The 57,338-nt window shown below is 67.6% G+C and carries 53 protein-coding genes (1 of these 53 running past the window's edge); 14 read left to right on the forward strand and 39 right to left on the reverse strand.

The genetic code is table 11. The features are described 5' to 3' along the window. The 10 genes from C996_RS13800 to C996_RS0108590 all read right to left on the reverse strand — a co-directional run. Positions 1-1,880: retention module-containing protein (locus C996_RS13800; RefSeq protein WP_038035743.1), on the reverse strand; the 1,880-nt coding region annotated here is incomplete at its 3' end. A 316-nt stretch (positions 1,881-2,196) separates the two neighbouring features. Further along, positions 2,197-2,811, reverse strand: a complete 615-nt coding sequence (locus tag C996_RS0108550; protein WP_018867037.1) for a response regulator transcription factor — start codon at positions 2,809-2,811, stop codon at positions 2,197-2,199. A 5-nt stretch (positions 2,812-2,816) separates the two neighbouring features. Further along, a complete protein-coding gene (locus C996_RS0108555) occupies positions 2,817-4,235 on the reverse strand; it encodes an HlyD family type I secretion periplasmic adaptor subunit (RefSeq protein WP_026279257.1) in 1,419 nt (472 codons plus the stop codon). After that, positions 4,232-6,325 (reverse strand): type I secretion system permease/ATPase, encoded by a 2,094-nt coding sequence (locus C996_RS0108560; RefSeq protein WP_231367144.1) that lies wholly within the window; start codon positions 6,323-6,325, stop codon positions 4,232-4,234. The genes C996_RS0108555 and C996_RS0108560 overlap by 4 nt, the downstream gene beginning before the upstream one ends. A gap of 290 nt (positions 6,326-6,615) precedes the next feature. Continuing rightward, positions 6,616-7,131 (reverse strand): tRNA adenosine(34) deaminase TadA, encoded by a 516-nt coding sequence (gene tadA, locus C996_RS0108565; protein WP_018867041.1) that lies wholly within the window; start codon positions 7,129-7,131, stop codon positions 6,616-6,618. Continuing rightward, positions 7,121-7,630 (reverse strand): glutathione peroxidase, encoded by a 510-nt coding sequence (locus C996_RS0108570; RefSeq protein ID WP_018867042.1) that lies wholly within the window; start codon positions 7,628-7,630, stop codon positions 7,121-7,123. The genes tadA and C996_RS0108570 overlap by 11 nt, the downstream gene beginning before the upstream one ends. Next, complete coding sequence (locus C996_RS0108575; RefSeq protein ID WP_018867043.1) at positions 7,627-8,298, reverse strand: membrane integrity-associated transporter subunit PqiC; 672 nt, start codon at positions 8,296-8,298, stop codon at positions 7,627-7,629. Before C996_RS0108575 ends, C996_RS0108570 begins: the two co-directional genes overlap by 4 nt. Positions 8,299-8,302: 4 nt before the next feature. Next, positions 8,303-9,316 (reverse strand): MlaD family protein, encoded by a 1,014-nt coding sequence (locus C996_RS0108580; protein ID WP_018867044.1) that lies wholly within the window; start codon positions 9,314-9,316, stop codon positions 8,303-8,305. Then, positions 9,313-10,116, reverse strand: a complete 804-nt coding sequence (locus C996_RS0108585) for an ABC transporter ATP-binding protein (RefSeq protein ID WP_051076901.1) — start codon at positions 10,114-10,116, stop codon at positions 9,313-9,315. The genes C996_RS0108580 and C996_RS0108585 overlap by 4 nt, the downstream gene beginning before the upstream one ends. A 3-nt stretch (positions 10,117-10,119) precedes the next feature. Beyond that, positions 10,120-11,271 carry an MlaE family lipid ABC transporter permease subunit gene (locus C996_RS0108590; protein ID WP_018867046.1) on the reverse strand — a complete coding sequence of 384 codons (1,152 nt, stop codon included), beginning with the start codon at positions 11,269-11,271 and terminating at the stop codon, positions 10,120-10,122. 113 nt (positions 11,272-11,384) lie between these two features. On the opposite strand from C996_RS0108590, the gene C996_RS0108595 reads away from it, so the two are divergent. From C996_RS0108595 to C996_RS0108605, 3 genes are read left to right on the forward strand one after another with little or no spacing between them, the layout of a single operon-like run. Further along, the gene (locus tag C996_RS0108595) at positions 11,385-12,323 is read left to right on the forward strand and encodes a MoxR family ATPase (RefSeq protein ID WP_018867047.1); all 939 of its coding nucleotides are present in this window, start codon (positions 11,385-11,387) and stop codon (positions 12,321-12,323) included. Positions 12,324-12,349: 26 nt separating this feature from the next. Further along, positions 12,350-13,327: a DUF58 domain-containing protein gene (locus C996_RS0108600; protein WP_018867048.1), complete on the forward strand. Its 978-nt coding sequence runs from the start codon at positions 12,350-12,352 to the stop codon at positions 13,325-13,327. After that, positions 13,324-15,378, forward strand: a complete 2,055-nt coding sequence (locus C996_RS0108605; protein WP_018867049.1) for a DUF3488 and transglutaminase-like domain-containing protein — start codon at positions 13,324-13,326, stop codon at positions 15,376-15,378. The genes C996_RS0108600 and C996_RS0108605 overlap by 4 nt, the downstream gene beginning before the upstream one ends. Before the next feature lie 117 nt (positions 15,379-15,495). On the opposite strand, the gene iscR is transcribed toward C996_RS0108605, so the two are convergent. The 17 genes from iscR to leuC all read right to left on the reverse strand — a co-directional run bounded on the left by iscR (position 15,496) and on the right by leuC (position 33,760). Continuing rightward, positions 15,496-15,975, reverse strand: a complete 480-nt coding sequence (iscR, locus tag C996_RS0108610) for a Fe-S cluster assembly transcriptional regulator IscR (protein WP_018145846.1) — start codon at positions 15,973-15,975, stop codon at positions 15,496-15,498. A gap of 340 nt (positions 15,976-16,315) precedes the next feature. Beyond that, positions 16,316-16,891, reverse strand: a complete 576-nt coding sequence (locus tag C996_RS0108615) for a L,D-transpeptidase (protein ID WP_018867050.1) — start codon at positions 16,889-16,891, stop codon at positions 16,316-16,318. A gap of 13 nt (positions 16,892-16,904) precedes the next feature. After that, the gene (purF, locus tag C996_RS0108620) at positions 16,905-18,413 is read right to left on the reverse strand and encodes an amidophosphoribosyltransferase (protein ID WP_018867051.1); all 1,509 of its coding nucleotides are present in this window, start codon (positions 18,411-18,413) and stop codon (positions 16,905-16,907) included. A 294-nt stretch (positions 18,414-18,707) separates the two neighbouring features. After that, positions 18,708-19,259: a CvpA family protein gene (locus tag C996_RS0108625; protein ID WP_018867052.1), complete on the reverse strand. Its 552-nt coding sequence runs from the start codon at positions 19,257-19,259 to the stop codon at positions 18,708-18,710. 79 nt (positions 19,260-19,338) lie between these two features. Then, the gene (locus C996_RS0108630; RefSeq protein WP_018867053.1) at positions 19,339-19,920 is read right to left on the reverse strand and encodes an SPOR domain-containing protein; all 582 of its coding nucleotides are present in this window, start codon (positions 19,918-19,920) and stop codon (positions 19,339-19,341) included. Between the two features lie 117 nt (positions 19,921-20,037). Beyond that, positions 20,038-21,375 (reverse strand): bifunctional tetrahydrofolate synthase/dihydrofolate synthase, encoded by a 1,338-nt coding sequence (gene folC, locus C996_RS0108635; protein ID WP_018867054.1) that lies wholly within the window; start codon positions 21,373-21,375, stop codon positions 20,038-20,040. A gap of 8 nt (positions 21,376-21,383) precedes the next feature. Further along, on the reverse strand, positions 21,384-22,343 hold the full coding sequence (accD, locus tag C996_RS0108640) for an acetyl-CoA carboxylase, carboxyltransferase subunit beta (protein WP_018867055.1): 960 nt from the start codon (positions 22,341-22,343) through the stop codon (positions 21,384-21,386). A gap of 36 nt (positions 22,344-22,379) precedes the next feature. Next, positions 22,380-23,213 (reverse strand): tryptophan synthase subunit alpha, encoded by an 834-nt coding sequence (gene trpA, locus C996_RS0108645; protein WP_018867056.1) that lies wholly within the window; start codon positions 23,211-23,213, stop codon positions 22,380-22,382. After that, positions 23,210-24,418, reverse strand: coding sequence for a tryptophan synthase subunit beta (trpB, locus tag C996_RS0108650; RefSeq protein WP_018867057.1), 1,209 nt, complete (start codon positions 24,416-24,418; stop codon positions 23,210-23,212). Before trpB ends, trpA begins: the two co-directional genes overlap by 4 nt. Continuing rightward, positions 24,405-25,046, reverse strand: a complete 642-nt coding sequence (locus C996_RS0108655) for a phosphoribosylanthranilate isomerase (RefSeq protein WP_018867058.1) — start codon at positions 25,044-25,046, stop codon at positions 24,405-24,407. Before C996_RS0108655 ends, trpB begins: the two co-directional genes overlap by 14 nt. 68 nt (positions 25,047-25,114) lie before the next feature. After that, positions 25,115-25,924 (reverse strand): tRNA pseudouridine(38-40) synthase TruA, encoded by an 810-nt coding sequence (gene truA, locus C996_RS0108660; RefSeq protein ID WP_018867059.1) that lies wholly within the window; start codon positions 25,922-25,924, stop codon positions 25,115-25,117. Between the two features lie 55 nt (positions 25,925-25,979). Beyond that, the gene (locus C996_RS0108665) at positions 25,980-26,642 is read right to left on the reverse strand and encodes a hypothetical protein (RefSeq protein WP_018867060.1); all 663 of its coding nucleotides are present in this window, start codon (positions 26,640-26,642) and stop codon (positions 25,980-25,982) included. A gap of 175 nt (positions 26,643-26,817) precedes the next feature. Further along, the gene (locus C996_RS0108670; protein WP_018867061.1) at positions 26,818-29,313 is read right to left on the reverse strand and encodes a FimV/HubP family polar landmark protein; all 2,496 of its coding nucleotides are present in this window, start codon (positions 29,311-29,313) and stop codon (positions 26,818-26,820) included. A 108-nt stretch (positions 29,314-29,421) separates the two neighbouring features. Then, the gene (locus tag C996_RS0108675; protein ID WP_018867062.1) at positions 29,422-30,447 is read right to left on the reverse strand and encodes an aspartate-semialdehyde dehydrogenase; all 1,026 of its coding nucleotides are present in this window, start codon (positions 30,445-30,447) and stop codon (positions 29,422-29,424) included. A 46-nt stretch (positions 30,448-30,493) separates the two neighbouring features. Then, positions 30,494-31,567: a 3-isopropylmalate dehydrogenase gene (gene leuB / locus C996_RS0108680; protein WP_196799351.1), complete on the reverse strand. Its 1,074-nt coding sequence runs from the start codon at positions 31,565-31,567 to the stop codon at positions 30,494-30,496. 126 nt (positions 31,568-31,693) lie between these two features. Beyond that, positions 31,694-32,344: a 3-isopropylmalate dehydratase small subunit gene (gene leuD, locus C996_RS0108685; protein WP_018867064.1), complete on the reverse strand. Its 651-nt coding sequence runs from the start codon at positions 32,342-32,344 to the stop codon at positions 31,694-31,696. Positions 32,345-32,347: 3 nt separating this feature from the next. Beyond that, positions 32,348-33,760, reverse strand: coding sequence for a 3-isopropylmalate dehydratase large subunit (gene leuC, locus C996_RS0108690; protein ID WP_018867065.1), 1,413 nt, complete (start codon positions 33,758-33,760; stop codon positions 32,348-32,350). Positions 33,761-34,042: 282 nt separating this feature from the next. Between leuC and C996_RS0108695 the strand changes: the two genes are divergently transcribed. After that, the gene (locus tag C996_RS0108695) at positions 34,043-34,960 is read left to right on the forward strand and encodes a LysR family transcriptional regulator (protein WP_018867066.1); all 918 of its coding nucleotides are present in this window, start codon (positions 34,043-34,045) and stop codon (positions 34,958-34,960) included. Here the strand turns inward: C996_RS0108695 and C996_RS14865 are convergent. From C996_RS14865 to C996_RS0108715, 5 genes are all read right to left on the reverse strand, one after another. Then, the gene (locus C996_RS14865; protein ID WP_196799352.1) at positions 34,941-35,231 is read right to left on the reverse strand and encodes a type II toxin-antitoxin system RelE/ParE family toxin; all 291 of its coding nucleotides are present in this window, start codon (positions 35,229-35,231) and stop codon (positions 34,941-34,943) included. The two genes, C996_RS0108695 and C996_RS14865, sit on opposite strands and share 20 nt — an antisense overlap. 69 nt (positions 35,232-35,300) lie before the next feature. Continuing rightward, positions 35,301-35,582 carry a type II toxin-antitoxin system ParD family antitoxin gene (locus C996_RS0108700; RefSeq protein WP_018867067.1) on the reverse strand — a complete coding sequence of 94 codons (282 nt, stop codon included), beginning with the start codon at positions 35,580-35,582 and terminating at the stop codon, positions 35,301-35,303. A gap of 153 nt (positions 35,583-35,735) precedes the next feature. Next, the gene (arsJ, locus tag C996_RS0108705; protein ID WP_018867068.1) at positions 35,736-36,965 is read right to left on the reverse strand and encodes an organoarsenical effux MFS transporter ArsJ; all 1,230 of its coding nucleotides are present in this window, start codon (positions 36,963-36,965) and stop codon (positions 35,736-35,738) included. 5 nt (positions 36,966-36,970) lie between these two features. Beyond that, positions 36,971-37,984 (reverse strand): ArsJ-associated glyceraldehyde-3-phosphate dehydrogenase, encoded by a 1,014-nt coding sequence (locus C996_RS0108710; RefSeq protein ID WP_018867069.1) that lies wholly within the window; start codon positions 37,982-37,984, stop codon positions 36,971-36,973. 257 nt (positions 37,985-38,241) lie between these two features. Then, the gene (locus C996_RS0108715; RefSeq protein ID WP_018867070.1) at positions 38,242-38,757 is read right to left on the reverse strand and encodes a TspO/MBR family protein; all 516 of its coding nucleotides are present in this window, start codon (positions 38,755-38,757) and stop codon (positions 38,242-38,244) included. 136 nt (positions 38,758-38,893) lie between these two features. Between C996_RS0108715 and C996_RS0108720 the strand changes: the two genes are divergently transcribed. The 3 genes from C996_RS0108720 to C996_RS0108730 are packed head-to-tail and all read left to right on the forward strand — an operon-like array spanning position 38,894 to position 44,755. Beyond that, complete coding sequence (locus tag C996_RS0108720) at positions 38,894-40,114, forward strand: efflux RND transporter periplasmic adaptor subunit (RefSeq protein WP_018867071.1); 1,221 nt, start codon at positions 38,894-38,896, stop codon at positions 40,112-40,114. Beyond that, entirely contained in the window at positions 40,111-43,185 is a 3,075-nt protein-coding gene (locus tag C996_RS0108725; protein ID WP_018867072.1) for an efflux RND transporter permease subunit, read from the forward strand. Before C996_RS0108720 ends, C996_RS0108725 begins: the two co-directional genes overlap by 4 nt. Next, positions 43,178-44,755, forward strand: coding sequence for a TolC family protein (locus tag C996_RS0108730; protein ID WP_018867073.1), 1,578 nt, complete (start codon positions 43,178-43,180; stop codon positions 44,753-44,755). The genes C996_RS0108725 and C996_RS0108730 overlap by 8 nt, the downstream gene beginning before the upstream one ends. A gap of 42 nt (positions 44,756-44,797) precedes the next feature. On the opposite strand, the gene C996_RS0108735 is transcribed toward C996_RS0108730, so the two are convergent. Genes C996_RS0108735 through C996_RS0108745 form a run of 4 tightly spaced genes read right to left on the reverse strand, consistent with a single transcriptional unit; the run spans position 44,798 to position 46,269 of the window. Beyond that, positions 44,798-45,376: a histidine phosphatase family protein gene (locus C996_RS0108735; protein ID WP_026279261.1), complete on the reverse strand. Its 579-nt coding sequence runs from the start codon at positions 45,374-45,376 to the stop codon at positions 44,798-44,800. Continuing rightward, positions 45,373-45,525, reverse strand: coding sequence for a DUF2256 domain-containing protein (locus C996_RS14285; RefSeq protein WP_081618676.1), 153 nt, complete (start codon positions 45,523-45,525; stop codon positions 45,373-45,375). The genes C996_RS0108735 and C996_RS14285 overlap by 4 nt, the downstream gene beginning before the upstream one ends. Before the next feature lie 8 nt (positions 45,526-45,533). Beyond that, the gene (locus C996_RS0108740; protein ID WP_038032689.1) at positions 45,534-45,947 is read right to left on the reverse strand and encodes a thiol-disulfide oxidoreductase DCC family protein; all 414 of its coding nucleotides are present in this window, start codon (positions 45,945-45,947) and stop codon (positions 45,534-45,536) included. After that, positions 45,940-46,269, reverse strand: a complete 330-nt coding sequence (locus tag C996_RS0108745; protein WP_018867076.1) for a hypothetical protein — start codon at positions 46,267-46,269, stop codon at positions 45,940-45,942. The genes C996_RS0108740 and C996_RS0108745 overlap by 8 nt, the downstream gene beginning before the upstream one ends. Between C996_RS0108745 and C996_RS0108750 the strand changes: the two genes are divergently transcribed. The 6 genes from C996_RS0108750 (at position 46,268) to C996_RS0108775 (ending at position 52,073) form a co-directional block, all read left to right on the forward strand. Continuing rightward, on the forward strand, positions 46,268-46,510 hold the full coding sequence (locus tag C996_RS0108750; RefSeq protein ID WP_018867077.1) for a hypothetical protein: 243 nt from the start codon (positions 46,268-46,270) through the stop codon (positions 46,508-46,510). The two genes, C996_RS0108745 and C996_RS0108750, sit on opposite strands and share 2 nt — an antisense overlap. Further along, the gene (gene mtgA / locus C996_RS0108755; RefSeq protein WP_018867078.1) at positions 46,510-47,232 is read left to right on the forward strand and encodes a monofunctional biosynthetic peptidoglycan transglycosylase; all 723 of its coding nucleotides are present in this window, start codon (positions 46,510-46,512) and stop codon (positions 47,230-47,232) included. The genes C996_RS0108750 and mtgA overlap by 1 nt, the downstream gene beginning before the upstream one ends. Before the next feature lie 271 nt (positions 47,233-47,503). Next, positions 47,504-49,816: a mechanosensitive ion channel domain-containing protein gene (locus C996_RS0108760; protein WP_018867079.1), complete on the forward strand. Its 2,313-nt coding sequence runs from the start codon at positions 47,504-47,506 to the stop codon at positions 49,814-49,816. 107 nt (positions 49,817-49,923) lie between these two features. Continuing rightward, a complete protein-coding gene (locus tag C996_RS0108765) occupies positions 49,924-50,610 on the forward strand; it encodes a zinc metallopeptidase (protein WP_018867080.1) in 687 nt (228 codons plus the stop codon). 26 nt (positions 50,611-50,636) lie between these two features. Continuing rightward, positions 50,637-51,281, forward strand: coding sequence for a class I SAM-dependent methyltransferase (locus C996_RS0108770; RefSeq protein ID WP_018867081.1), 645 nt, complete (start codon positions 50,637-50,639; stop codon positions 51,279-51,281). A 201-nt stretch (positions 51,282-51,482) separates the two neighbouring features. Further along, positions 51,483-52,073: a hypothetical protein gene (locus C996_RS0108775; RefSeq protein ID WP_018867082.1), complete on the forward strand. Its 591-nt coding sequence runs from the start codon at positions 51,483-51,485 to the stop codon at positions 52,071-52,073. A gap of 105 nt (positions 52,074-52,178) precedes the next feature. Here C996_RS0108775 and malQ read toward each other — a convergent pair whose 3' ends face one another. The 3 genes from malQ to glgC are packed head-to-tail and all read right to left on the reverse strand — an operon-like array spanning position 52,179 to position 56,711. Then, complete coding sequence (gene malQ, locus C996_RS0108780; protein ID WP_018867083.1) at positions 52,179-53,654, reverse strand: 4-alpha-glucanotransferase; 1,476 nt, start codon at positions 53,652-53,654, stop codon at positions 52,179-52,181. 53 nt (positions 53,655-53,707) lie between these two features. Continuing rightward, positions 53,708-55,456 (reverse strand): glycoside hydrolase family 57 protein, encoded by a 1,749-nt coding sequence (locus C996_RS0108785; RefSeq protein ID WP_018867084.1) that lies wholly within the window; start codon positions 55,454-55,456, stop codon positions 53,708-53,710. Further along, on the reverse strand, positions 55,446-56,711 hold the full coding sequence (gene glgC, locus C996_RS0108790) for a glucose-1-phosphate adenylyltransferase (RefSeq protein WP_018867085.1): 1,266 nt from the start codon (positions 56,709-56,711) through the stop codon (positions 55,446-55,448). Before glgC ends, C996_RS0108785 begins: the two co-directional genes overlap by 11 nt. 511 nt (positions 56,712-57,222) lie before the next feature. Between glgC and glgB the strand changes: the two genes are divergently transcribed. Then, positions 57,223-57,338: the beginning of a 1,4-alpha-glucan branching protein GlgB gene (gene glgB / locus C996_RS0108795; protein ID WP_081623692.1), read on the forward strand. It continues 2,098 nt past the right edge of the window; 116 of the gene's 2,214 nt are visible here — the first part of the coding sequence; the start codon lies at positions 57,223-57,225; the stop codon falls past the right edge of the window.

The following is a 57,338-nucleotide window of genomic DNA, read 5'->3' on the forward strand; positions in this document are numbered from 1 at the left end:
AGCGTGAACGCCAGCTGGCCTTCCGCGGCCTGGTCACTGCTCTCCAGTTCCAGCGCCGCCGTCACCGTCACATCCAGACTCGGCTCCGGCATCGGCACCTCGATCGCCGCCTGCGCGTCATCGCTCAGGACGAACGGGTTCACACCGTCCTCGGCGATGGTCACCGTGCCCTCGACCGACGCCATCAACCCGTCCAGACCCACCTGGCCATTACGGATCGCCGCCGCACCGTCGGCTGTCAGCACCACGTTGCTACCTTCAAGCGCCAGATAACCGCCGCTGTCCTCGTTCAGCGACAGAGCGATCTCGCCCGCCAGATCGCCGTCGATGCCATCCAGGTCCAGGTCGGTCGTGACCTCGAACACCACATCGTTCTCGGCCGCCGACTGCGGCCAGTCCTCCGGCGTATCCACCGCCGACATACCCACCGTCAGCTCCGGCTGTGGAGTCGGTACCACCACACCACCTTCGGCGCTGGCTTCGAGCATGAAGGTATTGACGAGGCCTTCACCGATCGTCAGCGAGCCCTCGATGGTCACGTCAAGATCGTTTCCTGAAACCTGTCCGTTCTGGATCGCTCTGGCACCTTCCTCGCTCAGTACGACCGACCACTGGCCCCAGTCATTCTGTGAAAGCTCAAGGTATTCGCTGTCGCCACCAACGATCTCGTACGAGAAATCGCCCAGCGAGGGGTCGATGCCATCAAAGTCAGCCTGAGGGTTGATCCAGAATACCGGCATGCCTGCTTCAACTGCCGACGCGGGGAACCCAAAATCTCCGGCCACGTTATCCGCGCCGACACTGAGTTGCTGCAGATCAGGCTCTTGACCCTCAGGCAGCTGGTCCGCCGGAGGCATATAAAAGACTTCTCCCGGCCAAAGTTCGACATCAAACGTCGGCTGCGGGACCTCCACCGCAACGGCTGAAACTTCCGTCGCCGAAACCGGACCGATTCCCTCGATTTCCACGGTGCCCTGAACTTCGACAGAAAACTCGTTATTGGGTACCTGTCCATTCTGCAAGGCCCATGCGCCCTGCTCGGTCAACACGACGGCTGGATTGCCCTCGGAATCCGTACCAATCGCCAGATAGTCCGAATCGCCCCCAACAATTGCATATCCGATCGGGCCCGCGGCCGTATCCGGCAATCCGTCCAGATCCAACGTGGAATCAAGGCTGAACACCGCCAAACCCGTACCGGGTTGTTCAGAGGGCGACACGTCGGCCTCTTCGACCCGAGCGGACATGACGTCTGGACTTTGGGGACGAATATCCGCTACGACCCGCGAGACCATCTCACTGAGCGGTGTAACGCTGATGACGAGGCTGGGTTCCGGTACCACTTCGTCGGTGGTTGTCCCCGTGTCGTCTGTCGTTGTCCCGATCCCAGTATCCGCGAGCGTCCCTCCATCTTCACCGCCAGCTTCACCGGGGCCGCGCAGGGAATTCGAGTCATAGGCGTAGGTGACCTGGCCTACTTCCTCGGAGCCGCGGGTGACACGGACGAAGCTACCGCCCTCACCGGCGACACCGCCGTCCAGACCGGCGGCCGGGGCCTCGATCAGATCCGTGATGTCTTCTCCCCGATCCAGAGCCGCAATGATCTCCTCAACGGTGGCGTCGGCTACCTCGGCGTCCTGGGATTCGGGTTCGGCGGATTCGGCAAGGTCCGCGGTAATGGTGGCCGATTCGTTGCCGGCCAGCGTCATGGTGGACCCGTCCTCGAAGGCCATTTCGATGAAGGCACCGTCTTCAGCGATCACTTCTTCGCCATGGAAGATTGGGTCGCCCGGCTGCAGGACGCGGGTGTTGCCATCCTCGTCCCGCGCAATGACGGTGCCGACAATGGATTCAACGGTCGCTACGACGACTTCGGACATGACGATCCCCTTGGATACGGTACTAGTTGAAAGTTTTAGCTGGATAGGATCCTAGGGGAGCGGCCGCTGGCGCGACAGCTGTACTGAAGTACAGGTGGGCAGGAGGAACGGCCGTAGGACTCGACCGGGAAAACCAGATGCACTCGTAACGATCTGGGTCTCGATTTCGGGCGAGATGATTGGCCGCATCCACGAATCGAGCGAGTCGAGAGCCGAAGGCGAGCCATCCGTCAGGCGGCGCGGCCCGCAAGATGGTCATGTGGGTCGCGAACCCCATCACCCCCGGACGACGACCAGAAGGATCGCCTGGACCGGATCAGGCCGTGGGCCAGGACTCGCGCAGACGCGTAAGGTGCAGGACGAGCTGAACGCGATCGTCTACGTCGAGCTTCTTGAAGACCGACCCAAGATGCATCTTGACCGTGCGCTCGGTCATGCCGAGCTGGCGTGCGATTTCCTTGTTGTGCGCGCCTGTGGTCACGGCCAGGGCGACCTGGCGTTCGCGCGGGGTCAGCTCCTCGAAGCCCTCGGGCGGCGTTTCCGGATCACGCGGCTGCACGCTGCGCACCGTACGGATCATGCGGGTCATCAAATCGGGGCCCACCCACAGACCGCCCCCGGTGACTGTGGTTGCAATCGTTCGTAGCTGGGCGACGTTCGCCAGGGTGTGGCAGTAACCGTGTGCGCCGGCGTCGAAGGCACGGATCCCTTCTTCGTCGTTCGGGTGGCGGGAGTGCACGATCACGCGGTGCACCCGCGTGCGCTGCCTGACCTGCTGGTCCCAGTCGGCCAGATCCGTCCCCACCCAGCACGCCTCGGCGCCCTCGGGCAGCGCCGCGGGAAACGGCGGCCGGAGCACCTGGGCGTCCGGAAACGCCGCCTCCCAGCGCGGCGACGGCCGCGAATCTTGATCGATCAGGAAGATCTGCATGTCTCTCAGCGCTCCGTAAAGGCCAGATCGCCCGCGCGGAGGATCGGCTTCAGCAGGTACTGCAGGATGGTTCGTCGCCCGGTGATGATGTCCACCTGGGCCACCATCCCGGTCATGATCTGGTGCTCCTCGTCAAAGCCGGTCTCTTCGGTCCGCACGCGGACCTTGTAGAAGGTGTTGCCATCGTCGTCCGTGATCGTGTCCGGGCTGATGTGTTCGACGGTCGCCTCCAGCCCGCCATAGATCGCGAAGTCATACGCCGTGAACTTCACCCGCGCCTGCAGGCCCGGCCGTAGATAGGCGATATCCTGTGGCGATACTCGGGCCTCGATCAGGAGTTCGTCCTCCAACGGGACCACCTCCGCTACCTCGCGTCCCGGGGAGATGACACCGCCCCGAGTGGTCACGAACATCCTCTGCACAATCCCGGTCATCGGGGAGCGCACCTCGGACAGGCGCACACGGTCCTCGAGCCCTTCGGTCCCCTCGGCCAGCTCCTGCAGGCGGCCCAGCGTGTCGGCCAGCTCGGCGCGCCACTGGTTGCGGAAATTGAGCCGCACCTCGCGGATCTTCTCTTCCGCCTCCTCGATGGCGGCATTCAGGCGGGCGATCTGCGCCGTGGCCTGGTCGCGATCCCCACGCGCATTGGACACCTCCCGCTGCAGGCGGAGCACTTCCACCTCCGAAACCGCCCCGCTTTGAACCAGCGGCTCGGTAACGTCCAGTTCCCGGCTGGCCAGTTCCAGTGCCCGCACAGCCTGGGTGCGGCGCGCCCGTACCTCGTTCAACTCCTCCTGGCGCTGGCGCATCTGTTCCTCGGCAATCCGGATGCGCGAGTTCAGCTCCGCCAGGCTTTCTTCATACAGTCGCTGTTCCTGCTCGACGATAGCGGGTGGGCCCTGCTGTAAGTCCGGCGTAACGAGGAAAGGCGTATCCGAAAGTAACGCGATCAGCCGGGCTTGCCGGGCGCGGAGCGAAAATTCGCTCGCGCGCGCTTCGCCCAGATCGGAAAGGAAGCGGGTGGGGTCGATCCGCACCAGGACATCGCCGCGCTCAACGACGTCACCCTCGCGCGCCAGAATCTCCGAGACCACACCCCCATCCATCGATTGCAGCACCTGGAGGTTCTGTGAGGGAATCACGCGCCCATCGCCCCGCGCGACCTCGTCGATCTCCGCCACCGAGGCCCAGTACACTAGCAAGGCCAGGGTCACCAGAATGCCGTACAGCAGCGCACGGGCCCGCAAGGGTTTCTCCTGGATCTGGGTCCAGTCGGCATCCGAAGCCCAGTTCCGGTGGTCCGAGCCCCCCTTGGCCAGCCAGGGCCGAAAGATCCGGTCCACCATGGGCGCGCCAACCTTGCCGGCGCGATCCATCCCGCGCCCGAGGTCTTCGAACCCCTGTCCTTCCTTTCGCTTGCTCACGCCTGCGCCTTCCCAACGCGGCCTTCCCGCAGGGCCTGGACGACCTGGTCCTTCGGCCCATCCGCCACCACGCGGCCCTGATCCAGCACGATGATGCGATCCACCAGTTCGAGCAGCGAGGTGCGATGGGTCACGATCACCGCCGTGCGCCCCTCCATGAATTCGGCCAGGCGACGCTTCATCGCCTGCTCGGTCGAGTTGTCCATGGAGCTGGTGGGTTCGTCCAGCAGAAGCATGTTCGGCTCGTGCAGCACCGCACGCGCCACCCCGACACTCTGTTTCTGACCTCCCGACAGGCGCCCGCCGCGTTCCCCCACCTGCATGTCGATGCCCTGCGGATGGGTGTTGATCAGATCCTCGATACCGGAAATCGCGATCGCCTTGCGGATCGCCTCGTCCGACGCCAGCGGATCACTGGCGACCAGGTTCTCCCGGAGGCTGCCGTAGAAGAGCGTCACCTCCTGCCCCACATACCCCATGGAACGACGCAGCTCTGCCGGGTCGAGCTGACGCACGTCGATGCCGTCGACCATTACCGCGCCGCCAGTCGGCTGGTACAGGCCCATGATCAGCTTGGCCAGTGTGCTCTTGCCGGAGCCCACCCGCCCCAGGATCGCCACATGCTCCCCCGGCTGGATGCGCAGCGAGACGTTGCGCAAGGCCGGGTTGGGCTGCTCGGGGTAGGCAAAGTCCACATTGCGGAACTCGATCGCCCCCTCGAAGCGATCGCGACTGAGGAACGTGGTTTCCGGAGGCCGCTCCACCGGCAGCGTCATGATCTCGTTAAGGGAGCCCAGCGCGGTGGAAGCCTGGTGATATTGCATCAGCAGCCCCGCGGTCTGGCTGATCGGCGCCATGGCCCGGGAGGAAATCAGGTAGGCGGCAATCAGGCCGCCCATCGACAGATCCCCTTCCATCAGCAGGAACACCCCGAGGACGATAATGGCCACCCCGACCGTGTGCTGCGCCCACAGCGCGGTGTGCGTGACGCTCGCCGTGAGCAGGCGATTCTGCGCGCTGGTACGCGCCAGGTGGGCCGTCGAACGCTCCCAGGTCGCCTGGACTCGCCCCTCGGCGCTCAGCGCCTTCAGGGTTTCCGCACCGGCAAGGCTTTCCACCAGCGTGGAGTTGCGCTGCGCAGCGACGCGATAGCTCTCCTCCGCCAGCGCATGCAGCTTGCGGTGGATCGCCGTCGCGTACAGCAACAGCACCAGCGCACCAATCAACACCGGTACCGCTAGCGGCCAGGCAATCAACGCGATGATCGCAATGAACAACAGTGAAAAAGGCAGATCGACAAAGGCGATGATCGTCGCCGAGGAGATGAAGCTGCGCACCGACTCGAACGCGCCGATATTGGACGCGAACGAGCCCACCGAGGCCGGGCGGTTCTCCATGCGCAGGCCCAGCACCCGCTCCATGATGTGCGAGGACAGCTTTACGTCCGCCCGCATCGCGGCCTTGTCGACAAAATGACTGCGCATGGTGCGCAAGACCAGATCGGCGATCAGCACGATCACCACGCCCGCCGCGAACATGAAGAGTGTTTCCGTCGCGTGGTTGGGGACGACGCGATCGTACACGTTCAGCACGAACAGCGGCATCGCCAGGGCAAAAAGGTTGATCATGACCGCCGCCACGAGCACGTCGCGGTAGAGCGGTCGGTTCTCGCGAATCACGCGCCAGAACCAGTGGCCCTTGTCTTCTTTCGAAACGCGCGGCGCCCGCGCATCCATCCGAAACTCGGGACGGACATAAATCGCTCGGCCCAAGTAGCGCGACTTCAGGCGATCGAGCGGAACTTCGATGACTGCGTCACTCACCTCCGGGTCAACCACGTGAGCCACACTCTTGTCCTCGTTCCAGCCCACGAGGACCCACGCTTCGTGGTTATCCAGCAGCAACAAAGCCGGGAGGAGTTCGTCTTTCAGTGCCCGCGCCTCGCGCGTCACCGTTCGCGTGGTCATGCCTGCGCGACGCGCCGCGCGATCCACGAGGGACGGGCTAAGCCGTCCGTCCTCCAATGGGAGGCCCGCACGGGCCGAATCCGCCGTCAGGTTCAGGCCATGGGTTCGCGCGATGAGTATCAGACCGCCCAGAAGGGGATCGGGACGATCGCGGGAATCTAAAACCGGAAGTGGCGCGGTAGCCGCCGACTCTTCGACTGCGGGGCCTGAGTCCGACGCTCGTTCATCGGAATCAGGCCCCGCGGAGTCATCCCGTTCGTCGATGTCTTGGCGGTTGATAGGTATCCCTCGGAAGGCAGCTTCGGTAGGGGGAGATGCGCGCCCGAGCAACCGATGCGGCCTTTACAACGTTAATTACGTCACAACTTTGCCCCGCCCTCACTCGCAGCACAAGGCAGACGCCATCCTTCGCTTCACGACGGATTAACGCGCCTTCGAGCACGAAAGAATCGACGCAGTTGGTCACCGGCCTTTTCGGCCCGAACACCGCATACCACCTCAATTTGGTGGTTGTGAGAGGGATGGTGGATCAGATCCAGCGCGCTCCCTGCGGCGCCGGTTCGCGGGTCGGTCGCGCCATATACCAGGCGGGCTACCCGGCCATGGATCATGGCGCCGGCACACATGCTGCATGGCTCCAGGGTCACGTAGAGGGTGGTGCCCGGCAGCCGATAGTTCTGCAAGCGCTCGCCGGCTTCGCGCAGCGCCCGGATCTCGGCATGCGCCGTCGGGTCGTGCAGCGCGATGGGTGCATTGTGGCAGGCGGCCAGGCAGGTGCCATCGGCGTCCACCAGGACTGCGCCGACCGGGACCTCGCCGGCTGCGGCCGCCCGATCCGCCAGGGACAGGGCGCGCTCCATCCAGTAGTCCGCCGCGCCCGGGGCGTCGGGCGCCGGACCGGTCTCGCCCGGCGCCACGCTACGCGCCACTGGTGGGCCCCGGGGGCGGCTCGTCCAGCGCCGCCTCGATCGCCCGGACCAGCTCCGACGGCTTCTTCTGCGGCGCGAACCGCCGGATCACCCGGCCGTCGCGACCGACCAGGAACTTGGTGAAGTTCCACTTGATGCCCTGTGTGCCCAGGGCCCCCGGCGCCTGTTCCTTGAGGTATCGAAACAGCGGATGGGCCTCGGCACCGTTCACCTCGACCTTCGCGAATACCGGAAACGACACCGCGAAGCGCGTGCCGCAGGCGCGGATCTTCCCGGCGTCCCCCGGTTCCTGACCTCCGAATTGGTTGCACGGAAAACCCAGCACGCGAAACCCCCGTTCACCGTAGCGTTCGGCCAGGGCCTGCAGACCCTCGTACTGCGGCGTGAAACCGCACTCGCTGGCCACATTCACGATCAGCAGGACATCCCCCCGCCAGGCGGCCAGCGGCTGCTCGTCGCCGTCGAGTAGCGGGGCGGAAAAATCGAAGACGTCGGTCATTCGCGCATCCCGTGCCCGGACTCCCGCAGCGCTTCGTCTTCCAGCTCCGCCAGCACGTCGGCAGTGGCTTGTGAGAGTGCGGCCACCAGGCGTGAGGCCGACCGCCGGTCGATCGTGTGGGCCGCCTCCAGGTGCACCAGGCGCGCATGCGTATCCGTGCGCAGCTGGGCCCGCAGTCCGACGCGGCCCGTGCCCTGTACGGCTTCACCGGTGTCCACAGCGCTCAGTGCCTCCAGATTGGCGGCATCCAGATCGCCGTACAACGCCGTGACGAGGACGTGCAACTGCACCGCCGGTCGCCCCTCGGCCCAGGCGTCCGCCGCGTTATCCACCAGTTCGATGGCGGTATCGTTGCGGGTCCACCGTTCCCGCAGCAGCTGCTCGAACTGCTCGGCCGGCCGCAGGAACCACTCGTTGTAGTAGTCCGACTCGTAGCGGTGATCCCCCAGGCGATAGACCAGTCCCTTGCCCGAATAGGCCGGCGCCACGCGCACCGATCCCAGCTCGACCGCCAGGGGCTCGGCGTCGCCAGCCATGCGCGGCGCCGGCTCGGCGGGCAACTCCAGCAGGAACCACGAGCGGTCAACGGCCTCGCGTTCGGGGATCAGCGTGCAGCCGCCCAGTGTCCAGGCGATCAGCAGCAGTGCGGCAACGCTCCATCGGGTCATCCATCTACTCCTTGTCCATGGTGCTGCGGGGCGGCGGGGCACCGAACAGTGCCCCCCCCGGGTTGCGGCGTACGTCATCGGACAGGCTGCGCAGTCCGGCAATCGCGGCCTGCAGTTCGTCCAGGGTCTCCAGCAGCTTGGCCTCGCTTACATCCATGCCCCGATCGAGGCGTTCCACCATCGAATCCATCCGGTCGACCAGCCGTCCAACATCCGCCGCTTCGGCCGTCTCGCGCAGTTCCCGCAGCGCGGCCCGCGTCTCGCTGGGCAATGCCTGAGTATCCGGGTGCTCGATCAGGCGCTCGACCGACTCCATCACCCGGGTGGCCGTGCGGGTTGTCGTCTGCAGTTCCTCGATCATTTGATCCGCCTGGTCCGCCAGGCGGGCCGTATCGAGTTCCGCGATCGTGGTCTCCACCGTGACCAGCAGGCTCGTCAGGTTGTCCACCACACCCTCGATGTCCAGCTCGTCGATGCGCTTGAGGAGGTTCTCGGCATACTCCAGAAACTGCATGGCGGTACTTGGTGCGGACGGGATGTAGATCCCCTCCGGGTCCCAGTCATGTGCCAGTGGCGGATGGGCCTCGGGGTCCGAGAAGTCCGCCTCGAGATAGTTCATACCAGTGATCCCCTGAGCGGCCATGCGGACCCGAAGCCCGGCATCGATCAGGTTTTTGAAGACCTCCACGCGGAACTCGCCCTCTTGCGCACTGGCCGCGAAGCGATCCGGGTACAGCCGCGCCCGCACCATCACGTAGCGTTTGCGATCGCGCGGCGAGATATCCGCCTCGTACACCACCGAGGTAAACGTCATGTCGGTCACCTCGCCGATGGTCACCCCGCGGAACTTCACCGGCGCCCCCACCTCCAGACCCTGGATCGACGCGTCCATGTAGGTCTCGATCTGGATCGACGGGCGCAGCAGATTGCCCGCCGTCAGGATCAGCAGCGCCGCGACCAGCGCGGCCAGCCCCCCGAGGATGAACAGCCCCAGCCGGAAATGATGTCGGGCACTCATGCGGGCCTCTCCTCGTCGGAATCCGTCCGCCGCAGGAAACGCTGTACCCACGGGTGGTTCGATGTATCGCGCAGGGTGGCCGGGTCGCCCTCGGCCGCAATCCCCTGACTCTCCTTGTCGAGCATAATCACCCGGTCCGCGATCGCAAAAATACTGGCCAGTTCGTGACTGACGATCACGATCGTCATGTCCAGGGTCCGCGCCAGACGCTGGATCAGGCGGTCCAGATCGGCCGAGGTAATCGGATCGAGCCCGGCCGACGGCTCATCCAGAAACAGGACCTCCGGGTCCAGCACCATGGCCCGCGCAATCGCTGCGCGCTTCTGCATCCCCCCGCTGATCTCGGAGGGCATGAAATCGGCAAATGCCCCCAGCCCCACCAGTTGCAGACGCGCCCGCGCGATCGCATCCATCGCCTCGCGCGGCAGATCGGTATGCACCTCCAGCGGCAGGCGCACATTCTCCAGGAGGGTCATCGAGCCGAACAGCGCGCCCATCTGGTACATCACCCCCACACGGCGCAGGATCGCCTCCCGCTGGGCCTCGTCGGCCTCGGCGATATCCGTGCCGGCCACCCAGATATGCCCGGCCAGCGGCTGGTAGAGCCCGATCATGTGCTTGAGCAGCGTGCTCTTGCCACTGCCGGAGCCGCCCAGGATCACGAAGATCTCGCCCCGACGCACGTCGAAGTCGAGATCACGCATCAGCACCAGATCGTCGAAGCCCATGGTCAGACCACGGACGCGGATCACCACGTCACGGTCATCAGGGTCCGCCATGTTCGTGTGTGTCGGGTTCATGCGTCAGACCCCGAGATGGTAGAACAGCACGGCAAACACGCCGTCCAGCACCACGATCAGGATGATGGACGTCACCACCGCGCTGGTGGTGGACAGCCCCACCGAGGCCGCCCCGCTGCCGGTTTGCAGCCCGCGCAGGCACCCCACGCCGGCAACCACCAGGCCGAACACCACGGCCTTGGCCAGCCCGGAAAACAGATCCGACGGGCTCAATGCGGATGTCACCTGGTTGAAGTACGCCACCCAGGGGATGCCAAAGCCCTGCATCACCACCGCGCCACCGATCAGCCCGATCATGTTGGCGTACAGCGCGAGCAGGGGCGCCACCAGCAAACCGGCCAGCACCTTCGGCAACACGAGAAAGTGCACCGGGTCCAGGCCCATCGTCTTCAGGGCGTTGACCTCCTCGTTCACCTTCATGGTCCCGATCTCGGCCGCGAATGCCGCCCCGGAACGGCCGGCGAGCAGAATGGCCATCATCAACGGCCCCAGTTCGCGGAACAGCGAAACCGCCACCAGGTTCGCCACGAAGATCTCGCCGCCGAACTGGCGCATGGCAATCGCCGACTGAAACGCCAGGATCACCCCCAGCAGGAACGCAATGAGCGAGACAATGGGCAATGCCTGAAAGCCCGCGGCCTCCGCCACGCGCAGGGTGTCGCCCCAGCGCACCTGGCGCGGGCGCCGCAGGGAGCTGCCGATGGCCCGGGCCAGCTCGCCCACGAAGGTGAACTGCGAGTGGGCGGCGCGCCCCAGGCGGTCCACCCCGTCCAGCAACCCCGGCCACCAGCCACGCCCCCGGGCGGCCCGCGCCGGCTCGACCGTCTCCAGCTCGCGGTATGGCGCCAGCTGGTCCCGGACCATCGACCCCATCCCTTCGAAGCGGACCTCGGCTCCCGCCCTCGCGAGGTCCTGCTCCAGCGCGTGCAGCAGTGCGGCCCCCGCACCATCGCAGTACTCGACGCCCTCCATGTCGACCACCACGCCCCGCGCCCCCGGCTGCTGCGCCAGATCGCGCGCGCGGCGCCGCAGTGCACCCCAGTGATGTTCCACTGCACGCACATCCAGCCGCCCGGTCAGGCGCAGGCGGGGCGCCGGGTCGGCTGTGGCATCATATTCAAACGACTGTCGCCCACCGGCGGCCGTGGAATCCATCGCGTAACTCGCGTAGAACGTGCGGCCATGGTAGCCGCAACACGGCCCCGGGAACCATTCGCCTACCCGGAACACTCCAAGGCCTCTCCGCCATCAGCAACCACGAGGCACGCATGCCATCGGCTCAGGAAGCCCTGCAACAGATTGAACACGCACTCAACGAAGTGCTCCTCGGCAAACCCGAGCCGGTGCGACTGGCCCTGGCCTGTCTGCTGGCCAACGGGCACCTGCTGATCGAGGATCAGCCCGGTGTCGGCAAGACCACTCTGGCCCACGCCCTTGCCCGGGCGATGGCCCTCGACTACCAGCGGGTACAGTTCACCAGCGACCTGCTGCCCGGCGACGTACTGGGCGTCTCCATCTTCGAGCAGGGGAGCGGCGAGTTTCGCTTCCATCCCGGCCCCGTCTTCACCCAGGTGCTCCTGGCGGACGAGATCAACCGTGCGCCCCCCAAGACGCAAAGCGCATTGCTGGAGGCCATGGAGGAGCGCCAGGCCAGTGTCGAGGGCGCGACCCGCGCCTTGCCGGTACCGTTCTTCGTGATCGCCACCCAGAACCCGGAGGAGCAGGTTGGCACGCACCCGCTGCCGGAGTCCCAGCTCGACCGCTTTCTGATGCGCATCCAGCTGGGCTACCCGGATGCCGGAGCCGAACGCGCCCTGCTCGAGCGCAGCGGCCCGGCCCCAACGGCCGCGCCGGTCGCGGAGACCCACCCGACACCCCCGAGCCTGGCGGCCCCGCACCAGCTGCGCGAATGGCAGGACCAGGTGGCCGGCGTCCACGCGGATGCCGCAGTCCTCGATTACCTGCAGGGCCTGTTGAGTGCGAGCCGCGACCGGGCGCGCTTCGCCCACGGACTGTCGCCCCGCGCCGGGCTGGGCCTCCTGCGCGCGGCCCGGGCCCATGCCTTTCTCGACGGCCGCAACTACACCACGCCCGACGACGTCGCCCGTGTACTGCCCTCGGTCGCCGGCCACCGAGTGCGGCCGCGCGAGCCGGAGAGCCCCGAACGCACGGTCGCACGCCTGATGGAATGCGTCCCGACTCCATGACCCGTTCCCCCCGCGCGCGAGGCCGCATGGCGCGACTGCGGGACGACGCGATCCGCTGGATCACCCGCCGCCACGCGCACGACGGTCAGGCGGCCCGCCTGGGCCGAGACCGCATCTACATCCTGCCCACGCGGGCCGGCTACACCCTGCTCGGGATCCTCCTGGTGATGCTCCTGGGTTCGATCAACTACTCCAACAACATGGCGTTCCTGCTGACCTTCCTGCTGGTCGGCATCGGCCACAACGCCATGTGGTACACCCACCGCAACCTGCTCGGCCTGCAGGTGGCCACCCTGCCCGTGCCGCCGGTCTTCGCCGGCCAGCCACTCGGTATCCCGCTGCGCCTGAGCGAGACAGACGGGCGCGCCCGCGAGGCTCTGGTGCTGCGTGTCGGCAACCGGGCGACGGGCCCGTTTCCGGTACCGGGCCGGGGCGCCGAAACCGCACGCCTGGACCTGTCCGGCCAGCCGCGGGGGCTCTACCGGCTGCCGCGCCAGCGCCTCGACACCCGCTACCCGCTGGGCATCCTCGAGGCCTGGACCTGGCTGACGCTGACCCCGGAGATCGTGGTCTATCCAGCCCCCATCGACCCGGGCGCCACACTCGGCGGGACCGGGGAAGACGAGGCACCCGCCTCCACCGGCCACGCGGGGGAGGCCCCAGACCAGATTCGCCCCTACCGACCCGGGGACCCGCCCGGACGCATCATCTGGAAGGCCTTTGCCCGCAGCGGAAAACTCCACGTGCGCGAGGCCGCCAGTGGCCAGGGTGATCGCCTGTGGCTGGAGTGGGATGCGATGCCCGCCCCGGACACCGAGACGCGCCTGTCCATGCTGTGCCATCAGGTGCTGGCGGCCCATGCCGAGGGTCGTTTCTTCGGTCTGCGCCTGCCCGACCAGACCCTGGAACCGGGCCAGGGTGTCAGCCACCGGGATGCCTGCCTCCGGGCACTTGCCGGGTTCCGAACCGAGCCCATCGAACTCGACCCGGAGCCCCGCTCATGACACCCGCTCCCATCCCGGCGGACCCGCGGGGCGCGCTGCGCGGCCTGGACCTGGCCCTTGTCGCGTTGCCGGTGGCCGCCCTGCCGCACGTCTGGCATCAGCCCCCGTGGATCACCGCGCTGGTGGTGCTCGCCATCGCCACCCGGGCGTGGCTGCTGGCGACCGGACGCGCCGCCCCCTCGCTGGCCGTCATGAGCATGCTGGCCGTGATCGCCGGCGCACTGACCTTGGCCCAGTTCGGCACCGTGTTCGGGCAGGAGGCCGGCACCGCCCTGCTGCTCGTCATGATCGCCTTCAAGCTGCTGGAGACCCGCAACCGACGCGACATCGTGATCGCCCTGTTCCTCGGCTATTTTGTGGTCGTCACCACCTATTTCTTCGATCAGTCCATCCTGATCGCCGGCTACTCGCTCCTGGCGACCGCCCTGCTCACCGCCGCGCTGATCCAGGTCCACGCCGGGCGTCCGCTCCCGCGCCGGCAACTGGCGCGACAGGCCGGGACCATGCTGCTGCATGCCCTGCCCTTCATGCTGATCCTGTTCTTCGTCTTCCCGCGCGTGGAAGGTCCGCTCTGGGGAGACCCGCAGCGCGAGGAGAGCGCCCGCACCGGGTTGTCCGGCGAGCTCAATCCCGGTGACATCGCCAGTCTGCTGCAGGACGACTCCACCGCCCTGCGGGTCGAATTCACCGACGCGGTGCCCCCTCCGCGCGCGCAGTACTGGCGCGCCCTGGTGATGACGGATTTCGACGGTCGGCGCTGGTCCGCCGACGAAAACCGGTCCGTGATCGAGGCCCCCGCACCGGATGACGACGACCGTGTCACCCGCTATACCGCCACCCTCGAGCCGACCCGCGCCCGCTATCTCCCGGTGCTGGACTACCCCGTCGCCCTGCCGGAGGACGCCGAACTGCGCGCGAACCACCAGGTCCTGCGCGATCGCCGTATCACCAGCCGCATCCAGTACAGCGCCGGGGCCGATCTGGTCACCCCGCCCGGTGCCGGCGAGACTTCACTGGATCCGCAGGAACGCGCCCGCGCCCTGCATCTGCCCCCCTCGGCCGCGCCCCGCTCGCGTGCCGAGGTCGCGCTGTGGCGCGCGACCCACGGCGACGACGACCGCGCGATCATCCAGGAGGCGCTACGCCGCTTCGCCGGCGAACCCTATCGCTACACCCTCCAGCCCCCACGCCTGCAGGACGACACCACCGACCAGTTCCTGTTCGAGACCCAGGCTGGCTACTGCGAGCACTACGCCTCCGCATTCGCCGTGCTGATGCGGGCGGCCGGCATCCCCACCCGCGTCGTCACGGGGTATCAGGGGGGTACCTGGCAAACGCGCGGGGAATACCTGCGCCTGCGCAATGCCGACGCGCATGCCTGGAACGAGGTGTGGCTGGATGGCGAAGGCTGGGTACGCGTGGACCCCACCGCCGCCATCGCGCCCGAGCGGATCGAGCAGGGGCTGACCGGCCTCGCCCGCGATACCGGGGAGGAAATACCGGGCTTTCTCCTGCGCGGAGAGGGACTGTCGTGGCTGCAGCGGGCACGCTTCGGTCTCGAGGACTGGGGCGATTTCGTGCGCTTTCGCTGGGAGAGCTGGGTGCTGGCTTTCGACCCCGAGCGCCAGCGCGAGCTCTTCGCCCGCCTCGGGCTGGATCCGCGGGACTGGCGCTCGGTCCTGATGGCACTGGGCGTCGGATTCGGCAGCCTGGCGCTGATCGCCATCATCTGGGTCTGGCTGCGCCGTCCGCGCCAGCGGCGCTCCCCGGCCGATCGCCTGCTGCAAAGGCTATCCGAGCGTACCGCACGGCATGACCGCAGCCTGGCGCGCCAGGCTCACGAGCCGGTGGATGCGTGGACCCGGCGCGTCGGCCGGGCGCGCCCGGACCTCGCGCAACCACTGACAACCTTCGCCCGCGTCTACAACCGCCAGCGCTTCGCGCCGCTGACCCCGGAGCAGCGCAAGGACCAACTTGATCACCTGCGCGACCTGCTGCGACAGGTTCCACGCGGAAAGCCCGCCGCGCCGCCAGCCCGGGAGCACGCATAACCGTCGCGCTCACTCCCAAGGGGGGCGCCAAAAAAACGGGGCCGACCGGTGCAGTTGGACCGGTCAGCCCCGTTGGCCGTTCGCGACCCGTTTCACCGGGTCGCTCCGCGTGGCGCGTTATGCCGCGTCGTTGCGGAAGATGAAGTGGTGCCGGGCACCGCGGCGCTCGTCCTGGCGACGTGCCACCTTCTGCACCTCCGGACGATTGGCGAACTGCGCCAGGGTAATCCCGTCCAGGAAATCGTACAGCTGCTGGCTCAGATCATCCCACAGCTCGTGGGTCAGGCAGCGGTCGCCGTCCTGGCAGTCCTTGTGACCCTTGCAGCGGGTGACATCCACTGATTCGTCCACCGCGGTAATGATATTCGCGATGCTGATCTGGTCGGCACGCTTGGCCAGGCGATACCCACCGCCCGGGCCACGCACACCTTCCACCAGGTCGGCCTTGCGCAGCTTGGCGAACAGCTGTTCCAGATAGGACAGCGAAATGCCCTGGCACTGCGAGATGTCGGCAAGCGTCACGGGCCCGATCCGGTCGTGAATCGCCAGATCCATCATGGCCGTCACCGCGTAGCGGCCCTTGGTTGAGAGTTTCATGATTTCTGCCTCCGAATAACCTTGAGTATGTGTCCTGCTCGACATCCGTTCGCAGGCTTGCATCCGTTCTTAATTCCTGACCGTGTTCGTCAAGAATAATTCCCGTCTTACCTGACAGCAACAGTCGGGAATAATTCCCTTATTCTAGCAGGCGAATGAACAAAGATCACGGAATGCTAACGTAGGTATTCAGAACCCCCCGGGGCGCGGGAGTTCCCGGGGAGGATGCCGGGGACGAACGTACACGGGTTTACCCGACGCGGCGGGGTTGCGCAGAGGGGTGCCGCAGGCCAGTACAGGACAGACCTGCATGGGGACGAACCGACGCGCCGCGAAGGTTCTACCCGAGGCGAGGAACCTCGGGGCCGTCCAGGATCATGACCAGCGTCCCCGTGGGCAGACGAGGGAACAATTCGATCACTTCGTCGTTGCGCATGCGCACACAGCCTTCCGAGGCCGGCTCGCCAATGCGCCCCTCCTCGTCGGTGCCATGGATGTAGATGTATCGGCGCAGCGAATCGACGTTGCCGCCCCGGTTGATCCCCGGCTCCAGGCCCTCCAGCCACAGGATGCGCGAAGTGATGTTGTCGCGCGGGCTGCGGGCACCAGGCTCGGTCAGGATATCGGCGATCTGGCCGGTGTTGCCCCGGGCCCGGAAGATCGTCCCGCGCGGTGCGCCCTCGCCGAAGCGCTCGGCGATCCGATGCAGCCCCAGCGGTGTGGTGTAGGTTCCCTCCTCGAAACCGACCCCGCGCGCGGACGTGGACACGTCGAAGATGTCGGTGACCCGGTCGCCGTCCCAGACGTAGAGGCGTTGCTGGTCCACCCGCACCACCACGACGGGCACATCGCCGGCATCCGGGGCCCGTTCCCGGGCATCCCGTACCACGGGTTCGATCCAGCGGAGACTCGGCACAAGCACCTCGCGTCTACTTCTTGTTGGCGAGATCCAGCACCTCGCCCGCCACCGGCGTGTTCACCAGTCCGTCGCCGCGCAGGGCCGCCAGGTGCTCCAGATAGTCCGGGGGCAACCCGGTCACGTACTCCCCGGTAAACACCGAGCAATCGAACGCCTCGATATTCCGGTTTCCCCGGCGCACGGCCTTTTGCAGATCCTCCAGGTCCTGGTAGATCAGGCGGTCGGCCGCGATCGCCTCGCACACCTGCTCTTCGTCGCGGCCGTGGGCGATCAGTTCCTCGGCCGCCGGCATGTCGATCCCGTACACATTGGGATAGCGCACCGGTGGCGCGGCCGAGGCGAAATAGACCTTCTTCGCACCCGCCTCGCGGGCCATCATCACGATCTCGCGCGACGTGGTGCCACGCACGATCGAGTCGTCCACCAGCATCACGTTCTTGCCCCGGAACTCCAGCGAGATCGCGTTCAGCTTCTGGCGCACGGATTTCCGCCGCTTGGTCTGGCCCGGCATGATGAACGTGCGTCCGATATAGCGATTCTTGATGAAGCCCTCGCGGTACTTGATGTTCAGCTCGTGCGCCATCTCCAGTGCCACGGTGCGGCCCGTGTCCGGAATCGGCACGATCACGTCGATGTCGTGGTCCGGCCAGATGCGCCGGATCTTCTCGCCCAGGGCGGTGCCCATGCGCATGCGCGCGCGGTGCACGAACACATTGTCGATCACCGAGTCCGGGCGGGCGAAGTACACATGCTCGAAGATGCAGGGATTCAGACGGGTCTCGGCGGCGCATACCCGCGTGCTGACCTCGCCCTCCGGCGTGATGAACACCGCCTCGCCCGGCGCCAGGTCGCGCTCCAGATCGAAACCCTGGGACTCCAGTGCCGCGCTTTCCGAGGCGACCATCCATTCGCGTCCGCCCTCCTCGGACTCGCGCGAGCCGTAGACAATGGGCCGGATGCCGTGCGGATCGCGAAACGCCAGCAGGCCACGCCCGGCGATCATCGCGACCACCGCATAGGCCCCCTCCGCGCGCTGGTGCACCCGCTCCACCGCATCGAACACCGCATCCGGGGTCAGCCCGTTGTCGAGGAAGCGCAACAGTTCCTGGGCAAAGACATTCAGCAGGATCTCGGAGTCCGAATCGGTATTGATGTGCCGACGATCGGTCGCGAACAGTGCCTGCTTCAGCTCGCGCGCGTTGGTCAGGTTGCCGTTGTGCCCCAGCGTGATCCCGAACGGCGAGTTCACATAAAACGGCTGCGCCTCGGCCGAACTGGACGAGCCCGCGGTCGGATACCGCACATGCCCGATGCCCATGTTCCCCGTCAGGCTCTGCATGTGCTGGTTGTTGAAGACGTCGCGGACCAGCCCGTTGTCCTTGCGCAGGTGCAGGCGGCCGTCATCATCACAGGTCACGATGCCTGCGGCGTCCTGCCCGCGGTGCTGCAACACCAGAAGGGCATCATAAAGGGGCTGGTTCACCGGGCTGCGCCCGACGATTCCGACAACTCCACACATACGGCTACTGGCTCCAGGTCTACGGCTAGGGAAACACTGAGTAATGGACACGCTCGCGCTCGAGTCGCTTTTGCGTGCGAACAAGGCGCGGTGACTGCCGTGCAGTCATTCTGCACAAGGGAGCCGCAACGCTGTGCGCGCACAAAAGCGGCCGAGCCCCTGCATTGAATGATTTGTGGGGTTGGCACCCCAGGTTCCCCGATCCTGCGTTGCGGCACTTGCCGGTAGAACCACTACCGGCTGCGCACCGCGCCTTGTCTCGGAAAACCTGGGGTGCCAACGCGAGCGTGTCCATTACTCAGTGTTTCCCTGTTTACCGTCGGGGATCACTTCTTCGACCGGTTCGTCGCTCGCCAGCAGGTCATGGATCTGCTCCTGCCAGCCTTCCGGCAACTGGGCGATCAGCCAGTCCACCACGCGTTCGAACTCGGGGATCAGGCGGCTGTTCTCCCACCAGGGTTCGTCCGGCATCAGCGTCAACGAGGCCAGGAAGACGAGGACCGCCACCAGCAGCACCCCGCGCAGCAGGCCAAAGATCACGCCCAGCGAGCGGTCGGTACCGGTCAGGCCGCTTCCCTTGACCAGCCGATTCGCCAGCACACCGAGGATGCCGCCCACGATCAGGACGGCAATAAAGATCAGTGCGAAACCAATGCCCAGGCGCAGCGTCGCGTCGGAGACCGCCTGCGGCAATTGCTCCGCGACCTCCGCCGCATAGCGGATGCCCAGCCACACCCCGATGATCCACGTGGCAAGCGAGAACGACTCGCGCACGAAGCCGCGAAAAAGGCTGATCAGCCCGGATACGACGATCAGGGCGATGATGACGAGGTCGATCCAGTTCACGGGGCCGGCGTCACGTGCTGAAAGGGCGCGTAGTTTACCGCAGCCATCCGTTCCTCGCAGGGACGCCCTGGAATAGACATCAGGGGTGGGCCACCACGATGCCGGAGAGCTCCAGCTCGTCCTGCAGGCGTTCCCCCAGGGTGACCGCATCCTCGCGCTGCGCCAGCGGCCCAACTTTCACGCGGTAAATCGGACGCCCATCCGCGGTGGAGTCATCGATAAACGCCGGCCAGCCGGCCTCGCGCAGGCGGGCGGACTGTTCGCGTGCGTTGTCCTCGTCGCGGAAACTCCCGACCTGGACCGCCCAGCCCGCCTGCACCGGCTCGTCCGCTTCCGCCAGGCGGCGCGCGTCTGACGATTGTGGCTCCGCAGCATCCTCGCGGGCTTCTCCGCCGTTCTCCAGGCTGTGCAGTTCCGCCACCGGTCCCTCGCGTTCCCCCGTCGGGGCGGCCGGGGCCACGTCCCGACGCGGCGTCGGCCGCTCCGACGGCAGGGCGATGTCCGGTTCGGCAAACGTCGGTGCCGGCGGCACCGGGTCCTCGATCCCGCTCATGTATTCGTAACCGGCCCCGTCGAAAAGCCAGGGCAGAAAGATCACCGCCAGCACGATCAGGATGACCGCGCCCACCAGGCGAAAACGAATGGGGTTGTCGCGGGTCATGCGCTCATCCGACGGCGGGGGCTGGAAAATACGGGAATCCGGGGAACATCACGAACCAATGACAGTACGCCCGCTGGCGCTGCCGTCGCAAGCCGATGCCAGATGGCGACATGGCCTTCAGACCGCATGCACGGCCTCGCCATCCGGCCAGTCAGGCTCCACCCGACCGGACAACGCCGCCGGGGCCAGCGCCGGCGCGTGTTCCAGGACGGCCGCCACGGTGTGGAAGGATCCGAACACCACCACCCTGCCCCGTGGCCCGGCGCGGCGCGCGGCCTCGCTGAGCGCACCATCGACGCCGCCCACGCGACATACCGGCCCCTGCCCGGCCGCTTCCAGCTCGTCGGCGAGCAAGCCAGCCGGCAACGCCCGCGGCAGATCCAGCGGCACCGGGACCCAGGCATCGACAAGGCCTTCCAGCAGGGGCCACATGGCCGTCCGCTCCTTGTCCGCCATCACCGCCACGAGCGCGACCACCGGGCCATCGACCGGGTGTGCCTCCAGCCAGCGCGCCAGTTCCCCAACCGCATGGAGGTTATGGGCCACGTCCAGCAGCCATTCCGGCGTGCCCCGTAGCCGTTGCAGGCGGCCCGGCGCCGAAATCTCCAGCGCCTGGCGGACCACGGCTTCGGTCAGGCCCGCGCCCCGCCCCAGGCTCTCGACCACCGCCAGCGCGGTGGCCGTGTTCAGCAATGCCGCCCCGTCGATCCGGGCGCCCACGCCCGCGAGCCGCCATTCGCGAGGCTGCCCCCGCCAGACCCACTGCAGCGCCGCCCCGGACCGCGTCAGGGTGAAGTCACGCCCGCTGCGAACGGCCCGCGCCCCCAGGTGGTCGGCATGCGCCAGCACGCTGGCGGGCGGCTCCGGTTCGCCCAGCACCACCGGCCGTCCGGCGCGCATCACGCCGGCCTTCTCGCGCCCGATCGCCTCGCGGCTGTCACCCAGCCAGGTCTGATGATCCAGGTCCACCGCGGTGATCGCGGCGACATCGGCATCCCAGATATTGACCGCATCCAGGCGCCCGCCCAGTCCGACCTCCAGTACCTGCACGGCGACCCCGGCATCGCGGAACAGCCAGGCCGCCGCCAGCGCGCCAAACTCGAAATAGGTCAGGGAATCATCGCCACGGGCCTGGTCGACGGCCTCGAACGCCCGGCACAGGGCGCTGTCGGAGAGGGGTTCCCCGTCGATGCGGATGCGTTCGTTGTAGCGCAGCAGGTGCGGAGAGGTGAAGAGGCCGACCTTCAGGCCCTGGGCCTGCAGCAGGGCCGCGGTACGCGTGGCGACCGTGCCCTTGCCATTGGTGCCGGCCACGATCACCGTGCGCGGCCCATCGGCATCGCGCAGGCCGAGGCGGTCGGCCACCAGCGCAATGCGCTCGAGTGTGAGGTCCATGCCCACGGGGTGGAGCTGCTCCTGGAAGGAGAGCCACTCCGCCAGGGTCGCGAAACGCATCGGCCGCCTCAGGAGGAACGCGGCGGGTCGACGCGTTCCACATCCGCCCCGTTCTCGGGGCTGATCACCTCGACGGCCCCCTCGGCATCCTCTTCACCCGCATCGGACCCGGGTGCCGGCCCGTGCGTCAGCATGCCCAGCACCGTCGCCAGGCGGCTGCGCATGTCGCGGCGATCCACGATCATGTCGATCGCACCGTGCTCCAGCAGAAACTCCGATCGCTGAAAGCCTTCCGGAAGGGTCTCCCTCACGGTCTGCTGGATCACGCGCGGTCCGGCAAAGCCGATCAGGGCGTTCGGCTCGGCCACGTTGAGATCGCCCAGCATCGCCAGGCTGGCCGAAACGCCACCCATGGTCGGGTCCGTCATCACCGAGATGAACGGGATGCGCTCTTCCTGCAGGCGCGCCAGCACCGCACTGGTCTTGGCCATCTGCAACAACGAGAACAGCGCCTCCTGCATACGCGCCCCGCCAGAGGCGCTGAAGCACACCAGCGGGATGCCCTTCTCCAGGGAGCGATTGGCCCCGCGCACGAACCGCTCACCCACCGCGGAGCCCATGGACCCCCCCATGAAGCGGAAATCGAAGGCGGAGGCCACCAGCGGGCGGCCCAGCAACTGCCCCTGCATGACCACCAGGGCGTCACGCTCGCCGGTGGCCTTCTGGGCGGCCACCAGGCGATCCTTGTACTTCTTGGAATCGCGGAATTTCAGCACATCCGAGGATTCGATATCGGCCGCGATCTCCTCGCGGCCCTCGGCATCCAGGAAGGTCTCGAGCCGCCGACGGGCGCTCATCCGGCGGTGATGGCCGCACTTCGGGCAGACGTCGAGATTGCGCTCCACCTCGGGGCGGTACAGCGTCGCGTCACAGCCCTCGCAGCGGACCCACAGGCCCTCCGGGACCCCGCGCTTGGTCGCGTTGTCGGTGCGGATGCGCGAAGGCATCAACTTCTCGAACCAGCTCATGCCGTCTCCCCGTCGTCCGAATCGGCGCCGCGCATTCTACACCGTGGCCGCCACGCCCGGGGAGCGCGCCGCATCCATGGCACTGCGCATCTCCCGGACCACGGCCGCCGCGGCCCGGGCGAAACCGTCGCCGTCCCCGTCGTGCTCCTCGGCCAGGCGCACGATCGCGCTGCCCACCACCACGGCATCGGCGACCCGCGCCACCTGTGCAGCGGTCTCGGCATCGCGGATGCCGAAGCCCACCCCCAGCGGCAGCCCGGTGTGCCGTCGCAGACCGTCCAGACGCGCGGACAGGGCCGAGACATCCAGGCTCTGCGAGCCGGTCACGCCCTTCAGGGACACGTAGTACACGAAGCCGCGGGCGGCCCGCGCCACATGGTCGATACGCGTCTCCGAGGTGGTCGGCGCGATCAGGAAGATCGGATCGATCCCGGACTGTTCCAGCAACCCGACCACGTCCTCGCTTTCCTCCGGCGGCAGGTCCACCGTCAGAAGCCCGTCGAGCCCGGCCGCCTGTGCGGTCTCGGCAAAGGCGTCGTAACCCATGCGTTCCACCGGGTTCAGATAGCCCATCAGCACCACGGGCGTGGTGGTGTCGGACTTGCGAAACTCGGCCACCATCGCCAGCACGTCGCGCAAGCCGGTGCCGAAGCGCAGCGCGCGTTCGCAGGCCTTCTGGATCACCGGACCATCGGCCATCGGATCCGAGAACGGCACCCCCAGCTCGATCAGGTCGGCCCCGGCCTCCACCAGCGCGTGCATCAGGGGCACGGTCGCGCCCGGCTCCGGGTCGCCGGCCGTCACATAGGGAATCAACGCGGCGCGATTCTGTTCGCGCAGTTCCGCAAAGCGCTGCTCGATTCGGCTCATAGCGTAATCCCCTCGCGTTCGGCCACGGTGTTCAGGTCCTTGTCGCCGCGCCCGGACAGATTGATGATGATGCTCTGGTCAGCGCGCATCTCGGGGGCCAGGTCCAGCACATGGGCAATCGCGTGACTGGTCTCCAGCGCCGGGATGATCCCCTCGGTGCGGGTCAGGCGGTGGAACCCGGCCAGGGCCTGATCATCGGTCACCGACACGTAATCGACCCGGCCGATGTCCTTGAGCCACGCATGCTCCGGCCCCACGCCCGGGTAGTCGAGCCCCGCCGAGACCGAGTGCGTGCCGATGATCTGGCCGTTCTCGTCCTCCATCAGATAGGTCCGGTTGCCATGCAGCACGCCCGGCTGGCCCGCGCACAATGGCGCGGAATGCCGGCCCGTCTCGACCCCGTCACCGCCGGCCTCGACCCCGATCATCGCCACCGACTCATCGCCCAGGAACGGATGGAACAGCCCGATCGCGTTGGATCCCCCGCCCACGCAGGCCACCAGGGTATCCGGCAGCTTGCCGGTCATTGCCAGATGCTGCTCGCGCGCCTCGCGACCAATCACCGCCTGAAAGTCGCGCACCATCGCCGGATAGGGGTGTGGACCGGCCACCGTACCGATGATGTAGAAGGTGTCGTCGACGTTGGTCACCCAGTCGCGCATCGCCTCGTTCAGGGCATCCTTCAGCGTGCGCGTGCCGGATTTGACCCCCACCACCTCGGCGCCCAGCAGGCGCATGCGATAGACGTTCTGGGACTGCCGCCGGGTGTCCTCCTCGCCCATGTAGATCACGCATTCCAGCCCCAGACGCGCGGCCACGGTCGCGGTCGCCACCCCGTGCTGACCAGCGCCGGTCTCGGCAATGATCCGCTTCTTGCCCAGCTTCTTCGCCAGCAGCGCCTGCCCGATGGTGTTGTTCACCTTGTGCGCACCGGTGTGGTTCAGGTCCTCGCGCTTCAGGTAGATCTGCGCGCCGCCGAGCTCCCGCGACAGGCGCTCGGCGTGATACAGCGGGTTCGGCCGTCCGACGAACTGCTTCAGGTCGTGGTCCAGTTCCGCCATGAACTCGGGATCCCCGATGTAGCGCTCGTAGACCTGCTGCAGTTCATCGAGCGCGCCCATCAGCGTCTCGGACACGAAGCGCCCGCCATACGGACCGAAATGTCCGCGGGCATCCGGGAATGCCGCCCAGTCAATCTTGTTCATCAGTCTCCACCTCGCATTGGCGCACGGCCCGCACGAAGGCCTGCATGCGCCGTGCATCCTTGACCCCGGGCGCGGATTCCACCCCGGAACTCACATCGACCCCGTACGGGCGCAGGTGTTCCAGCGCCTCCCGCACCGAGTCTGCATCCAGTCCCCCGGCCAGCAGCCACGGCCGCTCCAGGGCATCGGGCACACGCTGCCAGTCGAAGCGATGCCCCGAGCCGCCGCTGCGCCCGCCACCGTGGCTGTCCAGGAGAAACCCCTGGGCATCGGGATGCGCGTCCATCGCCGGGCGCGGATCGTCCCCGTCCCCCATCGCGATCGCCTTCAGATAGGGCCGCCCGAAACGCGCGCAGGCCGTCGCGCTCTCGTGCCCGTGAAACTGCAGGCAGTCCAGCCCCACCGTCCGCAGGACCTGTTCCACACGCGCAGGCTCGGGGTCCACGAACAACCCCACCGTAGTCACGAACGGCGGCAGCGCGGCCGCAATCGCCGCCGCCTGCGCCGGCTCCACGGCCCGCCGGCTCGGGGCGTGAAACACCAGCCCGATCGCATCCGCACCGGCCCGAGCCGCGGCAAGCGCCTGCTCCACCGTGGTGATTCCGCAGATCTTGACCCTGTAGCGCATGCCCGCCATCCCGAAAAACGCAGTCGCAAGCCTACCAGAACCCGGGTGCAGGCCCGGCTTTCCCGTAATCACCCCGCCCCATTCCCCGGAACGCCATCGACGACCGGTCCGGCGGCCAGCGGCAGCGCAAACTCCGAGGGGTAGTCGACATGCACGAAATAAAGCCCGCCCGCCGGGGCCGTGATACCAGAAGCCCGGCGATCCCGCGCCCCCAGCACCTCCAGGGGCCAGTCCGGATCGGCCCGGCCGTCCCCGACCGCCAGCAGCACACCCGCGATGTTCCGCACCATGTGGTGCAGAAAGGCATTCGCATGAACATCGAGGACCACGTAATGCCCCTGGCGGCGTACCGACAGCGAATGCACGCAGCGCACCGGCGATTTCGCCTGGCACGCCGCCGCCCGAAGGCTGCTGAAGTCCTGCTCGCCAACGAATGCCTGGCCGGCCTGATGCATCCGTTCGGCGTCCAGTGGTCGGCGCCACCAGGACACCCGCCCCGCCTCCAGCGCCGGTCGAATCTCGCGGTTCGCGATCACATAGCGATAGCGCCGCCCGAACGCGCTGAACCGCGCATGGAAGGTCGCGGGCACCGCCTGCGCCCAGGTCACCGCAATCGCGTCCGGGAGGCGGCTGTTGGCCCCGAGAATCCACGCATGGGGCTCGCGCCGGGCCGGCGTATCGAAATGCACCACCTGTGCCGTGGCATGCACCCCCGCATCCGTGCGCCCGGCACAGACCAGTTCCACCGAATGATTCGCCACGAACCCCAGCGCTGCCTGCAGATGCCCCTGGACACTGGGGCCATCCTTCTGGCGCTGCCAGCCCAGCAGCCCGCGTCCGTCGTATTCCACGCCAAGCGCCCAGCGCTGGGGTGCCATCGCGTCCGCATCGGCCCCGGGCGTCGCGACTCCGCCATGCACGCGTTCTCGCTCGCTATTCAATCCAGCCCCCCAACAAAGCCGCCCAGACCAACATCACGCCCGCCCAGAGCCAGGCCAGGCCCCACCAGGGCACGCCTCCCTCCGCATCTCCCGCGTCTGCCTCCCAGGCCTCCGGTTGCAGCTCCGCTCCCCCCGCCAGCGCCTGATCCAGCCGCTCAACCAGCCACTCCCGGACCGCCAGCAGCCGCGCGCGGCGGGATCCACGCAGGCCTGCGCGACGCTGCTCGACGGAGGCATTCTCGTCCTCGAACAAGGCCAGCGCCAGGAACAGCCGCCGAGCGAAGCGCTCGCCCCAGCCCCCCAGTACCTGGCGCGGCCCGCCCAGGAGCGCGCCCAGGGCGCCCACCAGGGCCGATCGCGAGAACCGCCCCGTCAACCACACCACCAGCACCACCACGAGCATCAGCGCGACAATCCGCCAGCCCGCCTCCTGCAATCCCTGAAACGCATCTCCCGTGTCGGCCGGCCACAGCCCGTAAAACACGGCAAGCGACAGATAAAACCACTTGAGCCGCAGCATCAGTCGACCCGCGCGCCGCCACTCCACGCCACCCGTCAGCCCCAGCCCGGCGCACAGGCCGGCCACCAGGACGACCACCAGCGGATCCGCCGGCACCAGAGCGGCCGAGGCGGCCACAACACCCAGGATCGCCAACCCGGCGGCTGAAACCTCCCGGGAAGCAGATCGCACGATGTTGGATCGTTCGGCAGGGGTCACACGCCAGCCTCCTCGAAACCAAAAGGCCCCGCCCGGAGCGCCTCCGAGCGGGGCCGTACACTGCAGCCGGCAGATGCAATCCGTTGCTGGAGGGCCGGCTCTACCCCGAGGATCAGGAGCCCTGGATCTGGCTCCGGATCGCCTCGGCCTCCTGCTTCTGCTCGTCCGTGCCGGAGGCGAGGACCTCGTCGATCAGCTCCTGCGCCCCTTCCGCATCGCCCATATCGGCATAGGCCTGCGCCAGGCTCAGGCGGGTCACGTTTTCGTCGTCTCCGGTCCCTGCCTCATCCCCGGCCGCCGCCGACGGTTCACCCGGAACCTGCAGATCCTCGTCCATCGACAAACCGCTGTCCTCGGTTTCGCCGCTGTCCCCGCCGCTGGCCGGCGCATCCAGATCCGGCAGTTCACTCTCGTCCAGATCAAACGACAGGTCATTCAGGTCGTCACCGGACGCGGCTTCACCGCGATCGGCCTCTGCCGCCGAGGCCAGGTCGTCCTCGAGGTTCTCGTCAATGTCGAACGAGAGGCCCTCATCGTCGCCCGCCGGGGTGCCTTCGGTCGCCTCCGAGGTGTCCGACACCTCGACGTCCGGGAGGTCCAGCCCGGAGAAGTCGATCTCGTTGCTGTCCGCGTCGGCATCGGCAGCGTGCGAGTCGTCGCCCGCAACCGCGTCGTCCAGCGAATCGGCCGCAGCATCTCCCGCCGAACCCGCGGAACTCCCGAGACGGGATTCCAGCTCCGAAAGACGATCGCGCATCTCGTCGTCGTCCGGCCCCAGACGCTCGCGCAGGGCATTCGCGGCCTCGCGCGTACCCGCCTCGTCTTCCAGCGCGACATGTGCCTCGACCAGCTTCAGCCGGTACTGCTTGTTGTCCGGACTGGTTTCGAGCGCCGCGTTCAGCGTCTCGACGGCCTGATCATTCATGCCGTAGGCCAGGCATACATCCACCTCGGCCAGGACGTCGTCCATGCCTGCCGCACCCTCGCTGGTGCTGGCAACCACGACTTCCCCGACCTCTTCCTCCGGTTCGGCCGGCGGATGCGCGGATTCCTCCTGCGTGGTTTCGGTCTCGTCGTCGGATCGGGCCGCGGCAGCCCCCATGATGGTCCCGGCCGCGGCGCCGGTCGCCGCACCGGCCATCGCCGAATGCGAACCTTCGGTGTGGTCGACTTCCTTCGCCTCATAGCCGGCCGATTCGACGCCGGACGCCTGAACCTTGCTGTTGTCGGCGCGCGGCTTCAAGCCGGCACCCCGTTCGTCCACCATCACCTCGCGGCGGCCGCCGCGTGCAAAGGCCAGCAGCACCAGCAGCAGCAGGACCACCAGTGCGATCGCCATCATCAGCAACAGCGGGTCATTCATAATGCGCTCGTGCAGCGGTGCGTTCCGCTCCGCATCGGCGCGATCCAGGCGGGTACGCAGCTGTTCGCGCTCGGCGCGCAGCTGGCTCAGCTGCTCCTCGAGTTCGGCCATGTTCTCGCTGGAGATCTCGGCCAGGCGACCGCGTTCCCCGAGTTCTTCGCGCAGTTCGGAGAGCTCCTCGCGCATCCCCTCCATCTCGGCGCGCTGGGACAACAGGGCCTCCTGGAGCAGCTCCTCGGAACCCCCCTGCGCCACACCGGCTTCAGCGTCTTCCGGCAGCAGATCGGCCACGATCTCCAGGCGGTCCTCCACCCCTTCGTCGGCGACGGACTCCTCGGCAACCGCGGGATCATCCTCGGCCGCCGCCGGATCGGTGTCAGCGACTGCAGCGGCGTCATCCTCCGCCGCTGCCTCGGACTCTTCGGCCGCGACCGTCTCTTCGTCCTCGACGGCGGCCGCGTCGTCCTCCAGCGCCACGTCATCTTCGACGGCGGCCACGGCGTCATCGGCCGGTGCCGGCTCGGGCTCTTCCCGCGCGGCGCGCGTAGACTCCTGCCACGAGCGGGTCTGGTCGGCCACCTCGGCGCGCGCCGCAGCGGCGCTGCGGGCCTCCAGTTGCTCGCGCGACGGCGTGCGCAGCTCGGCGTCCGCCCGGAGTGCGTTGATATTGTTCCCGATAAAGGCCTGGGGATTGGCATCCAGGAACGCGAGCATGGCCTGCTCGTCGCTGTAACCGGAGATCCCGCTGCGGCGCACGATCGCGTAGAGCGTATCGCCACTGCGAACCTGGAGGGTTTCACCGGCGCGGGGCGTGCGCGGTGCCGCGGCGTCGGCCTGGCTCACAGAAGGTGCCGAGGCCCCGGACGGCATGGTCCCGGGCGGGTCCAGCAGCAGGGAGACCTCTCGCATGGCACGCCCGCCATCCCAGCGCGCCTCCAGCAAAATCCCGACGTACGGTTCGCGCACCGGCCGGCGGGTGGTCAGGATCACGCGATCGCCATCCAGCTGGATGTTCAGGTCACCCGGAACACTCCCGCGGTTGAGACCGGCACGGCGGTACGCATCCTCGGACGCCTGGCGAATGCGGAGGGAGTCCGCGACCCCCGAGGCGCCGCGCAAGGGAATCTCCGCCCGCAAGGGCTGATTCAGGAAGGATTGCAGGTTGACTTCACCAAAGCCCACGGAGCTTGACGACGCCGGGGCCACCAGCAGCAAGAACAAAAACCCAACCAGAAACTTGCGCACGAATTCCCCCTGAAAGTGCCGCGTGGCCTAAACGCCCCCGCCGGTACGGCTGGCGACCCCCTGGCCACGAATGTGCCGGGCCGATGCCCGGCGTTTTCCCGGATTAAATCACAGGTAATCGCGGATCAAAACCTCCGCGATCTGGATTGTGTTCAGCGCAGCCCCCTTGCGCACGTTGTCCGAGACTACCCACAGGTCCAGCCCGCGCGGGTGCGAGATGTCCTCGCGGATACGCCCGACGAACACGGCGTCCTTGCCGGAACCCTCGGTCACGGCGGTCGGATAGCCCCCGTCCTCGTGCTTGTCGAGCACCGTGATCCCCGGCGCGGCGGACAGGATCTCGCGGGCCTTTTCCGCACTGATCTTCTCGCGGGTCTCGATATGCAGGGCCTCGGAATGGCCGTAGAACACCGGGATGCGCACCGCGGTCGGGTTCACCAGGATGGACTCGTCGCCCATGATCTTGCGGGTCTCCCAGACCATCTTCATCTCTTCCTTGGTGTAGCCGTTGTCCTGGAAGACATCGATGTGCGGCAGCGCGTTGAACGCGATCTGCTTGGGATAGACGTTGCACTCCACCGGGCGGCCGTTCAGCAGGGCCGCCGTCTGGTGGGCCAGTTCCTCGATCGCATCCTTGCCGGTCCCGGAGACGGCCTGGTACGTCGCGACGTTGATGCGCTCGATACCGACCGCGTCGTGCAGCGGCTTCAGCGCCACCAGCATCTGGATGGTGGAGCAGTTCGGGTTCGCGATGATCCCGTGGCGGGTGTAGTCCCCCACCGCATCCGGGTTGACCTCCGGCACGACCAGCGGGATCTCCGGGTCGTAGCGAAACTGCGAGGTGTTGTCGATCACCACGCAGCCGGCCGCGGCCGCCTTCGGCGCGTACTCCGCGGACACCGAGGCCCCCGGCGAGAACAGCCCGATCTGCACGGTCGAGAAATCGAAGGTGGCCAGGTCCTCCACCTCCAGCTCGCGGCGGCCGAAGGCGACCGTTTTGCCGACCGAGCGCGCACTGGCCAGCGCATGCACCCGGCCCAGCGGCAGGTCGCGCTCGGCCAGGATGGAGAGCAGGGTCTCGCCGACGGCGCCGGTTGCGCCCACCACGGCCACGTCAAACTTGCGGTCACTCATCGTTCATTCCCGGTTTAATTTTAATCTTCAAGCTACTGATATTTCGTTAGTCATCCAGCGCGGACACCAGGGCATCACCCATCCCCTGGGTGCCGACCAGCGTCATGCCCTCGCCGAAGATGTCCGGCGTGCGCAGGCCCTGATCCAGCACCCGCCCCACGGCCTGTTCGATGCGCTCGGCCAGGTCATTGCGGTTCAGGCTGTGGCGCAGCAGCATCGCGACCGACAGCACGGTTGCCATCGGATTGGCCTTGCCCTGCCCGGCGATATCCGGCGCGGAGCCGTGGATCGGCTCGTACAGACCGACCCCCTCGCTGTTCAGCGAGGCCGAGGGCAGCATGCCGATGGACCCGGTCAGCATGGCCGCGGCATCGGACAGGATGTCGCCGAACATGTTGCCGGTGACCATCACGTCGAACTGCTTGGGATCACGCACCAGCTGCATGGCCGCGTTGTCCACATACATGTGAGACAGCTCGACCTCGGGGAATTCCTTGCCGACGCGCTCGACCACCTCGCGCCACAGCTCGGAGACCTCGAGCACATTGGCCTTGTCCACCGAGCACAGGCGCTTGCCGCGCTTCATCGCCGCCTCGAACCCGACCCGCGCGATGCGTTCGATCTCCGATTCGCTGTAGGCGGCCGTATTGAAGCCGTAGCGCTCGCCGTTACGTTCCTCGATCCCGCGCGGCTGGCCGAAGTAGATCCCCCCGGTCAGTTCACGCACGATCAGGATATCCAGCCCGCTGACCACCTCCGGCTTCAGCGTGGAGGCCGAGGCCAGCTGCGGATACAGGATCGCCGGGCGCAGGTTTGCGAACAGGCCCAGATCCGAACGGATGCCCAGCAGCCCGCGCTCGGGGCGGAGATCACGTTCCAGCGATTCGTACTGCGGGCCGCCGACCGCACCCAGCAGGATCGCATCCGCGCGTCGCGCCGCCTCGCGCGTGGCCTCCGGGTAGGGATGCCCGGCCGCATCGTGCGCCGCGCCCCCGATCAGGCCCTGCTCGATCTCCAGATCCAGCCCGCCGATCTCGCCTACACGCTCCAGCACCTTCAGCGCCTCGGCCACGATCTCGGGCCCGATCCCGTCCCCGGGCAATACCAGAATTCGGCTCACAAACCTCTCCTAACCATCAGATCAATCGAATTTCTTCTCTACCTGTAGGAGGCCAGCCCTCTGGCCGATGGGCCTGTCCTGGCGCCCTATCGGCCAGAGGGCTGGCCTCCTACAAAGGGGCACGACTCAGCCCTGCGAGTGCTCCGCCATCCAGGGCCACTCGCGGCGCTGGCGCTCCTCAAAGGCGCGAATGTCATCGGCGTACTGCAGCGTCAGCGCGATATCGTCCAGGCCGTTCAGCAGGCGGTGGCGCCGGTCCTCGTCAAGCGTGAAACGGAATACGGTACCGTCCGGCGCCGTTACGGTCATCTCTTCCAGGTTCACCTCGACCTGCGCGCCCGGGTTCGCCTCGACCTGATCGAACAGTGCCTGCACCTCGTCCTCGGCCAGCACCACCGGCAGCAGCCCGTTCTTGCAGCTGTTGGAGAAGAAGATATCCGCGAACGACGGCGCGATCACCGCGCGAAAGCCGAAGTCGGTCAGCGCCCACACCGCGTGTTCGCGCGAGGAGCCGCAGCCGAAGTTCTTGCGCGCCAGTAGGATGCTCGCCTGGTCGAACGGCGCCTGGTTGAGCACGAAATCCGGGTTGATACGGCGCTGGGAGCTGTCCATGCCGGGCTCGCCCGGGTCCAGGTAGCGCCAGTCGTCAAAGGCGTTCGGGCCAAAGCCCGTGCGCTTGACCGACTTCAGGTACTGCTTCGGGATGATCGCGTCGGTGTCGACATTGGAGCGATCCAGCGGCGCGACAATCCCACGGTGTACGGTAAAGGCCTGCATCGCTTACGCCTCCTTCAGTGCCGACGGTTCGACGAAGTGCCCGGCCACGGCGGCCGCGGCGGCCAGCGCCGGGCTAACCAGATGGGTACGCCCGCCCTGCCCCTGACGGCCCTCGAAGTTGCGGTTCGAGGTCGAGGCGCAGCGCTCGCCCGGCTCCAGCCGGTCCGCGTTCATCGCCAGGCACATGGAACACCCCGGCTCGCGCCACTCGAAGCCGGCGTCCAGAAAGATCCGGTCCAGCCCTTCCTGCTCCGCCTGCTGCTTCACCAGCCCGGAGCCCGGCACCACCATCGCCAGCTTGATGTTGTCGGCCTTCCTGCGGCCCTTGACCACCTGGGCGGCCGCACGCAGGTCCTCGATCCGCGAGTTCGTGCAGGAGCCGATGAATACCTTGTCCGGACGAATCTCGGTCATTGGCGTGTTCGGCTGCAGGTCCATGTACTCCAGCGCGCGCTTCATGCCCTCGGCGCGCACCGGATCGGACTCGGCCGCCGGGTCCGGCACGCGGCCGTCGATCGGCGCCACCATCTCCGGCGAGGTGCCCCAGCTCACCTGCGGGGCAATCTCGGCGGCATCCATCTCCACCACCGCGTCGAATTCGGCATCGGGGTCGGAGACCAGCGTGCGCCAGTACTCGGCGGCCTGTTCGAACAGCTCGCCGCTCGGCGCCTGTGGCTTGTTGCGCACGTACTCAATGGTCTTCTCGTCCACCGCAACCATGCCCGCGCGGGCCCCGGCCTCGATGGACATGTTGCAGATGCTCATGCGGCCCTCGACCGACAGGCTGCGGATCGCCGAGCCGGCGAACTCGATCGCATAGCCGGTACCGCCCGCGGTGCCAATGCGGCCGATGATCGCCAGCACCACATCCTTGGCGGTCACGCCCGGGCGCAGATCGCCCTCCACGCGGATCTGCATGGCCCTGGTCTTCTTCTGCCACAGGCACTGCGTGGCCAGCACATGCTCGACCTCGGAGGTGCCGATGCCGAAGGCCAGCGCGCCCAGCGCGCCATGGGTGGAGGTATGCGAGTCACCACAGACGACCGTCATGCCCGGCAGGGTCGCCCCCTGCTCGGGACCAATCACGTGCACGATGCCCTGGCGCACATCGGCCATCGGGAAGAACTTCAGCCCCAGGCTCGTGACGTTGCTCTCCAGTGTCTCCACCTGGGTGCGCGAGACCGGATCCTCGATCCCGCGGTCGCGATTGGCGGTGGGCACATTGTGGTCCGGCACCGCCAGCACGGAATCCCCGCGCCAGGGCGTGCGCCCGGCCAGACGCAGACCCTCGAAGGCCTGCGGGCTGGTCACCTCGTGCACCAGGTGGCGGTCGATGTAGAGCAGCGTCGAGCCATCCGGCTCCTCGCGCACCACATGCGCCTCCCACAGCTTGTCGTACAGTGTCTTGCCTGCCATTACCTGCTCCCGCGGCCGAGCCGCGATGTTCCAGCCATATTTTCGGTGAGCGCCCGCCAAAGCCCCCTGTAGGAGGCCAGCCCACTGGCCGATGGGCCCCGACGTCGGATCGGCCAGAGGGCTGGCCTCCTACAGACGAGCGGTACCACCGCATTGCCAGTCTGCGGCCGCTCTTCCATTCTTTCAAATCTGATTTATTATCTTTACCATTCCATATGGTTATGGATTGGCGATGCGGAGTCGCATCAGTCAGCCGGTCATTATCCCACGGAGGCGGCGGAAATGCGCCCGGAACAGCTCAGCATCGAGTCCCTGCAGGCCTTCGTGGCGGTGGTCGATACCGGCGCCTTCTCCGCCGCGGCCGACCGGCTGCACCTGACCCAACCGGCGATCAGCAAGCGCATCCAGTCGCTGGAGGCGACCCTGCAACGGCCCCTGTTCGAGCGTCAGGGGCGCCGCGTGCGGCCCACCGAGGTCGCCGAACGCCTGCTGCCCGAGGCACGCGAAATACTGGCCCGCCTGCACGCGATCGAGCAGCAGGTGGCCGACCTCGACCAGGTCGTGCGTGGCCGCATCCGCATGGCTACCTCCCACCACATTGCCCTGCACCGCCTGCCCGCCCCGCTGGCCGCCCTGCGCACCCGCTACCCCGAGCTGGAGCTGGAACTCGCGTTCATGGATTCCGAGGCCGGCATCGAGGCGGTGATGCACGGCGACGCCGACCTGGCCCTGGCCACCCTGCCGGACGACCTGCCGAAGGGCTCGGAGGCCCAAGCCGTCTGGACCGATGACCTGGTCCCGATGATCGCCCGCGGCCGCGCCCAGGATGCCCCGCTGGAGACACTGCAACGGCTGCATGACTGGCCGGCGATCCTTCCGCCGGTGGGCTCCACCACCCGCCGCCAGATCGACCAGGCCCTGGCCGCACAGGGCCTGCACCCCGCCGCGGCACAGGAAAGCCCGTACCTGGAGGTCATCCGCATGATGATCGCCACCGGCCTCGGGATCGGCTTCCTCCCCCGCACCATGGCCACCGCCGAGCTGGCCATCCTCGAATGGCCCGCCCCACCCATCGCCCGCCAGCTCGGCTGGGTCCGCCACGCGGACCGCTACCGCTCCCGGACCCTTGCGGCCGTGATCGAGGGATTACATAACGGGGAGGATCAGGAGCCCCCGGACCTTACCGATCTCCAGGTGTGAGCCTGCCGGGCAGGTCCATTGCATCATGGAGCACACGCAATAGCTCTACACAACGGGGTTTGTCGGACGCGGGCCGGAAAACGAGCACGTGTCGGCCTCTCCGCCCTCCGCGTGCGACATGGAGCGTGCAGATACCCGGACCGATATCCTCGCGGCTGCGCACAGTAGGGTTGGCGGGCCCGCCCTGCAATGCCCGGATCGCCGCGGAAAGGGTACCGGCATAGGCACGGGCCTGCTGCTCGCCAAAGTGCTCCGCCGTCCACGAAACGATATCCCGAAGATCCTACTCGGCATACGCCGCGAGACGGACAGTCCATTGTCCGGATGATTCGTTCACGGGTTATCGCTTCGCGATGGCCTGTTCTGTCAGTTCCTGCAAATGCGCCTCGAGGTCGCGCCCGGTATCCAGTTCGGTGTAGCGGCCTGCCTCCAGGTCCGCGATACCTTCCGCAGTCGCCCGCCGCAAGGCTTCCAGTCGCGCCTCCTGCTCACGCTCGCGAGCCTGTACGAGGCGGAGCCCGTCACGCAGAACCTCGCTGGCATTCTGGTAGCGCCCGGATCGAACCAGCTGCTCCACAAAACCGCTTTGTTCCGGCGTCAGGACAATGTTTCGTGTAGGCATGGTTAACCTCCGTCCATCACTATTGGCAGTTTATGCCAAGAGCCACAGGCGATCCAGGCGCCGCCCCGCTGCACGCCCCTTCTCTGCGGGCTGCGCACTCAACAAAACGAGCGCTGCACGATTCTCGACAACGGCAACCGAGCCTTGCCGGCATCAGGCGCGTGCGGCCTCGCGGGGGAGCAGGGAGGAGATCATCCAGGTGGCGAAGATGAACAGGGTGGAGGCGACCAGCGCGCCCTCCAGGCCCCAGACCATGAAGATGGCACCGGAGGCGACGGTGCCGATCAGACGCCCACCGGCATTGGCCATGTAGTAGAAGCCGACCTTCATCGCGACCCGGTCGGTCTCTGCGTAGTCGAGGATCAGGAACGAGTGCACGGCGGAGTTGATCGCAAACACCACGCCGAACACGCCCAGCCCGACCATCAGTACCCAGGCCGGGTCCAGCCCCGTCTCCAGGCCGATCACGATGCCGATGGGCAGCAGCATCAGGATGAAGGCCCAGAGCCGCGCGGTCAGCCCGGTCGGGTGCAGCCCGCCGCGGCCCAGCAGGCGCGGCACCGACGCCTGCACGACCCCGTAACCGATCACCCACAGCGCCAGAAACGCCCCCACCTGCATGTGGTTCCAGTCAAGTGTCGCGCTGAGGAATACCGGCAAGGCGACCACGAACCAGACATCACGTGCGCCGAACAGGAAGAACCGCGCGGCCGAGAGCACGTTGATCGCGGCGGAGTTGGAGAACATCTGGGTGAATTTCGGCTTGCCCCCGACCTTCCCCAGCCCGCGCGGCAGGCCGACGATGGAGAACAGCATCACCACCGCCAGCATCCCGGCCAGGATCACCAGCGCCATCTGGAATCCGACCGAGTACAGCAGCGCGCCGCCGACGAAGAAGCCCACCCCCTTCAGCGCGTTCTTCGAGCCGGTGAGCACCGCGACCCAGCGAAACAGCCGCCCTTCCCCGTCGCCGGCCACCAGCTTCACGCCGGACTTCGCACTCATCTTGTTGAGGTCCTTGGCGATCCCGGACAGGGCCTGCGCGAACATCACGTAGGCCACGCCCAGCCAGGCCTCGGGCACCGTGAGCATCAGCAGCGCGGCGACCTGCAGCAGCGTCCCGGCAATCATCGTCGTGTTCACCCCCAGCCGCGCGGCCAGCCAGCCGCCGGTCAGGTTGGTGAGCACCCCGAACAGCTCGTAGAACAGGAACAGGAACGCGATCTCCAGCGGGCTGTAGCCCAGCTGGTGGAAGAACAACACGACCAGCATGCGGATCGCGCCGTCGGTGACGGTAAACGCCCAGTAGTTCGCGGTGATGCGCGCGTAGGCGCCCAGCCCCAGCGTGGGCGGTGCGTTCGGCGTTTCGGCCGGGCTGCCCATCCGTCCTACACGCCCTGCTCGGCCACGCGCGCGACCAGTTCGACCAGCCGGTTGGCATAGCCCCATTCGTTGTCGTACCAGGCCAGCACCTTCACCTGCGTCCCATCCACCACCATCGTCGACTGCGCATCGACAATGGACGAGCGCGGGTCGGTGCGGAAGTCGCTGGAGACCAGAGGGCGTTCCTCAAAGCCCAGGATGCCGGCGAGCTCGCCCGCGGCCGCCGAGCGCAGCAGTTCGTTCACCTCCTCCGCGGAGGTCTCGCGCGCCGCCTCGAAGGTGAAGTCCGTCAGCGAGGCATTCATCAGCGGCACGCGCACCGCATGGCCGTTCAGCCGTCCGTTCAGTTCCGGGAAGATGTCGCCGATCGCCTTCGCCGAGCCGGTGGTGGTCGGGATCAGGTTCAGCCCGGCCGCACGGGCCCGGCGCAGATTGTCGCGCGGCAGGTCCACAGGCGACTGCGTGGCGGTCATGTCATGCACCGTCAGGATCGTCCCGTGGCGGATCTCCAGGGCCGGGTGCAGCACCTTGACCAGGGGCGCCAGACAGTTGGTGGTGCAGGAGGCAGCGGTGACGACATGGTGCCGGGCCGGATCGTAGGCGGCATCGTTGACGCCCATCACTACGTTCAGCGCACGCTCGTCCTTCACGGGTGCCGCGACGACCACGCGCCGAGCCCCGCGATCAAAGTGCGGCTGCAGGGTCTCCATGGTGCGGAAGGCGCCGCTGGCATCGATCACGATATCCACACCGGACTCGGCCCAGGGCACCTGCCCCGGCTCGCCCAGCTGCGTGTGGCGCAGACTGCGGCCATCGATCTGCAGGGCGTCCGGCTCGGCCTGGATGCCGTGATCCCAGCGCCCATGCACCGAATCGAACTCCAGCAGGTGTCCGGTGACCGTACCGTCCGCCGCGACCTCGTTCAGGTGCACGATCTCGAGATCGTCCCGATCCCAGGCCGCGCGCAGCGCGAGCCGACCGATTCGGCCCATCCCGTTGATGCCAACCCGTACGGCCATGACGCCCTCCCGCGAAAAATCGCGTCAGGATACTCCGCCCACATGACCAACGCATGACACCCGGTGCCTTGAAACGGCTCAACCAACAGCGCACAAATACGCAAAGAGGGTCAAAAGCGATTCACAGGAAGTTTGGAAGACTGGAAGAAGGGCTGGATGGGCAAACAACATTGCACCTCGCCCGGTCCAACCGACAATAACTCTTCCATCCTTCCCTTCTTCCTGTGAATCGCCTTTGACCTTGTTCGTGGTGCCGATCAGTTGAGCCAGACGATGCCGGCGTTGAGGTAGATGGCAAAGCCGACCCACAGCAGGTAGGGCACCAGCAGCGCGCCGGCGATGCGATCGATGCGCCAGAAGGCGATCAGCGTGGCGAGGATCAGCGGCCACAGAATCAGGATCTCGGCGAGCGCCAGATCCGGGCGCTGCAGGCCGAAGAAGAGCACCGACCAGCCCAGGTTCAGGGCGAGTTGCGCCAGGAACAAACCCAGCGCGATCGGTGCCCCGGTCAGGCCCACGCGGCGCCACACATGCCACGCCGCCAGCCCCATCAGCCCGAACAGCACGCTCCAGACCGGGCCAAACACCGCATCCGGCGGATTCAACGGCGGCCGGGCCAGGGTTGGGTACCAGTCGGCCACCGAAAGACTGGTGGCCCAGCCACCCAGCCCCGCCACGGCAAACACCAGTACCATCCAGGCCAGCAGCCCGAGCATGTCCCCACCGAAAGAGCGTCGCCGCGGACGCGACGCACGGGCCGTATCGCGTGTCATTACAGAATTCTCCTCGAGATTCGCGGTCGCATGGCAGGATGCCCCGAACAAGGCCCGGATTCCGAACCGAATTCATTCAGGATTCAGTGAACCACGCCACACTCCCCCTGACCACCCCGAACAAAAGCGAGCTGCAATGCCCCGCCCCGCCACCCTGATCACCGCGGTTCTCTTCCTCCTGGCCGCCGGCCTGCTGGGCTGGATGCTGCTCGCTCCGGATGACGATGCAGCGCCCAGCAGTCGCCCCGGCGGTGGCGAGACGCGACCGGTGGCCGTGGCGGTTGCCGCCATCGAGACCCGTGACCTGGTCGAGCGCCGGCGCTTCACCGGGAGCATCGAGGGTGCGGACCGCATCGAGATCACGCCCCGTGTCGGCGGCCGGGTCGCCGAGATCTTCGTCAATCTGGGGGACCGCGTGGAACCGGGCGACCCCTTGCTGCAACTGGACACCGAAGAGTTCGAGCAGGACGTCGCCCAGGCCGCGGCGGAACTGGAAGTGGCCGAGGCCAGCCTGGCGGAGGCCATCGCCAGCCGCGACGCGTCCCGGCGCGAACTGCAGCGCACCCGTGAACTGCGCGATCAGGGGATCGCCTCGCGTTCCGAGCTGGAGGCCGCCGAGACCGAACTGGCCCTGGCGCAGACCCGAGTGGCCCTCGCCGAATCGCAGATCCGGCAGCGACGCTCCGCACTGCGCACCCGCGAGATCCAGCTCGGCTATACCCGCATCGAGGCGGATGCATCCAGCAGCACGCGCTGGGTGGCAGAACGGCATGTGGATCCCGGCACGGTCATCAGCGCCAGCGAGCCGGCGCTGGCGCTGGTCCGGCTCCAGCCGGTCCGGGCGATCCTGGCCGTGACGGAGTCCGACTACGGTCGGCTGTCTCCCGGTCAGGCCACTGAGGTACGCACCGGCGCCTACCCCGACACCGCATTCGCGGGGACCATCGCGCGGATCGCACCGGAGTTCCGCCCCGGCTCGCGCCAGGCGCGGATCGAGGTGGAACTGCCCAACGACGACGTCCGCCTGCGCCCGGGCATGTTCGTCGAGGCCGCGATCACCCTGGGCCAGCGCGACGGCGCGCGGGCCATCCCACGCGACGCGATCATCCAGCGTGAGGCCGGCCCCACCGTATTCAGCGTGGACCGAAGTGGCGAACGCCCAACGGCCCGGCGCCATCAAGCCGTCACCGGTGTCCGTGACGGGAACTGGGTCGAACTGCTGGAACCCGATCTGCCGCCGGGCACCGAGGTCGTGATCCTCGGCCAGCACCTGCTTGCGGACGGTACCCCGCTGCGGCTGAGCGAACCGGGCCGCATCCCCGACCGCGATGACGCGCGCGAGGCACAGACCCCGTGAATCCCGCGCGCCTGACCGTCCACCGCCCCGTGCTGACCAGTATGGTGGCCCTGATCGTGGTCATCCTCGGGCTGACCGCGCTGACGCGCCTGCCGGTGGACCTGCTGCCCGACATCACCTACCCCGTGGTCACCGTGATGACCTCCTACCCCAATGCCGGGGCCGAGGAGGTCGAACAACTGGTCACACGGCCGGTGGAACAGGCAGCGGCCGCGATCACGGGTGCCCAGGAGATCCGTTCCACCTCGGCCGAGGGCAACAGCAACGTCCGCATCAACTTCGCCTGGGGCACGGACATCCGCCAGGCCGTGGACGACCTGCGCGATCGTCTGGCACGCATCGAGGACCGCCTGCCGGATGATGCCGACCGCCCGCTGGTGCGCCAGTTCGACACCCAGGACTCGCCCATCATGCGCCTGGGGGTGGGCTCGCAGCTGGACGCCATCCACCTGCGCACCCTGATCGACAACCGCATCGCCCCGCGCCTGGAGCGCATCCCCGGTGTGGCCGCGGTCGACACCTTCGGCGGGCTGGAGCGCGAGGTCCGCGTGGAGGTGGACCCGGAGCGTCTCGAGGCCATCGACCTGGGCCTGGACGACCTGCGCAACCGCATCCGCGACGCCAACGTGATCACCCCCGGCGGGCCGATCATGGACGGCCGGCGGGAGTACCGCCTGCGCACCCCGGCCGAGTTCCGCTCGGTGGACGAGGTCCGCGACACCATCGTGCAGCGCAGCGAGGATGGCGTGACCCACCTGCACCAGGTCGCGGAGGTACGCGATACCCATCAGCGCGTCACCCGCCGCTTCCGGGTCAACGAGGAAGAAGGCGTTCAGCTCGCGGTGCGCAAGCTGGCCGACGCCAACACGGTCGAGGTCTCGGAGGCGGTGCACGCCGAACTGGTACGCCTGAACCGCGACTTCCCTCAGATCGACATCCGCGCGGTCACCGACGAGGCGGGGTTCATCCGCAACTCCATCACCAATGTCGGCCAGGCCATCCTCTACGGCAGCGCGCTGGCGGTACTGGTGCTGCTCGTGTTCCTGCGCAATATCCGTTACACCCTGGTGGCGGCCACCGCGATCCCGCTGGCCGTGATCGCGACCTTTGGTCTGGTGTACTTCGGCGGCTACTCGCTGAACCTGATGACACTTGGCGGGATCGCGCTGGGGGTGGGGCTGATGGTGGACAACGCCATCGTGGTCATCGAGAGCATCGCCCGCCGACGTGAAGAACACGCCGAGCAGACCGCCGCCGAGGCCGCGATCAGCGGCACCGGACGGGTCGCGCCCGCCATCATCGCCAGCACCCTGACCACGGTCGCGATCTTCCTGCCGCTGTTCTTCGCCGAGGAACTCGCCGGCCAGCTGTTCAAGCCCCTGGCGGCCGTGGTCGCCTTTGCCCTGGCCGGCTCGCTGATCGTTGCCCTCACCCTGGTGCCGATGCTGATGGCCCGCGCTCCGATGCCCAGGCGAGACACCAGCGCCCTCGCGCGCATGGAACAACGCTACCAGGGCCTGCTGCAGCGCACCCTGACCCAGCCGTGGATGGTCATCGGCATCAGCCTGCTGCTGATGATGATCGCCCTCGCCGGCCTGCGCGGCGTGGGCACCGAGTTCCTGCCCGCCACCGACGAGGGCGAGCTGCGCGTGCATGTATCCATGGAACCCGGCACCCCGCTGGAAGAGCTGTACGCCACCATGGCCGGGCTGGAGGCGATCATCCGCGACGAGGTCCCGGAACTGGAAAACCTGGTCTCCAGCTCGGGCGCCTCGGCGTTCCGGGCCTCCTCGCCGGCCTCCGGCAACATGCGCGTAATGGTCGGTTCGCGCGCAAGCCGCAGCCGCTCCTCCGATGCCATCGCCGCCGCGCTGCGCGAGGCGCTGGGCAGCCCGCCCGGGGTCGAGATCCGCGTACGCGCCTCCAGCGGGATCTTCTTCCGTGGCTTCGGCCGTGGCGCGGACGAGGAGAGCCTGTCCATCGAGGTCCGTGGCTTCGAACTGCCCACGATGAACGCGGTGGTCGAGCGGTTCGAGGCCGCGCTGGCCGACATCCCCGGCGTGACCGATACCCGCGTCGGCTCCGACGGCGGTCAGCCCGAGTTCGCCACCCGCATCGACCGCGCCCGCGCCGCCGACCTGGGCGTGGACGTGCGCACCATCGCCCAGACCCTGGAGACCGCGCTGGGCGGCTCCAGCGCCGGGCAGCTGCGCGCCGGGGGCGACGAGACCCGCATCTGGGTCCAGCTGCGCGACGCCGACCAGAGCTCGCTGGACGACCTGCTGAACCTGACGGTGCGCAGCGAGGACGGCGAGCGCGTCGCCCTGCGCAGCCTCGTGTCCTTCGATACCGCGATGGGCCCCGACAGCATCCAGCGCCGCGAGCAGGCGCGCATCAGCACCCTGTTCGTGAATATCGGCGACCGCTCGCTGGGCGAGGTCGCGGCGGACGTGCGTGCCGCCCTGGCGGATATCCCGCTGCCGGAGGAGATCGACTTCTCGGTCACCGGCGATATCGAGGAACAGGAGGCGGCCTTCTCCGAGCTGCTGCTGGGCACCCTGCTGGCCACGCTGCTGGTGTACATGGTCATGGCAAGCCTGTACGAATCCCTGCGCGACCCGCTGATCGTGATGTTCTCCATCCCGCTGGCCCTGATCGGCGTCACCGCGGCGCTGCTGATCACTGACACCACGCTCAACGTGCAGTCGCTGATCGGCATCCTGCTGCTGGTCGGGATCGTGGTGAACAACGCGATCCTGCTGGTGGACCGCATGGCCCGGCGCCACCGCGACGACGGCATGGAGCTGACCGCGGCGATCGTGGCCGCGGCCGGCGAGCGCCTGCGCCCGATCCTGATGACCACGCTGACCACCATCCTCGCGCTGTCGCCGCTGGCGATTGGTATGGGCGACGGCGGCGAGGCCCAGGCCCCGATGGCGCGGGTGGTGATCGGCGGCCTGCTGTCTTCTACCCTGATCACCCTGGTGCTGATCCCGACGCTGTACCTGCTGTTCCACCGCCGGGGCGAACATCCACAACCGGTCTATCGAGTCGCAACGGAACATGCCTAGAAAAACGCTGACCTTCCTCGTCGCGCTCGCCCTGACCCTCCCGGCCCAGGGCGCCGACGCCCAGGACGCCACCGAGGGCCTGCGCCTGTCCCTGCCCGCCGAGGCCCTGCTGGACACCCGCCCGTTCGAGCGCGAGGCGGTGGCGGAGGAGACGCTGTCGCTGGAGGAGGCCGTCGCCCGCGCCCTGGAGAACAACCGCGGCCTGCGCGCCGAGCGCCTGCAAACGGCCATCCAGGGCACCTTCGAGGCCCAGGAGCGCGCGGTGTTCGACCCCGAGCTGTTCGCCGAGCTGGAGATCAGCCGCGACCAGAGCGTGCGCCAGCTGGAACAGATCGGCGAGACCGACACGGTGACAACCACCCGCCGTTTCGGGGAGGCCGGGATCACCCAGGCGCTGCCCACCGGCACCGACCTGACGGTCTCGCTGCGCAGTTCCCGCGCCTCCAGTTCCCGCGTGGACACCCCGCAGTTCACCACCCGCGCGGGGCTCAGCCTGACCCAGGCCCTGCTCCGGGGCGGCCGCATCGAATCGAACCTGGTGCGCCTGCGCCAGGCCAGCCTGGACGTGGAGGCATCGGAATACGAGGTGCGCGGCTTCGTGGAGCAGCTGATCACGGACGTGGAGGGCCGCTACTGGGACCTGGTACTGGCCGACGCACAGATCGCCATCTTCGAGGAGGCCCTGGCGGTCGCCCGCGCCCAGCTGGACCAGACCGAACGCCGCATCCGGGCCGGCGACCGTCCGGAGACCGAGGCCGTATCCGCGCGCGCCGAGGTGGCGCTGCGCCGCCAGGGCCTGATCGACGCGCGGGCCGACCGTGCCCGCGCCCAGGACGCGCTGGCCCGCCTGCTGCAGGCCGACAACGGCGGGCTCTGGGATACCCGGCTAGAGGCCCGTTCGGAGCCGGAGCTGGAGCGCTACGCCCTGGAGCCCCTGGATGCCTACGTGGCGCTGGCCCGCGACCACCGCGCCGACCTCAACGAGACCCGCCTGCGCGTGCAGCGCAACCAGCTGGAAGTCGTGCGCACCCGCAACGGCCTGCTGCCGCGCCTGGACTTCTTCGTGACCCTGGGCCAGTCCGGCTACGCCGACAGCTTCAGCCGCACCTGGCGCGACCGCCAGGGCGACGGCTACGACCTGGCCGCCGGCCTGCGCTTCGAGATGCCCATCGGCAATCGCGCGGCCGAGGCCGAGCACACCCGCGCGCGCCTGACCCGCCAGCAGATCCAGGAGACCCTGGCCAACCTGGAACAGCTGGCCATCGAGGACGTGCGCGCCACCTGGTTCGACGCCGCCCGTGTGCGCGAACAGATCCAGGCCCAGAAGGAGACGGTGGAACTACAGGAAGAACTGCTGCGCGTGGAACAGACCCGCTTTCGGGTCGGGGCCGGGACCGCCCTGGCCGTGGCCCAGGCCCAGCGCGACCTGCTGGAGAGCCGCCTGAACCTGACCGAGACGGTGGTGCGCTTTCGCCAGCTGAGCACTGAACTGCTCAATGCCAGCGGCACCCTGCTGCTGCACCGCGGCATCGACGCCCCGGGTGCCGAACGCGTGGAGATTCGCCTGTAATCCGAATGCTGGAAGGACCGGCGCCCCGCTCAGGACGCCCGCCTATTGTCCCACCGGACGGGCACTGCCATCGGCGTCGATCTCGACGACGAGCATCGCCCCGGCCCCGATGCTGCGCCCGCTGAGCTCCATGATGTTGGCCCGGTGGGTCACGTAGACCGCAGGTCCCTGCGCCTGCCGGTATTCCTCCGCCAGGTGTTCGCGCCACGCCCGCATGCGCCGCTCACGGTGCGGGGCGTTGGTGCGAAACACCGATCCCAGGGCCTCCAGGACCACCGGTTCGCCATAGCCCAGCAGCTCCGCGGTATCGAAATTGCGACACCAGGGACCCGCGAATACCCGGATCGCATCCAGCCCGGCGGCCCGCAGGCGTTCGCCGGTCTCGCGGGCCTGCGCGCGGCCCTCCTCGGATAGATTGCGCTGCGTGGCGCAGTCGTCGACATCAAAGCCCGATGGGTCGCCAATCCCCGGCGCCAGGGCATGACGCATCAGCAGGATGCGCTGCGGCTCCTGCAACTGCGCCACGATCACGCGTTCTTCGGCCAGATCGTCCGCCGCCAGCGGCACAGCGAGTGCCAGCACGATCACGGCCCAGACCCCCGGGAATACAGAGCGTTTCATGACGCCGTTTGCCTCGTACGACGACGCCGGCAGGCGTCGGAACAGTAGCGCACCTCGTCCCAGCAGCGCGCCCACTTTCTGCGCCAGGCAAACGGCCGACCGCACACGGCGCAGGTCTTTTGCGGCAGATGCGGCTTGGCATGCGCCACGGCGGCCGTTATCCCCCCGGGCGGCAGACCCCATCGTCGCAGCGGGACCGCCAGCGATAGCGGGCGATCACGTTGTAGACGCGGTCCATCAGCCAGACGACCGGCGGGAGGCGATGCAGCACGCCGCCGAGCCAGCGGTAATACGGCAGATGCCGCCAGACCAGCACGAAGGCCCAGGCCCCGCTGCGGATGCGGCCCTCGGGACTGACGGCATGCATGCGCTGCATGGCCTGGTCCCAGGTGATGCCCCAGGCGGCGAGCGGCGCCGCATCGGCGTGGATGTCGCGCCAGTCGACCGCGGCAGCGGTATCCAGGCGCTGGTAGTGGCCGATCTCGCGACGGCACAGCGGGCAGCCGCCATCGAAGAACACGATCGGGCGTCCGGGGGCCTTTGGCGGTCGGTTCGCGGCCGGGTCAGGCATGTCCCACCGGCCCGGTCTGCTGGTGCTGCGCCTCGCCCAGCGATTTCAACGCGCGCTCCACCACATCGCGCGCGAGTCCCTGGGTCATCTCGGGGTCGGCCGGGATCATCTCGGTACGCACCGCCAGGGCCATCGCCAGGGCCTGCAGCACATCCCCGTTGCAGGTGTCCCCCAGCACCCCGATCTCGTTATCCAGGGTATCGGTCAACCGGTCCAGCAACTGCTGCACCCGCACCGCCGAACCCGTCTCGGGGTGCAGACGAAACTCGAAGGACACGGCCTCGCCGCTCGGGGTCACATAGCGATAGGGCAATACGTCCATGGCTCTCTCCTTCGCGAACGGTCGGGTTGTCGAGGCGGATTTCGGGGTCGGTCGGGCAGCCCCTCCGCCATTGGGCCACGAAACGGGCAAACAGTTCGACCGGCAGCGGGCCGACACGACCGGATCGCATCGCGAAAACCGCCCCGGCCGGCACGCGCAAGCGTTATCCTTGCGCCTCATGGAGACCCGCATCCGCAACATCGACTTCGCCGGTGCGCCGCGCGCGGCAGGGGTACGGTAATGGCGGCCCGCCGCAAGCGCCGCCCGCTGCGCCGCCTGCTCCTCTGGGTGGCCGGGCTGACCGCATTCCTGCTGGCGCTGGGCATCGGGGTTATGTTCGCGCTGGTGGTGCTGTTCGCTCGCGTCGACCCGCCCTACGGCATGGCCATGGTGGTGGCCACCGACTGGCAGACCGCCTCCAACCGGCGCCCGGACTGGCAGCGTCTGGATGACCTGCCCCGCCACCTGATGCTGGCGGTGATCGCCGCGGAGGACCAGCATTTTCCCAACCATCGCGGCTTTGACTGGGGCTCGGTGCGCCAGGCGCTGGGCGATCATGTGCGCGGCGGGCGACTGCGCGGCGCCAGCACCATCAGCCAGCAGACCGCCAAGAATCTGTTCCTGTGGCACGGCCGGTCCTGGGTGCGCAAGTCGCTGGAGGCCGGGTTCACGCTGGGGATGGAGACCCTGTGGCCGAAACGACGCATCCTCGAGATCTACCTGAACCTGGCGGAATGGGGCCCCGGCATCTACGGCATCGAGAACGCCGCCCAGCATTACTTCGGTGTCTCCGCCACCGAACTGGACCGTCACCAGTCCGCGCGCCTGGCCGCCATCCTCCCCAGCCCCGGGCGCATGAACCCGGTCCAGCCGGGCCCGCAACTGGACCGCCGTATCGCCTGGGTGGAGCAGCAGATGGCCCAGCTCGGGATCGCCTGGCTGGACCCGATGCTGCTGGAGTAAGCCTCGTGCCCGGCCGACGCCGAGGTCGGGCACGGAGATCGCCCCGCGCCTTTGGCGCTCGCGATGAGCGTGCTTTCCCCCATCATGGCAAGGCTCCGCCAGGGGCGGCGGCCATCCCCGGACGCACCCCCGGCCCGCATTGTGGCGGGGAACTTCGAGCCTTTAGACTGCTCGCACTAACCGCACGGGCGAACCGCCGCTCAATAGGTCCATCGACATGAACGCCATGAGCGCGGCTCCCATGGATGCCCCCCGAACATTGAGGTTTGCCGTGACCCACCAGCGCTCGCCGTTTCGCTTCTTCTCCCGCCTGCTCGTCCTCGCCGCCCTGCTGTTCTCCGTGCCGCTGGGGGCCGTCTCTGCCCAGGATGCCGGCGCGACGGAATCCGGCAATGACCTGCGCCAGACGCTGATCGACGCGCTGGAAAACGAGGAGGCACGCGAACGCCTGCTGGAAGCCTTGCGCGCCGACAGCGGCGCCAGCGAGAGCGAGACGGCCGAAGATGCCGTCCCGGTGGACACCGGCGAGAGCGAATCGGTGGCGCGCCAGATTGCCCAGCTGACCCAGTCGCTGGCCGAGGGGACCGTGGCCGAGATCCGGGCCCTCAACGACATCGCCGCGGACATCGCCGAACAGGTCCGTGCAATCGAACCGACGGTTTTCGGGATGGCCGTGCTCGATCTGGCGATCATCATTGTATTCACCGTGGTGGTGTTCCTGATCCTGCGCCGCCTGGGTGCCCCGTTGTTTACCGGCATCGACCGCTGGGCCCTGAATGCCGCGGAGCACATGCGCCTGATGCGGGCACTGCCCGCCGTCGTCCTCGCCGCCGCGATCGACTTCCTGATCGTCATCCTCGCCTGGCTGGCCGGCTATGCCCTCGCGCTGTTCGTACTGGGCGAGTCGGGCGAGATGAACACGCGCCACTCGCTGTTCCTGAACGCCTTCCTGCTGATCGAGGTGACCAAGGCGGCGCTGCGCCTGATCTTCGCCACCCGCTACCACGGTCTGCGCCTGCTGCCGATGGCCGGGGACGAGGCCGCCTACTGGAACGCCTGGCTGGCGCGCATCGTGGGCTACATTGGCTACGGCCTCCTGCTGCTGGTGCCGATCGCCAACAACCAGATCTCCTCCGAGGCGGGGCGCTCGCTGGGGCTGATCGTGATGCTGACGGCGTTCCTGTACGCCGCCGTGATCATCCTGCAGAACCGCAGCCGGGTGCATGACCGCCTGATCGCGATGGCCAACCGGGCCGAGTTCGCCTTCACCCGGATCGTGATCTCGCTGCTGGCGAATTTCTGGCACTGGATCGCGCTGCTCTACTTCCTGGCGCTGGCCGTGGTCAGCGTCACGCGCCCGGAAGACGCCCTGCCCTTCATGGCCAAGGCCACCGGTCAGACCTTGCTCGCGGCCTTCGTGGGCGTGTTCGTCGCCAACCTGCTGACGCAGCTGATCGGCCGGCAGATCCGCGTGCCCGACGAGACCCGGGAGAAGTTCCCGTCGCTGGAACTGCGCCTGAACTCGTACATCCCGAAGGCGCTGAAGGTCATGCGCCTGGTGATCCTGCTGATCGTGCTGGCGGTGATCGCGGATGCCTGGGGTGCCTTCAGCCTGACCACCTGGCTCGCCTCCGACACCGGCATGGCGGTACTGGGCACCGCGATCTCGGTCGCCCTGATCCTGCTGGGCGTGCTCGCCATCTGGCTGGTATTCGCCAGCTGGATCGAACACCGCATGAACCCCAACACCGGCGACGGCGGTCCGACGGCCCGCGAGGCCACGCTGCTGACCATCTTCCGCAATGCGGTCGCCATCGTGCTGATCGTGATGACCACCATGATCGTGCTGGCCGAGATCGGCGTGAACATCGGGCCGCTGCTGGCCGGCGCGGGCGTCCTCGGCCTGGCCGTCGGCTTCGGCGCCCAGAAACTGGTCCAGGACGTGATCACCGGGGTCTTCATCCAGCTCGAGAACGCCATCAACGTCGGTGACGTAGTCACCGTCGCCGGAACGACCGGCGTGGTCGAACGCCTGACCATCCGCTCGCTGGGTCTGCGCGACCTGTCCGGGACCTACCACCTGATCCCGTTCTCCTCGGTCGACGCGGTGTCCAACTACATGCGTGAATTCGCCTACCACGTGGGCGAGTACGGCGTCGCCTACCGCGAGGACATCGACGAGGTCATCGTGCGCCTGCGCGAGGCCTTCGAGGAACTCAAGGAAGACCCCGACCAGGGTCCGAACATCCTCGACGAAATGGAGGTGCACGGCGTCACCGCCCTGGCCGACAGCTCGGTCAACGTGCGTATCCGCATCAAGACGCTGCCGGGCACCCAGTTCGGCCTGGGCCGCGCGTTCAACCGCCTGGTCAAGAAGCACTTCGACGCCGCCGGCATCGAGATCCCGTTCCCGCACCAGACCATCTACTTCGGTCAGGAGAAGGACGGGTCGGCCCCCGCAGCCAACCTGCGCATGATCGAGGCCGCGCCGGAGGGCAACGCCGACGACCGGGACTATTCGCGCGACCGCCGCGCCCGCCCGAACCCGAAACACAAGGGCGACTACGACGAGTCCGAGGACTGACGCAACCAGCGGGGCGAACGGCCGGCTGAGGGGCCTGCCGCCACGCGCGGTCATCCCGAACCGGCTTACCCTTTCCGCCAGGGCGGGATTTGGGTCAATATAGCCGCATGCGACTGTTGATCCTGCTCGCGCCGTTGCTGTTGTTCCTCGCCTGGGCCCCGGGCCTCTGGGTACGTCACGTCATGAAGAAGTACCACCAGCCGGGGGACCGCTACGACGGCACCGGCGCGGAACTGGCCCGCGATCTGCTGGACCGTCACGGGCTGCACAAGGTCCGGGTGGAGACCACCACGCACGGAGATCACTACGACCCCAACGCCCGCACCGTACGGCTGTCGCCCGAAAACCACGAGGGCCACTCCCTCACGGCGGTCACCGTGGCCGCCCACGAGGTCGGACACGCCATCCAGCATGCCGAGGGCTACGCCCCGCTGCGCATGCGCAGCTACCTGGTCTGCGTCGCGGGATACGGACAGCAGATCGGCGCCTGGCTGCTGGTCGCCATTCCCTTTGTCACCCTGCTCGCCCGACATCCCGCGCCCGCGTTCCTGTTCCTGCTGGCCGGAGTCCTCTCCATGGGGCTCGCCACGCTGGCCCACCTGGTCACCCTCCCCACGGAGTTCGACGCCAGCTTCCGCCGGGCCATGCCGATGCTGCGCGACGGGCGGTACCTGCACCCGCCCGACTACCCGCATGCGGAGCGCATCCTGAAGGCCGCCGCCTATACCTACCTCTCGCAATCCCTGATGAGCCTGCTGAATATCGCCTCGTGGTTCCGCTACCTGCGCCGCTGAGCGGCTCCGCTCGGCCTGCCTGCCCGTTGTGCGGCCAGCCGACCCGGCTGTTCCATCACCGCGGTCTCGGCGACCCCTCACCCGGTGACTATCGCCGCTGCCACCACTGCCGCCTGATCCACCTCGACACCGGGTCCTGGCCCGACCAAGAGACGGAACGCGGGTACTACCGCACCCACGAGAATCGGCCGGATGATCCCGGTTACCAGGCGCATCTGCAGCGGCTGATCGAACCGCTGCTCGAGGCCCTGCCGCCACCTGCCCGCGGCCTCGACTGGGGCTGCGGCCCCCAACCCGTTCTCGCGGCCCTGCTGCGGGCGGGCGGCTACACCATGGATATATGGGACCCCACCTTTGCACCCGCCTGGCCCGACGCACCCGACTCCGGCTGGGATTTCATCACCTGCACCGAGGTGCTGGAGCACCTGCACAGTCCCCTGCACGCACTGCAAACGCTGCACACCCACCTGCGCCCGGGCGGCGTTCTTGCCGTAATGACCGAATGGCCGCCCGAGGCGGACCGCTTCCGCCGCTGGCACTATCGCCGCGACCCCACCCACGTCGCGTTCTACGGGCCCGACACCCTGCACTGGATCGCCGACCGGCTGGGTTGCGCCCTCGCGCTGCCCGCGCGCGACATAGCGCTGTTCACGCGCAGCGATCCGCCCTGATCAACCCGAAACCGCGACGGGCATCACACGGATACGCCCGCCACGGGGCCCCGGGGAACTCCTCCATCCGCGGATCGTCTTCGCCAGGTGCCACTCGCCTGGCTCGACGCTCCCGGTCCGGCATGAAAGCGCCACGCTTGTTAAGCTGGGGTTAAGTGCGCTTGTCTAGGCTACCGTTACTACTTACGCAGGAGAGACTCTATGAAGATTCGTTCCCGGTCCGTCGCCGGACTGATCGCCGCGGCCGCCCTTGCGCTGGCCAGCCCGCTCGCCATGGCGCAGGGCATGGGCCAGCAGGGCCAGGGCGGCATGGGCATGCAGGGCGGTCAGGGTGGCAACCCGCAGATGGAGATGCAGCAGCTCCAGCAGACGCTCGCCGAGACCCAGCAGCAGGCCATCCAGAACAATCCGCAGCTGGAACAGAAGGGCGAAGAGCTGGAAAACCTGGTCCTGGACAAGATGGAGTCCGCCGGCTATCAGCCGCGTCGCGACCTGGAAACCCTCGAGTCCGCCGAGGAACGCCTGCGCGATCCGGACCTCAGCGCCGAACAGCGCCAGGAAGTCATCCAGTCCGAGGACGTGCAGCAGGCGCAGATGAACCTGCAGGAGGCCCAGCAGGCGGTCGCGCAGGATGAAGAGATCCTGGAGGCCCAGGAAGCCCTGCGGGAAGACCTGATGGCCGCCATGCGCCAGGAAAACGCCGATATCGACGACGTCATCCAGCGCATGCAGAGCCTGCAGCAGCAGATGCAGCAGCAACAGGGTGGCCAGGGCGGCGGCATGATGCGCTAATCGCGTCACCGTAGACCCGATGAAAAAGCCCGGTCCCCGTCAAGGGGCCGGGCTTTCTTGTGTCGGGCCCATGCCTGCACTGAGGCGCGCGGGCCGAACGGTCCCTCATTCCAGGCGGCCGGTCTCCTGCGCCAGCGCGCGCAGCGCCTCGGTCTGTCCCTCGGGCAGCTGACTCCAGTCAAAGCGCCAGGTCCAGTTGCGTTCGTCCACCGTACCGGGAATGTTCGTGCGCGCCTCCGAACCCAGTTGCAGGGCATCCTGCATCGGCAGAATCGCGAGCTGTGCCGGAGAACGGCAGGCCGCACGGATCAGCGGCCAGGGCATCTCCTCGGCCCCGCCCTCGTCCAGCGTTGCGATCACGTGCTGCTGCAGGGACGGCTCCAGAGAACGGAACCAGCCCAGCGTGGTGTCGTTGTCGTGGGTGCCGGTATACACCGCGCTCAGTTCGTCATGATTCGCCGGCAGGTACGGGTTGTCCGCCCCACCCTCGAAGGCGAACTGCAGGATGCGCATGCCCGGCAGATCGAAGCGCAGGCGCAGGGCGGTCACCTCCGGCGTGATCACGCCCAGGTCCTCGGCCAGCAACGGAAGCACGCCGAGGCGGGTCTGAAGCTGTTCGAAGAAGTCCGCGCCCGGCCCCGGCACCCAGTGCCCCTGCGTGGCATCCGGCTCGCTCGCCGGCACGGCCCAGCTGGCCTCGAAGCCGCGGAAGTGGTCAATGCGCACGGCGTCTACCGTCTCCAGGGTCCAGCGCATCCGCTCCACCCACCAGTCGTAGCCGCGTTCGGCAAGGCGGTCCCAGCGGTAGTGCGGGTTGCCCCAGCGCTGCCCGGTCTCGGAGAAGTAGTCCGGTGGCACACCGGCCACGGTTAGCGGGTGCCCCGTGTCGTCCAGATCGAATAGATCGCGGTGGGCCCAGACCTCGGCCGAGTCGTGCGCCACGAAGATCGGCATGTCGCCCAGAATCAGGATGTCCCGCGCGCGGGCATGCTCGCGCACGTCCTGCCACTGATCGAACAGCACAAACTGGGCGAAGCGTACCGCCTCCAGCTCCCGGGCCGCATCGACCTCCACAGTCGCCAGGGCATCCGGATCGCGGTCACGCAAGGCGGCCGGCCATTCCCACCAGGGACGGCCGCCTTCACGGGCGCGGATCACCACGAAACGGGCAAAGTCCTCCAGCCACACCGGGCCCTGGGAATCCCGAAAGGCCTGGTAGGCCTGCGCCCAGCCATCGCCGGCCTGCTCCAGCCGCTCCCGCGCCTGTTCCAGCAGTGTGTCGACGGGCAGCGTCGGGTCCGCAAGGCCCGCGCGCGCGGCCAGGCGCTGCGGGTCGATCAGGCGCACATCGCCGGCAAAGGCGGAGATACTGGCATACGGCGAGCCATCCTCCTGCGGCGGGTGCAGCGGCAGGATCTGCCACAGGCTGAAGCCGGCGTCCCGCGCCCAGTCGAGGAAGCGAAAGGCCTCGTCCCCCAGCGTCCCGACCGGACCCAGGCCCGGCAATGAAACGGGATGCAGGAGGACCCCCGCGCGGCGGCGCTGCATCAGGGGGTTGCAGTGTTCTTCGCCCGCCTCCATCCGCTACGGCCCCTCGTACATGGTTACCGGGCACATGGTTACTTGGCACACAGTTATTGGCCCTTGCGCATGGTACCGCCCGCCGCGGGATCACCGCCCCCGACCGAGAGGACCTCGCCCAGCGAGTCGGGCACATCGAGATCCGCCAGCTGGTACAGGCGGGCCAGATGCCGACGGTAGAGCTGTTCGAAGTCGCTGACGGAACCCGCGGGGTTGTATTCCCCGAACCACCAGCACCAGTCGGAGCCCTCGCATACCGCGAGCTGCTTGCGCAGCTCCGGCGTATCCAGTGCCGGATGCCGCGCGATGGCCTGGTCCACGGCGGTCCAGGCCTCGATCAGACGGTCCCAGCCAAGGTTCTTGTCCGGGTCCCCGATCCAGGTCGAGAAGGTCCCGTAGACCCAGGAGCCCGCCACAATGCCCGTGAGTTCGCCGCGATCCGTCCGCGGACCCGTGCGCTGGCAGACGTCCGAGAAGGTGCACAGGTTCAGCCGCGGATTCTCCGCTACCCGCTCGTACAACGCCCGCAGGAAGTAGAAGCCGTTCTCCGGGTAGTACTCCCAGGCGTTCTCGCCATCCAGGATGACCGCCACCACGCCCCCGTCGGGCGAGACGGCGGCAATGTTCTCAAGGTGATGCACGAAGTCCCCGACCGCGTCGTCGGCGTGCCAGTCGGCGTAGCGAAACCCGATCGCATCGGAAAGCCCGTCGTCGCGGAAGAACAGCTCCGTCCGGGCCCCCTTCAGGCAATACGGACGATGCAGCCAGCCCTCCTGCTCCGCCGAACCGGTATGCGACTCGGCGGTCTCCCCGGCCGCCGCCAGGCTGTTGCCGAGTACGGTCTGGCCACTGGCGGTCCAGCAGATGTCGTAGTCATCCAGCAGGCGCACGGTCGCCTCGCTGAGACTGCCCTCCGAAGGCCAGCAGCCGCGTGGCCGGAAGCCGAAGTACTGCTCGAACACCGCCAGGCCGCGTTCGATATGCCAGCGCACCCGGGCCTCGCCGTCCGGGTACGCCGGCGCCTGCGGCAATTCGACGTCCGGCATCGCCTCGCGCGCCGACTGCAGGTCCAGCAGCAGCGGCATGATCGGGTGGGCATACGGGGTGAACGAGAGCTCCACACGCCCCTGCTCGGCCAGTTCGCGGTAGCGCGGCAGGATCGCCTTGACCTCGTCGCGGATCAGCTTCAGCAGGCGGCCCCGCACGTCGCGGTTGAAGCCCTGATCCGCCTTCAGCCAGCCCTGCACCTCGGGATAGGCGCGGCGCACGGTCTCCCCCAGCCAGGCCAGGTGATAGCAGGTCGCCAGATCCTGGAAGAAGCGGTTGTCCAGATGCGCCAGCAGCACGGCGTCTTCCAGCGCCTGGCGGGCCAGGGTCGCCAGGCGCTCGAACAGCGGGAACGGCTCGATCATGCGCGGGGCATGCGCGCGCAGGCAGACGCGCAGGATCTCGCGCCGCTGCACCGGATCCACCGGGACGATATCCAGCTGGAGCAGGTCCAGCACCGGGTCGCCGAAGCTCGAGCGATTGCCGATCCCGGCCTCCAGCCGCTCGCCGTAGTCCGCGATCTGCTCCAGCAGGATCGGCGCGAAATTCACCACCGCGCGCGCCTGGGGACAGGCCTCCAGGTGCGCGGCCATGTCGGTGTAGTCCTTCAGCGCGTGCAGGTAGGTCCATGGCAGGACATACTCGCCAGCCCCGGAGTCGTAGTACTGCGGCTGGTGCATATGCCAGCACAGCACCACGTCGAGCTGGGGCGGCTGGGTGGCTAGCGCGGTGGTACTGCCAGATTCAGCGGACATGGTGGGTCGCCTGTCCGAGCATCTCCGGCGTCACCACGCGCACCCCGCCCGGGGAGACGAAGTAGTCGCGGGCGTCGGCCTCGTCGTCCACCCCGATCTCGGTCCCGTCCGGGACCTTGCAGCCCTTGTCGATCACCGCATTGCGGATCACGCAGTTCTCGCCGACGGTCACACTGGGCAGGATCACCGAGTCCTCCACGCTGGCACAGGCGTTGACCTGCACATTGGAAAACAGCAGGGAGTGGCGCACGGTGCTCCCGGAGATGATGCAGCCCCCGGAGACCATCGAGTCGATCGCCATGCCGCGGCGGTCCTCGTCGTCGAACACGAACTTGGCCGGCGGCAACTGCTCCTGATAGGTCCAGATCGGCCATTCCGAGTCGTACAGGTTCAGCTCCGGCGTCACCCCGATCAGCTCCAGATTCGCCTGCCAGTAGGAGTCGATGGTCCCTACATCGCGCCAGTAGCCCTGGCGCACGCCCTGCTCGTCACGGAACGGATAGGCCATCACCTGGTGCCGCTCGATGATGCCGGGGATGATGTCCTTGCCGAAATCGTGGCTGGAGAAGGTGTCGTCCGCATCCTTGATCAGCTGGTCGAACAGGAACTCGGTGTTGATCACGTAGATCCCCATAGAGGCCAGCGAGTGGGTCTTGCTGCCGGGGATCAGCGCCGGGTCCTCCGGCTTTTCCGCAAACGAGGTAATGCGGCTGGACGCATCCACCCCCATCACGCCGAAGGCCTTCGCCCGCTCGTGCTCCACCTCCAGGCAGCCCACGGTCATGTCCGCGCCGCTCTCCACGTGGAAGGCGATCATCTGGCCGTAGTCCATCTTGTAGATGTGGTCCCCGGCCAGGATCAGCACATAGCGCGGATTGTGCTGCCGGATGATGTCGATGTTCTGGTAGACCGCGTCGGCTGTCCCCGCGTACCAGGAGGTCTCGATGCGCTGCTGCGCCGGCAGCAGCTCGATGAACTCGCCGAATTCCCCGCGCAGGAGGCTCCAGCCCCGCTGCATGTGCTGGATCAGCGAGTGTGCCTTGTACTGCGTCACCACGGCGACCTGACGGATACCCGAGTTGATGCAGTTGGACAGGGGGAAGTCGATGATGCGGAACTTGCCGCCGAAGGGCACGGCCGGCTTGGCGCGCCACAGCGTCAGTTGTTTCAGTCGCGAGCCGCGTCCGCCGGCCAGGATCAGGGCAAGGGTCTCCCGGGTCAGGCGGCTGACGTAACGTTGCGGTTGTGGACTCATGCACCCATCCTTGTCGAGGCAAACACGTCCGCATGTACCCGCTCGCTGGGTCCTCGCTCCCACCCGCGGACAAGGCTCGGTGTGTGCCCTGACCCGCCTCGTGGAACCGCGGTATCCGACAAGCGCGCGTACATCCGTTCGTGTTCTCCAGGGAAACACTGATTAATGTACTCACTCGCGCTCGAGTCGCTTTTGCGTGCGAACAAGGCGCGGTGACTGCCGTGCAGCATTCTGCACAAGGGAACCGCAACGCTGTGCGCGCGCAAAAGCGGCCGAGCCCCTGCTCTCAATAGGTTGTGGGGTTGGCACCCCAGGTTCCCCGATCCTGCGTTGCGCCGATTGCGGGTAGAACCACTACCCGCTGCACGACGCGCCTTGCCTCGAAAAACCTGGGGTGCCAACGCGAGTGCGTACATTAATCAGTGTTTCCCTAGTATGTTGTACTCACGTGTTCTGCCGACCCGGCCTGAACCGCACTATTCCACGACCTAAACGCGAGCTTGATCCGAGTATGGCAACAGCCCCCGACAAATGCACCCGTTCCGTCGCCGATCCGTTAGCGCGCCTGGCCGAGGCCCGGCTCCATGATCCGCACAGCGTCCTGGGGCGCCATGCGCTGGATCAACA

The sequence above is a fragment of the Thioalkalivibrio sp. ALE25 genome (assembly GCF_000377285.1).
In the GTDB taxonomy this organism is placed as follows: Bacteria; Pseudomonadota; Gammaproteobacteria; order Ectothiorhodospirales; family Ectothiorhodospiraceae; genus Thioalkalivibrio.

Coding starts and splice junctions, on each gene's coding strand:
- C996_RS0108550 (WP_018867037.1), bottom strand. CDS start 2,811: ATGCAGATCTTCCTGATCGATCAAGATTCGCGGCCGTCGCCGCGCTGG.
- C996_RS0108570 (WP_018867042.1), bottom strand. CDS start 7,630: ATGACCGACGTCTTCGATTTTTCCGCCCCGCTACTCGACGGCGACGAG.
- C996_RS0108575 (WP_018867043.1), bottom strand. CDS start 8,298: ATGACCCGATGGAGCGTTGCCGCACTGCTGCTGATCGCCTGGACACTG.
- C996_RS0108580 (WP_018867044.1), bottom strand. CDS start 9,316: ATGAGTGCCCGACATCATTTCCGGCTGGGGCTGTTCATCCTCGGGGGG.
- C996_RS0108585 (WP_051076901.1), bottom strand. CDS start 10,116: ATGAACCCGACACACACGAACATGGCGGACCCTGATGACCGTGACGTG.
- C996_RS0108590 (WP_018867046.1), bottom strand. CDS start 11,271: ATGGATTCCACGGCCGCCGGTGGGCGACAGTCGTTTGAATATGATGCC.
- C996_RS0108595 (WP_018867047.1), top strand. CDS start 11,385: ATGCCATCGGCTCAGGAAGCCCTGCAACAGATTGAACACGCACTCAAC.
- C996_RS0108600 (WP_018867048.1), top strand. CDS start 12,350: ATGGCGCGACTGCGGGACGACGCGATCCGCTGGATCACCCGCCGCCAC.
- C996_RS0108605 (WP_018867049.1), top strand. CDS start 13,324: ATGACACCCGCTCCCATCCCGGCGGACCCGCGGGGCGCGCTGCGCGGC.
- iscR (WP_018145846.1), bottom strand. CDS start 15,975: ATGAAACTCTCAACCAAGGGCCGCTACGCGGTGACGGCCATGATGGAT.
- purF (WP_018867051.1), bottom strand. CDS start 18,413: ATGTGTGGAGTTGTCGGAATCGTCGGGCGCAGCCCGGTGAACCAGCCC.
- C996_RS0108630 (WP_018867053.1), bottom strand. CDS start 19,920: ATGACCCGCGACAACCCCATTCGTTTTCGCCTGGTGGGCGCGGTCATC.
- folC (WP_018867054.1), bottom strand. CDS start 21,375: ATGCGTTTCGCGACCCTGGCGGAGTGGCTCTCCTTCCAGGAGCAGCTC.
- accD (WP_018867055.1), bottom strand. CDS start 22,343: ATGAGCTGGTTCGAGAAGTTGATGCCTTCGCGCATCCGCACCGACAAC.
- trpA (WP_018867056.1), bottom strand. CDS start 23,213: ATGAGCCGAATCGAGCAGCGCTTTGCGGAACTGCGCGAACAGAATCGC.
- trpB (WP_018867057.1), bottom strand. CDS start 24,418: ATGAACAAGATTGACTGGGCGGCATTCCCGGATGCCCGCGGACATTTC.
- C996_RS0108655 (WP_018867058.1), bottom strand. CDS start 25,046: ATGCGCTACAGGGTCAAGATCTGCGGAATCACCACGGTGGAGCAGGCG.
- truA (WP_018867059.1), bottom strand. CDS start 25,924: ATGGCACCCCAGCGCTGGGCGCTTGGCGTGGAATACGACGGACGCGGG.
- C996_RS0108675 (WP_018867062.1), bottom strand. CDS start 30,447: ATGAGTGACCGCAAGTTTGACGTGGCCGTGGTGGGCGCAACCGGCGCC.
- leuD (WP_018867064.1), bottom strand. CDS start 32,344: ATGCAGGCCTTTACCGTACACCGTGGGATTGTCGCGCCGCTGGATCGC.
- leuC (WP_018867065.1), bottom strand. CDS start 33,760: ATGGCAGGCAAGACACTGTACGACAAGCTGTGGGAGGCGCATGTGGTG.
- C996_RS0108695 (WP_018867066.1), top strand. CDS start 34,043: ATGCGCCCGGAACAGCTCAGCATCGAGTCCCTGCAGGCCTTCGTGGCG.
- C996_RS0108700 (WP_018867067.1), bottom strand. CDS start 35,582: ATGCCTACACGAAACATTGTCCTGACGCCGGAACAAAGCGGTTTTGTG.
- arsJ (WP_018867068.1), bottom strand. CDS start 36,965: ATGGGCAGCCCGGCCGAAACGCCGAACGCACCGCCCACGCTGGGGCTG.
- C996_RS0108710 (WP_018867069.1), bottom strand. CDS start 37,984: ATGGCCGTACGGGTTGGCATCAACGGGATGGGCCGAATCGGTCGGCTC.
- C996_RS0108715 (WP_018867070.1), bottom strand. CDS start 38,757: ATGACACGCGATACGGCCCGTGCGTCGCGTCCGCGGCGACGCTCTTTC.
- C996_RS0108720 (WP_018867071.1), top strand. CDS start 38,894: ATGCCCCGCCCCGCCACCCTGATCACCGCGGTTCTCTTCCTCCTGGCC.
- C996_RS0108730 (WP_018867073.1), top strand. CDS start 43,178: ATGCCTAGAAAAACGCTGACCTTCCTCGTCGCGCTCGCCCTGACCCTC.
- C996_RS0108735 (WP_026279261.1), bottom strand. CDS start 45,376: ATGAAACGCTCTGTATTCCCGGGGGTCTGGGCCGTGATCGTGCTGGCA.
- C996_RS0108740 (WP_038032689.1), bottom strand. CDS start 45,947: ATGCCTGACCCGGCCGCGAACCGACCGCCAAAGGCCCCCGGACGCCCG.
- C996_RS0108750 (WP_018867077.1), top strand. CDS start 46,268: ATGGCTCTCTCCTTCGCGAACGGTCGGGTTGTCGAGGCGGATTTCGGG.
- C996_RS0108745 (WP_018867076.1), bottom strand. CDS start 46,269: ATGGACGTATTGCCCTATCGCTATGTGACCCCGAGCGGCGAGGCCGTG.
- mtgA (WP_018867078.1), top strand. CDS start 46,510: ATGGCGGCCCGCCGCAAGCGCCGCCCGCTGCGCCGCCTGCTCCTCTGG.
- C996_RS0108765 (WP_018867080.1), top strand. CDS start 49,924: ATGCGACTGTTGATCCTGCTCGCGCCGTTGCTGTTGTTCCTCGCCTGG.
- C996_RS0108775 (WP_018867082.1), top strand. CDS start 51,483: ATGAAGATTCGTTCCCGGTCCGTCGCCGGACTGATCGCCGCGGCCGCC.
- malQ (WP_018867083.1), bottom strand. CDS start 53,654: ATGGAGGCGGGCGAAGAACACTGCAACCCCCTGATGCAGCGCCGCCGC.
- C996_RS0108785 (WP_018867084.1), bottom strand. CDS start 55,456: ATGTCCGCTGAATCTGGCAGTACCACCGCGCTAGCCACCCAGCCGCCC.
- glgC (WP_018867085.1), bottom strand. CDS start 56,711: ATGAGTCCACAACCGCAACGTTACGTCAGCCGCCTGACCCGGGAGACC.